The organism is Enterococcus sp. AZ109 (assembly GCF_051714625.1).
In the GTDB taxonomy this organism is placed as follows: Bacteria; Bacillota; Bacilli; order Lactobacillales; family Enterococcaceae; genus Enterococcus_A.
Genome location: NZ_JBIOSF010000001.1, coordinates 2,560,685 through 2,612,923, shown reverse-complemented (window position 1 = coordinate 2,612,923; position 52,239 = coordinate 2,560,685). Strand labels below are relative to the sequence as shown.

Annotated in this window: 79 protein-coding genes, 1 other RNA gene and 2 pseudogenes (2 of these 82 only partly in view); 13 read left to right on the top strand and 69 right to left on the bottom strand. The window is 40.7% G+C overall.

Annotated features, from left to right (window positions below; genetic code table 11):
* The 18 genes and pseudogenes from IGI42_RS12780 to IGI42_RS12695 all read right to left on the bottom strand — a co-directional run.
* Window positions 1–1,026: the beginning of a hypothetical protein gene (locus IGI42_RS12780; protein ID WP_438716255.1), read on the bottom strand. Its footprint begins 3,792 nt before the window's first position; 1,026 of the gene's 4,818 nt are visible here — the first part of the coding sequence; it begins with the start codon at window positions 1,024–1,026; its stop codon lies off the left edge, out of view.
* Between the two features lie 3 nt (window positions 1,027–1,029).
* A complete protein-coding gene (locus IGI42_RS12775) occupies window positions 1,030–1,401 on the bottom strand; it encodes a hypothetical protein (protein ID WP_438716254.1) in 372 nt (123 codons plus the stop codon).
* A 35-nt stretch (window positions 1,402–1,436) separates the two neighbouring features.
* Window positions 1,437–1,808 (bottom strand): DUF6096 family protein, encoded by a 372-nt coding sequence (locus IGI42_RS12770; protein ID WP_438716253.1) that lies wholly within the window; start codon window positions 1,806–1,808, stop codon window positions 1,437–1,439.
* 75 nt (window positions 1,809–1,883) lie between these two features.
* Window positions 1,884–2,339 (bottom strand): phage tail tube protein, encoded by a 456-nt coding sequence (locus tag IGI42_RS12765; protein ID WP_438716252.1) that lies wholly within the window; start codon window positions 2,337–2,339, stop codon window positions 1,884–1,886.
* Window positions 2,340–2,357: 18 nt separating this feature from the next.
* Window positions 2,358–2,726 (bottom strand): hypothetical protein, encoded by a 369-nt coding sequence (locus IGI42_RS12760; protein WP_438716251.1) that lies wholly within the window; start codon window positions 2,724–2,726, stop codon window positions 2,358–2,360.
* The gene (locus IGI42_RS12755) at window positions 2,716–3,261 is read right to left on the bottom strand and encodes an HK97 gp10 family phage protein (protein ID WP_438716250.1); all 546 of its coding nucleotides are present in this window, start codon (window positions 3,259–3,261) and stop codon (window positions 2,716–2,718) included. The genes IGI42_RS12760 and IGI42_RS12755 overlap by 11 nt, the downstream gene beginning before the upstream one ends.
* Before the next feature lie 2 nt (window positions 3,262–3,263).
* Entirely contained in the window at window positions 3,264–3,602 is a 339-nt protein-coding gene (locus tag IGI42_RS12750) for a hypothetical protein (protein ID WP_438716249.1), read from the bottom strand.
* Between the two features lie 15 nt (window positions 3,603–3,617).
* Window positions 3,618–3,839 (bottom strand): hypothetical protein, encoded by a 222-nt coding sequence (locus tag IGI42_RS12745; RefSeq protein WP_438716248.1) that lies wholly within the window; start codon window positions 3,837–3,839, stop codon window positions 3,618–3,620.
* Window positions 3,840–3,851: 12 nt separating this feature from the next.
* Window positions 3,852–4,184: a phage head-tail connector protein gene (locus IGI42_RS12740; protein ID WP_438716247.1), complete on the bottom strand. Its 333-nt coding sequence runs from the start codon at window positions 4,182–4,184 to the stop codon at window positions 3,852–3,854.
* Between the two features lie 10 nt (window positions 4,185–4,194).
* Complete coding sequence (locus IGI42_RS12735; RefSeq protein WP_438716246.1) at window positions 4,195–4,518, bottom strand: hypothetical protein; 324 nt, start codon at window positions 4,516–4,518, stop codon at window positions 4,195–4,197.
* A 16-nt stretch (window positions 4,519–4,534) separates the two neighbouring features.
* A complete protein-coding gene (locus IGI42_RS12730) occupies window positions 4,535–5,620 on the bottom strand; it encodes a major capsid protein (protein ID WP_438716245.1) in 1,086 nt (361 codons plus the stop codon).
* A gap of 12 nt (window positions 5,621–5,632) precedes the next feature.
* A complete protein-coding gene (locus IGI42_RS12725) occupies window positions 5,633–6,034 on the bottom strand; it encodes a hypothetical protein (protein WP_438716244.1) in 402 nt (133 codons plus the stop codon).
* 12 nt (window positions 6,035–6,046) lie between these two features.
* Entirely contained in the window at window positions 6,047–6,712 is a 666-nt protein-coding gene (locus tag IGI42_RS12720) for a DUF4355 domain-containing protein (protein ID WP_438716243.1), read from the bottom strand.
* Between the two features lie 156 nt (window positions 6,713–6,868).
* Window positions 6,869–7,558, bottom strand: coding sequence for a hypothetical protein (locus tag IGI42_RS12715; RefSeq protein WP_438716242.1), 690 nt, complete (start codon window positions 7,556–7,558; stop codon window positions 6,869–6,871).
* 59 nt (window positions 7,559–7,617) lie between these two features.
* Entirely contained in the window at window positions 7,618–7,854 is a 237-nt protein-coding gene (locus IGI42_RS12710; protein ID WP_438716241.1) for a hypothetical protein, read from the bottom strand.
* Entirely contained in the window at window positions 7,841–8,056 is a 216-nt protein-coding gene (locus tag IGI42_RS12705; RefSeq protein ID WP_438716240.1) for a hypothetical protein, read from the bottom strand. The genes IGI42_RS12710 and IGI42_RS12705 overlap by 14 nt, the downstream gene beginning before the upstream one ends.
* 64 nt (window positions 8,057–8,120) lie before the next feature.
* Complete coding sequence (locus IGI42_RS12700) at window positions 8,121–8,372, bottom strand: hypothetical protein (protein ID WP_438716239.1); 252 nt, start codon at window positions 8,370–8,372, stop codon at window positions 8,121–8,123.
* Window positions 8,373–8,838: 466 nt separating this feature from the next.
* Window positions 8,839–10,071: pseudogene (locus IGI42_RS12695) on the bottom strand (minor capsid protein); the annotation flags it as partial.
* A gap of 51 nt (window positions 10,072–10,122) precedes the next feature.
* Here IGI42_RS12695 and IGI42_RS12690 point away from each other — a divergent pair.
* Window positions 10,123–10,770: a hypothetical protein gene (locus tag IGI42_RS12690; RefSeq protein WP_438716238.1), complete on the top strand. Its 648-nt coding sequence runs from the start codon at window positions 10,123–10,125 to the stop codon at window positions 10,768–10,770.
* Here the strand turns inward: IGI42_RS12690 and IGI42_RS12685 are convergent.
* The 11 genes and pseudogenes from IGI42_RS12685 to IGI42_RS12635 all read right to left on the bottom strand — a co-directional run bounded on the left by IGI42_RS12685 (window position 10,676) and on the right by IGI42_RS12635 (window position 19,059).
* Entirely contained in the window at window positions 10,676–11,131 is a 456-nt protein-coding gene (locus IGI42_RS12685; protein ID WP_438716237.1) for a ribosomal-processing cysteine protease Prp, read from the bottom strand. The genes IGI42_RS12690 and IGI42_RS12685 overlap by 95 nt on opposite strands.
* Window positions 11,112–12,539: a phage portal protein gene (locus IGI42_RS12680; protein ID WP_438716236.1), complete on the bottom strand. Its 1,428-nt coding sequence runs from the start codon at window positions 12,537–12,539 to the stop codon at window positions 11,112–11,114. Before IGI42_RS12680 ends, IGI42_RS12685 begins: the two co-directional genes overlap by 20 nt.
* Before the next feature lie 15 nt (window positions 12,540–12,554).
* The gene (locus tag IGI42_RS12675) at window positions 12,555–13,850 is read right to left on the bottom strand and encodes a PBSX family phage terminase large subunit (protein WP_438716235.1); all 1,296 of its coding nucleotides are present in this window, start codon (window positions 13,848–13,850) and stop codon (window positions 12,555–12,557) included.
* A 5-nt stretch (window positions 13,851–13,855) separates the two neighbouring features.
* Window positions 13,856–14,695 carry a phage terminase small subunit gene (gene terS, locus IGI42_RS12670; protein WP_438716234.1) on the bottom strand — a complete coding sequence of 280 codons (840 nt, stop codon included), beginning with the start codon at window positions 14,693–14,695 and terminating at the stop codon, window positions 13,856–13,858.
* 73 nt (window positions 14,696–14,768) lie between these two features.
* A complete protein-coding gene (locus IGI42_RS12665) occupies window positions 14,769–15,206 on the bottom strand; it encodes a hypothetical protein (protein ID WP_438716233.1) in 438 nt (145 codons plus the stop codon).
* 51 nt (window positions 15,207–15,257) lie between these two features.
* Window positions 15,258–15,464: a hypothetical protein gene (locus tag IGI42_RS12660; protein WP_438716232.1), complete on the bottom strand. Its 207-nt coding sequence runs from the start codon at window positions 15,462–15,464 to the stop codon at window positions 15,258–15,260.
* Between the two features lie 136 nt (window positions 15,465–15,600).
* Complete coding sequence (locus tag IGI42_RS12655; RefSeq protein ID WP_438716231.1) at window positions 15,601–16,626, bottom strand: DNA cytosine methyltransferase; 1,026 nt, start codon at window positions 16,624–16,626, stop codon at window positions 15,601–15,603.
* Between the two features lie 127 nt (window positions 16,627–16,753).
* Window positions 16,754–17,153 (bottom strand): annotated as a pseudogene (locus tag IGI42_RS12650) (ParB N-terminal domain-containing protein); the annotation flags it as partial.
* A gap of 108 nt (window positions 17,154–17,261) precedes the next feature.
* Window positions 17,262–17,888, bottom strand: a complete 627-nt coding sequence (locus IGI42_RS12645) for a hypothetical protein (protein WP_438716230.1) — start codon at window positions 17,886–17,888, stop codon at window positions 17,262–17,264.
* Between the two features lie 307 nt (window positions 17,889–18,195).
* Entirely contained in the window at window positions 18,196–18,666 is a 471-nt protein-coding gene (locus tag IGI42_RS12640) for an ArpU family transcriptional regulator (RefSeq protein WP_438716229.1), read from the bottom strand.
* Between the two features lie 156 nt (window positions 18,667–18,822).
* Window positions 18,823–19,059, bottom strand: coding sequence for a hypothetical protein (locus tag IGI42_RS12635; RefSeq protein ID WP_438716228.1), 237 nt, complete (start codon window positions 19,057–19,059; stop codon window positions 18,823–18,825).
* A gap of 50 nt (window positions 19,060–19,109) precedes the next feature.
* Here IGI42_RS12635 and IGI42_RS12630 point away from each other — a divergent pair, with 50 nt between their 5' ends.
* On the top strand, window positions 19,110–19,325 hold the full coding sequence (locus IGI42_RS12630) for a hypothetical protein (RefSeq protein WP_438716227.1): 216 nt from the start codon (window positions 19,110–19,112) through the stop codon (window positions 19,323–19,325).
* 54 nt (window positions 19,326–19,379) lie between these two features.
* On the opposite strand, the gene IGI42_RS12625 is transcribed toward IGI42_RS12630, so the two are convergent.
* From IGI42_RS12625 to IGI42_RS12615, 3 genes are read right to left on the bottom strand one after another with little or no spacing between them, the layout of a single operon-like run.
* Window positions 19,380–19,616 carry a hypothetical protein gene (locus IGI42_RS12625; protein WP_438716226.1) on the bottom strand — a complete coding sequence of 79 codons (237 nt, stop codon included), beginning with the start codon at window positions 19,614–19,616 and terminating at the stop codon, window positions 19,380–19,382.
* A complete protein-coding gene (locus IGI42_RS12620) occupies window positions 19,603–19,740 on the bottom strand; it encodes a hypothetical protein (protein ID WP_438716225.1) in 138 nt (45 codons plus the stop codon). The genes IGI42_RS12625 and IGI42_RS12620 overlap by 14 nt, the downstream gene beginning before the upstream one ends.
* 48 nt (window positions 19,741–19,788) lie before the next feature.
* Window positions 19,789–20,049 (bottom strand): hypothetical protein, encoded by a 261-nt coding sequence (locus IGI42_RS12615; RefSeq protein ID WP_438716224.1) that lies wholly within the window; start codon window positions 20,047–20,049, stop codon window positions 19,789–19,791.
* 73 nt (window positions 20,050–20,122) lie between these two features.
* On the opposite strand from IGI42_RS12615, the gene IGI42_RS12610 reads away from it, so the two are divergent.
* Complete coding sequence (locus IGI42_RS12610; RefSeq protein WP_438716223.1) at window positions 20,123–20,845, top strand: hypothetical protein; 723 nt, start codon at window positions 20,123–20,125, stop codon at window positions 20,843–20,845.
* A 143-nt stretch (window positions 20,846–20,988) separates the two neighbouring features.
* On the opposite strand, the gene IGI42_RS12605 is transcribed toward IGI42_RS12610, so the two are convergent.
* The 15 genes from IGI42_RS12605 to IGI42_RS12535 form a co-directional block, all read right to left on the bottom strand.
* On the bottom strand, window positions 20,989–22,968 hold the full coding sequence (locus IGI42_RS12605) for a DNA cytosine methyltransferase (protein WP_438716222.1): 1,980 nt from the start codon (window positions 22,966–22,968) through the stop codon (window positions 20,989–20,991).
* Between the two features lie 128 nt (window positions 22,969–23,096).
* Window positions 23,097–23,375 carry a hypothetical protein gene (locus IGI42_RS12600; protein WP_438716221.1) on the bottom strand — a complete coding sequence of 93 codons (279 nt, stop codon included), beginning with the start codon at window positions 23,373–23,375 and terminating at the stop codon, window positions 23,097–23,099.
* A 4-nt stretch (window positions 23,376–23,379) separates the two neighbouring features.
* The gene (locus IGI42_RS12595; protein ID WP_438717047.1) at window positions 23,380–24,174 is read right to left on the bottom strand and encodes an MmcB family DNA repair protein; all 795 of its coding nucleotides are present in this window, start codon (window positions 24,172–24,174) and stop codon (window positions 23,380–23,382) included.
* A gap of 21 nt (window positions 24,175–24,195) precedes the next feature.
* Window positions 24,196–24,375 (bottom strand): hypothetical protein, encoded by a 180-nt coding sequence (locus IGI42_RS12590; protein WP_438716220.1) that lies wholly within the window; start codon window positions 24,373–24,375, stop codon window positions 24,196–24,198.
* Complete coding sequence (locus IGI42_RS12585; RefSeq protein WP_438716219.1) at window positions 24,372–25,145, bottom strand: hypothetical protein; 774 nt, start codon at window positions 25,143–25,145, stop codon at window positions 24,372–24,374. The genes IGI42_RS12590 and IGI42_RS12585 overlap by 4 nt, the downstream gene beginning before the upstream one ends.
* A complete protein-coding gene (locus IGI42_RS12580; RefSeq protein ID WP_438716218.1) occupies window positions 25,146–25,430 on the bottom strand; it encodes a DUF3850 domain-containing protein in 285 nt (94 codons plus the stop codon). It abuts the gene before it with no gap.
* Window positions 25,420–25,548, bottom strand: a complete 129-nt coding sequence (locus IGI42_RS12575; protein ID WP_438716217.1) for a hypothetical protein — start codon at window positions 25,546–25,548, stop codon at window positions 25,420–25,422. Before IGI42_RS12575 ends, IGI42_RS12580 begins: the two co-directional genes overlap by 11 nt.
* A 162-nt stretch (window positions 25,549–25,710) precedes the next feature.
* Window positions 25,711–25,833 (bottom strand): hypothetical protein, encoded by a 123-nt coding sequence (locus IGI42_RS12570; RefSeq protein ID WP_438716216.1) that lies wholly within the window; start codon window positions 25,831–25,833, stop codon window positions 25,711–25,713.
* Between the two features lie 9 nt (window positions 25,834–25,842).
* Window positions 25,843–26,316, bottom strand: coding sequence for a DUF1064 domain-containing protein (locus IGI42_RS12565; protein WP_438716215.1), 474 nt, complete (start codon window positions 26,314–26,316; stop codon window positions 25,843–25,845).
* A 4-nt stretch (window positions 26,317–26,320) separates the two neighbouring features.
* Window positions 26,321–26,557, bottom strand: a complete 237-nt coding sequence (locus tag IGI42_RS12560; protein ID WP_438716214.1) for a hypothetical protein — start codon at window positions 26,555–26,557, stop codon at window positions 26,321–26,323.
* Window positions 26,554–27,405, bottom strand: a complete 852-nt coding sequence (locus tag IGI42_RS12555; protein ID WP_438716213.1) for an ATP-binding protein — start codon at window positions 27,403–27,405, stop codon at window positions 26,554–26,556. The genes IGI42_RS12560 and IGI42_RS12555 overlap by 4 nt, the downstream gene beginning before the upstream one ends.
* A gap of 13 nt (window positions 27,406–27,418) precedes the next feature.
* The gene (locus IGI42_RS12550; RefSeq protein WP_438716212.1) at window positions 27,419–28,225 is read right to left on the bottom strand and encodes a hypothetical protein; all 807 of its coding nucleotides are present in this window, start codon (window positions 28,223–28,225) and stop codon (window positions 27,419–27,421) included.
* 7 nt (window positions 28,226–28,232) lie between these two features.
* Complete coding sequence (locus tag IGI42_RS12545) at window positions 28,233–28,724, bottom strand: HNH endonuclease (RefSeq protein ID WP_438716211.1); 492 nt, start codon at window positions 28,722–28,724, stop codon at window positions 28,233–28,235.
* Between the two features lie 11 nt (window positions 28,725–28,735).
* The gene (locus tag IGI42_RS12540; RefSeq protein ID WP_438716210.1) at window positions 28,736–29,464 is read right to left on the bottom strand and encodes an MBL fold metallo-hydrolase; all 729 of its coding nucleotides are present in this window, start codon (window positions 29,462–29,464) and stop codon (window positions 28,736–28,738) included.
* Window positions 29,457–30,323, bottom strand: coding sequence for a recombinase RecT (locus IGI42_RS12535; RefSeq protein WP_438716209.1), 867 nt, complete (start codon window positions 30,321–30,323; stop codon window positions 29,457–29,459). Before IGI42_RS12535 ends, IGI42_RS12540 begins: the two co-directional genes overlap by 8 nt.
* Before the next feature lie 45 nt (window positions 30,324–30,368).
* Between IGI42_RS12535 and IGI42_RS12530 the strand changes: the two genes are divergently transcribed.
* A complete protein-coding gene (locus IGI42_RS12530; protein WP_438716208.1) occupies window positions 30,369–31,178 on the top strand; it encodes a TIGR02391 family protein in 810 nt (269 codons plus the stop codon).
* Between the two features lie 206 nt (window positions 31,179–31,384).
* On the opposite strand, the gene IGI42_RS12525 is transcribed toward IGI42_RS12530, so the two are convergent.
* From IGI42_RS12525 to IGI42_RS12510, 4 genes are all read right to left on the bottom strand, one after another.
* Window positions 31,385–31,582: a hypothetical protein gene (locus IGI42_RS12525; RefSeq protein ID WP_438716207.1), complete on the bottom strand. Its 198-nt coding sequence runs from the start codon at window positions 31,580–31,582 to the stop codon at window positions 31,385–31,387.
* Between the two features lie 305 nt (window positions 31,583–31,887).
* On the bottom strand, window positions 31,888–33,837 hold the full coding sequence (locus IGI42_RS12520) for a hypothetical protein (protein ID WP_438716206.1): 1,950 nt from the start codon (window positions 33,835–33,837) through the stop codon (window positions 31,888–31,890).
* A gap of 75 nt (window positions 33,838–33,912) precedes the next feature.
* Window positions 33,913–34,116, bottom strand: coding sequence for a hypothetical protein (locus IGI42_RS12515; protein ID WP_438716205.1), 204 nt, complete (start codon window positions 34,114–34,116; stop codon window positions 33,913–33,915).
* A 20-nt stretch (window positions 34,117–34,136) separates the two neighbouring features.
* The gene (locus IGI42_RS12510; RefSeq protein ID WP_438716204.1) at window positions 34,137–34,292 is read right to left on the bottom strand and encodes a hypothetical protein; all 156 of its coding nucleotides are present in this window, start codon (window positions 34,290–34,292) and stop codon (window positions 34,137–34,139) included.
* A 207-nt stretch (window positions 34,293–34,499) separates the two neighbouring features.
* On the opposite strand from IGI42_RS12510, the gene IGI42_RS12505 reads away from it, so the two are divergent.
* On the top strand, window positions 34,500–34,739 hold the full coding sequence (locus IGI42_RS12505; RefSeq protein WP_438716203.1) for a hypothetical protein: 240 nt from the start codon (window positions 34,500–34,502) through the stop codon (window positions 34,737–34,739).
* Here IGI42_RS12505 and IGI42_RS12500 read toward each other — a convergent pair.
* The 5 genes from IGI42_RS12500 to IGI42_RS12480 are packed head-to-tail and all read right to left on the bottom strand — an operon-like array spanning window position 34,732 to window position 35,698.
* Window positions 34,732–34,914: a hypothetical protein gene (locus tag IGI42_RS12500; RefSeq protein WP_438716202.1), complete on the bottom strand. Its 183-nt coding sequence runs from the start codon at window positions 34,912–34,914 to the stop codon at window positions 34,732–34,734. The genes IGI42_RS12505 and IGI42_RS12500 overlap by 8 nt on opposite strands.
* Window positions 34,915–34,938: 24 nt before the next feature.
* Window positions 34,939–35,073: a hypothetical protein gene (locus IGI42_RS12495; protein ID WP_438716201.1), complete on the bottom strand. Its 135-nt coding sequence runs from the start codon at window positions 35,071–35,073 to the stop codon at window positions 34,939–34,941.
* Between the two features lie 34 nt (window positions 35,074–35,107).
* On the bottom strand, window positions 35,108–35,233 hold the full coding sequence (locus tag IGI42_RS12490) for a hypothetical protein (protein ID WP_438716200.1): 126 nt from the start codon (window positions 35,231–35,233) through the stop codon (window positions 35,108–35,110).
* Window positions 35,234–35,235: 2 nt separating this feature from the next.
* Complete coding sequence (locus IGI42_RS12485) at window positions 35,236–35,496, bottom strand: hypothetical protein (RefSeq protein ID WP_438716199.1); 261 nt, start codon at window positions 35,494–35,496, stop codon at window positions 35,236–35,238.
* A 10-nt stretch (window positions 35,497–35,506) separates the two neighbouring features.
* Window positions 35,507–35,698, bottom strand: coding sequence for a hypothetical protein (locus IGI42_RS12480; RefSeq protein WP_438716198.1), 192 nt, complete (start codon window positions 35,696–35,698; stop codon window positions 35,507–35,509).
* Window positions 35,699–36,004: 306 nt separating this feature from the next.
* Here IGI42_RS12480 and IGI42_RS12475 point away from each other — a divergent pair, with 306 nt between their 5' ends.
* From IGI42_RS12475 to IGI42_RS12460, 4 genes are all read left to right on the top strand, one after another.
* Window positions 36,005–36,352 (top strand): helix-turn-helix domain-containing protein, encoded by a 348-nt coding sequence (locus tag IGI42_RS12475; RefSeq protein WP_438716197.1) that lies wholly within the window; start codon window positions 36,005–36,007, stop codon window positions 36,350–36,352.
* Between the two features lie 3 nt (window positions 36,353–36,355).
* A complete protein-coding gene (locus tag IGI42_RS12470) occupies window positions 36,356–36,778 on the top strand; it encodes an ImmA/IrrE family metallo-endopeptidase (protein ID WP_438716196.1) in 423 nt (140 codons plus the stop codon).
* A gap of 230 nt (window positions 36,779–37,008) precedes the next feature.
* Window positions 37,009–37,182, top strand: coding sequence for a hypothetical protein (locus IGI42_RS12465; RefSeq protein ID WP_438716195.1), 174 nt, complete (start codon window positions 37,009–37,011; stop codon window positions 37,180–37,182).
* A 16-nt stretch (window positions 37,183–37,198) separates the two neighbouring features.
* Entirely contained in the window at window positions 37,199–38,335 is a 1,137-nt protein-coding gene (locus IGI42_RS12460) for a tyrosine-type recombinase/integrase (protein ID WP_438716194.1), read from the top strand.
* A 64-nt stretch (window positions 38,336–38,399) separates the two neighbouring features.
* On the opposite strand, the gene ffs is transcribed toward IGI42_RS12460, so the two are convergent.
* Window positions 38,400–38,495: signal recognition particle sRNA small type (gene ffs / locus IGI42_RS12455), an RNA gene on the bottom strand.
* A gap of 24 nt (window positions 38,496–38,519) precedes the next feature.
* Window positions 38,520–39,032: a tRNA adenosine(34) deaminase TadA gene (tadA, locus tag IGI42_RS12450; RefSeq protein ID WP_438716193.1), complete on the bottom strand. Its 513-nt coding sequence runs from the start codon at window positions 39,030–39,032 to the stop codon at window positions 38,520–38,522.
* Between the two features lie 130 nt (window positions 39,033–39,162).
* Here tadA and IGI42_RS12445 point away from each other — a divergent pair, with 130 nt between their 5' ends.
* Window positions 39,163–39,549, top strand: a complete 387-nt coding sequence (locus IGI42_RS12445) for a YxeA family protein (RefSeq protein WP_438716192.1) — start codon at window positions 39,163–39,165, stop codon at window positions 39,547–39,549.
* A 131-nt stretch (window positions 39,550–39,680) separates the two neighbouring features.
* On the opposite strand, the gene IGI42_RS12440 is transcribed toward IGI42_RS12445, so the two are convergent.
* Window positions 39,681–40,019 carry a hypothetical protein gene (locus IGI42_RS12440; protein WP_438716191.1) on the bottom strand — a complete coding sequence of 113 codons (339 nt, stop codon included), beginning with the start codon at window positions 40,017–40,019 and terminating at the stop codon, window positions 39,681–39,683.
* Between the two features lie 118 nt (window positions 40,020–40,137).
* On the opposite strand from IGI42_RS12440, the gene IGI42_RS12435 reads away from it, so the two are divergent.
* Window positions 40,138–40,629 carry a GNAT family N-acetyltransferase gene (locus IGI42_RS12435; RefSeq protein ID WP_438716190.1) on the top strand — a complete coding sequence of 164 codons (492 nt, stop codon included), beginning with the start codon at window positions 40,138–40,140 and terminating at the stop codon, window positions 40,627–40,629.
* A gap of 32 nt (window positions 40,630–40,661) precedes the next feature.
* Here the strand turns inward: IGI42_RS12435 and IGI42_RS12430 are convergent, their stop codons facing one another.
* The 6 genes from IGI42_RS12430 to IGI42_RS12405 all read right to left on the bottom strand — a co-directional run bounded on the left by IGI42_RS12430 (window position 40,662) and on the right by IGI42_RS12405 (window position 46,611).
* A complete protein-coding gene (locus IGI42_RS12430) occupies window positions 40,662–41,372 on the bottom strand; it encodes a zinc metallopeptidase (protein WP_438716189.1) in 711 nt (236 codons plus the stop codon).
* Between the two features lie 85 nt (window positions 41,373–41,457).
* A complete protein-coding gene (locus tag IGI42_RS12425) occupies window positions 41,458–41,787 on the bottom strand; it encodes a zinc ribbon domain-containing protein YjdM (protein WP_438716188.1) in 330 nt (109 codons plus the stop codon).
* A 144-nt stretch (window positions 41,788–41,931) separates the two neighbouring features.
* Window positions 41,932–42,879: a DHH family phosphoesterase gene (locus IGI42_RS12420; protein WP_438716187.1), complete on the bottom strand. Its 948-nt coding sequence runs from the start codon at window positions 42,877–42,879 to the stop codon at window positions 41,932–41,934.
* Between the two features lie 13 nt (window positions 42,880–42,892).
* The gene (locus IGI42_RS12415; RefSeq protein ID WP_438716186.1) at window positions 42,893–44,224 is read right to left on the bottom strand and encodes a DRTGG domain-containing protein; all 1,332 of its coding nucleotides are present in this window, start codon (window positions 44,222–44,224) and stop codon (window positions 42,893–42,895) included.
* Window positions 44,225–44,345: 121 nt separating this feature from the next.
* Window positions 44,346–44,816: a YbaK/EbsC family protein gene (locus tag IGI42_RS12410; protein ID WP_438716185.1), complete on the bottom strand. Its 471-nt coding sequence runs from the start codon at window positions 44,814–44,816 to the stop codon at window positions 44,346–44,348.
* 361 nt (window positions 44,817–45,177) lie between these two features.
* Window positions 45,178–46,611, bottom strand: coding sequence for an MFS transporter (locus tag IGI42_RS12405; protein ID WP_438716184.1), 1,434 nt, complete (start codon window positions 46,609–46,611; stop codon window positions 45,178–45,180).
* Window positions 46,612–46,730: 119 nt separating this feature from the next.
* Here IGI42_RS12405 and IGI42_RS12400 point away from each other — a divergent pair, with 119 nt between their 5' ends.
* Window positions 46,731–46,982 carry an AbrB/MazE/SpoVT family DNA-binding domain-containing protein gene (locus IGI42_RS12400; RefSeq protein WP_438716183.1) on the top strand — a complete coding sequence of 84 codons (252 nt, stop codon included), beginning with the start codon at window positions 46,731–46,733 and terminating at the stop codon, window positions 46,980–46,982.
* Window positions 46,957–47,436 carry a hypothetical protein gene (locus IGI42_RS12395; RefSeq protein ID WP_438716182.1) on the top strand — a complete coding sequence of 160 codons (480 nt, stop codon included), beginning with the start codon at window positions 46,957–46,959 and terminating at the stop codon, window positions 47,434–47,436. Before IGI42_RS12400 ends, IGI42_RS12395 begins: the two co-directional genes overlap by 26 nt.
* Here the strand turns inward: IGI42_RS12395 and IGI42_RS12390 are convergent.
* From IGI42_RS12390 to IGI42_RS12375, 4 genes are all read right to left on the bottom strand, one after another.
* Window positions 47,356–49,035, bottom strand: a complete 1,680-nt coding sequence (locus tag IGI42_RS12390) for a ribonuclease J (RefSeq protein ID WP_438716181.1) — start codon at window positions 49,033–49,035, stop codon at window positions 47,356–47,358. The two genes, IGI42_RS12395 and IGI42_RS12390, sit on opposite strands and share 81 nt — an antisense overlap.
* 415 nt (window positions 49,036–49,450) lie before the next feature.
* Window positions 49,451–50,695 carry a hypothetical protein gene (locus tag IGI42_RS12385; protein ID WP_438716180.1) on the bottom strand — a complete coding sequence of 415 codons (1,245 nt, stop codon included), beginning with the start codon at window positions 50,693–50,695 and terminating at the stop codon, window positions 49,451–49,453.
* Window positions 50,696–50,820: 125 nt separating this feature from the next.
* On the bottom strand, window positions 50,821–51,336 hold the full coding sequence (locus IGI42_RS12380) for a helix-turn-helix domain-containing protein (protein WP_438716179.1): 516 nt from the start codon (window positions 51,334–51,336) through the stop codon (window positions 50,821–50,823).
* Window positions 51,337–51,530: 194 nt separating this feature from the next.
* Window positions 51,531–52,239, bottom strand: partial view of a hypothetical protein gene (locus IGI42_RS12375; protein ID WP_438716178.1) — the 3' portion only. 44 nt of this gene lie beyond the right edge of the window; 709 of the gene's 753 nt are visible here — the last part of the coding sequence; its start codon lies beyond the right edge, outside the window; the stop codon is at window positions 51,531–51,533.

Genomic DNA, 52,239 nt, shown 5'->3' with positions numbered 1-52,239 from the left:
AGATTGCCTGCTAAATATAGATCCCATCTTGTTTGAAGAATTCCCAGCACTGCTAAAAGTACCTTTTAGTCTCGATAAAATGCCCTGAGTATTCTTGCTTTGTCCTGCTAGGTTTTTCATGCCATTAGTGGCCATTGCTGATTTAGTAGCTGTTGTTCCGAGTTCAGTATTTAATCCTGACAATGCAACTTTTAAAGCGTCAGACCGATCATCCATTGTCCCGAGTTGCTGCATGAGTTTGTCATTTTCAGCAATGAGCTTCTGCATCTTAGCTTCTATTTTGGCAATTTCACCTGATGTTTTGGTGGAGGACTTAGTATCCTCATATCCTTTTGTCTCCCAACCATTCTTGCCAAAGCTACCTTTTTCAATCTGCTGATTACGCATCTGTTCATTTAAGGACTTCACCTTTGAACGCATTCGTTCTATTTGAGCTTCGTTCTGTTGCATCTGCGTTTCGCCAGTTTTTATTGATTTTGGAATCGCATCATATTCAGATTTCAGTTTCCGCACAATAGCCTGCGCATCACTTTGTGCCCTGTTCATCTGAATTTGCGCATTAGCTATTTTCTCGTCAATCTTACTAACTGCTTTTCCATCACCAGATACAGCAGCTCCGTTACGGTCACCTTGGAGGTTAGCGATTTTCTGTTGAGCGGCTCGAGCCTGTTGCATTTTCAAATTAGCTTTGTCAACTGCCGTTTGAACATCTTGAGATATTTTAACTGTACCTTTCGACACTCCTTTAGCTAAAGAAGCTCCCGTTTTCTTGCCAGAATCTTCAGCAGCCTGTTCCATACGAGAAAGAGTCTTTTCCATAGTAGCCGTCATTTTCTCAACATTCTTATTAAACTTTTCCATGCCTGTGCTGGAGGATAAGTCTTTTTCAATTGAGTCGGTCCCCTTTCCAGTGATCGAAGACAACTTATTCATGGTGTTCTCCATCTTGGAAAGAAACGGAGCCATTTTTTCTTCAATCCGCTCAATGTTGGCATCAAAGATTATTTCAAGAGTTTCTAATTCCATCGACTATCCCCCTTCCTGCTTTCTGGCATTTGTTCTTTTGATTGCTGCGGCAATTTGCATCATGTTTGCTTGCTCACGCATCCATTTACGATCTTCAGCTGAGATTTCTTGTTGCGTCACTTCACTACCGTCAAGTGTTTCATTAGCTTTTGTCTCAGATTCCAACCCGTAAAATTCATCAAGCCCTGGCATTTTCTTAGGATCATTGAAAGAAAAGGCATTGAGTTGGGCTAGTTTATAGTCCATGATTGCTTTCTCTTTCATGTCACGCTCACGGACTTTCTGATTAGCGGTAGCTTGAACAATGATCTCTTCGTAACTAAGTGACCAGTATTTGTCCGCAGGGATACCAGCCTCAACAGCAGGTTGATACATAGCTTCTAATAAATCGGAAAGTGTTGAATAGCTTTCTAAACTAGAGTCTTGTCGTCCGTTGCTTCCTCTGAGGTCAGCTTGGAATCTTCCGTTTCTGTCTTGTCGAAAAAACCTGCTTTTTCCATTAGTTCTTGGATTTTCTCAAACAACTGCATCATAGTGCCGCCACCCTCAACGAATTCATCATAGAACTTCATCATGTCTGCCTGCTTTACATTGGCTGTAGTAGTTGAAGCATGAATGATTGTAAGCATTTCACCCAGTTTAGGGATCTTGAATCCGCCATTAGAGGTCATCATGATTGAGAAAAGAGATTTGTTTAATCGTTTTTCAATTTCAACAGTTGCATTTGCATCCAGTTTTAAAGTAAGTTTCTTGCTACCTAGTTCTAATTCCATTGGTTTCATAATGTTAATTCCTCCTAGTTTTATACATAAAGTGAAAAAGAAGACTAGGTTTCCCTAGCCTTCTTCAATAATCTATTAAACGGTTGGTACAAAGTCTGGACCTTCAGAAACCACGATTGATAAAGTGAAGGCCAAAGCTCCGTTTACTTCTGCCCCGCCCATCTTAACTGTTGGTTTGCCCTTGAAGGTGAACTTCGATCCATCAGGGAAAGCTAGTTCCCAATCAACTGAAGTGTCGTTTGATTGAAGTGTTTCAAGTGCTCCAAATACTGCAGAATCATATAACACACCGAACTCCAGCGTATCAACATCTTGTAAACCAGAAACATACCGCTTCTTGCTGTCAGACAAATCGGTGACTTCGACTTGTTCAGGATCTCCACCGACCTCTGGGGTGCTTTGCAATCCTTTCACGTCTGTGTAAGTAGATCCTCCGCCTGCTTTGTAACCTAGCTTAGTACCTTTTGATAACAATCCACGTTCTCCGGCAAACATCTGTAAATCCATAGAGAATAATTTATTATCCTTCATTTGCTTAATCCCTCATTTCTAATGTGTTACCAGCAACGTCTCGTTATTGACGGTGCCAGTGAATTTTAATTGTATGCGAAAAAGACCAGTGACATTGTTATCACCAGCCTCTTCGTTTTTGAATCCTAATTTTTTCATTCGCTTGATTACCTCTTCTGCTAAATCACCTACAGGATTTCTATTGTCGTACACGTCAATACTGATAATCCATTGAGTGTAGACTTCTTCCATCGACAAATCTTGATTTGTTGCTTTAGATTTAGTCGAGTAAATAGCGCATGGAAACTCTTTCCATTCAGCAGGAATCGTAGAACGTACTTTTTTTAAACCCGATATACCTTTAAGCGTTGCGACGATCTCGGGCTTAATGTTGTACCTAGTTGCCAAGCTCTCTCAGCCCCTTTCGTACATGATCCTGATAAATACTCGGGACATCTTCCAGTACCTCTTTGAGCGAAGGATACAGCCAAGGGCGCGCTGGTTGTCCGCTAGTCATATAGAACTCCTGCTCTTGAATTTTGATCTTTGGAATTCCATAAACAGCATTGAGATCAACTGCCACCTGGTTAACAGGAATAAACCACTTTTCTTGCGAGTAAGTTGGGTACACATCTGGTGGCAAATCCTTTTTAGATGCTTCGCCGACTGGACCTGTACCGAACTCTCTAAAGATTGCATGAGCTTTGTCAGACCAGACACGACCAACAATATTTCCGCTTCCGTCAACAACTACTTCCTGTTTAACAGATCCAGCTAGCTCGCCAGATCCGTGTGTTGTTGATGACTGGATCTTGCTAGCACCTCTAGCAGCTATCTCTTCAACAATGTCGAATGTAGCATCCCAAGTAGCATCAGCCATGATTTTAGACGTAGCTTTGATCTTTCGCTTGAGACTATCCCAACCCTTAATTTCAACTCCCATGGTTATCCCAACCTTTCCAGTGTGACATTAAGGTGTTGGGAAAAGGTTTGGATAGCTACAATTTTGAAGTCAGGTTCGGAGTCTTTATCAGCAAAGACACATACACCATCGCCTTCGTTCTTACCTTCAGCCAGAATGTTGCCTTGATACTTGCAGGCTTTCATGTATGGTAGTCGTTCGCCGTAGATCTCAGCAGCAACTTTCCCGCCAGCTGACTGTACATTCATTTTGAATTGAGTACGAGCTTTTGAGTAAACATGAATAGAATTACCTTCATCGTCTGTTTTGACGATTCGCTTTTTAAGATAACAAGTCCGTAAGTCCTGCTCTCTTAGTCGCATAAAAAAGCCACCTTTCTATTTTTTAGAATCAGCAGCTAATTTGTCTAAAATTTCAGCTTTAGTTTGAATTTTCTCAATACATGCACCACCTGAGTTATTGTCAGCGCTAGTTAGCCTCTTGATGCGTTCGGGTGAAGGCTTCTCCTTTGAATCTTTGTGAGGATACTCCTGTCCTTTTTTGTACACGTGTCCTTCATCCTCGGAATCAGCAAACGTTCGGATTACTTTATAAGCCATTTGATCACTTCCTTATAGTTTCTTTATTTTTGCTACACGGTAACGATTGAGCTTAGTTTGGATCTTCTTAGGAATACCGACCTCAAAAGACTGAGATACGCCGCCCTCAGTCTTAGAAGTCTCCCCTTCGTTTCCTTCGGTATTACGGCGGAAAATGTAGAGGTCCTTAATAGCAGATGACATGTGCCCTATGACAGTCTCCCGATTGCAATAATCAAGAGCATCCATCAAAGCATCTTTAATATCATCAGCCAGAACAGCAAGTTTATCGTCACCGGTAATGGAGAATTTCCTAGCAAGTTCTGACTGCAGGTCCTCCACACATTTCTTATTAGTTTCGTTCATATGATCGCTCCTATTCAGATAGGCCAACCTTTTTCTTCGCTAGTGTCAGTAACTCAGGACGTTTAGCTTTGGGTTCGTATGGGACATTTTCTTTATCTAGAAACAGCTTTAGTTCTTCGACTTTCATCGAATCAACATCAATAACATCCTCAGGTAGTTCATCTTCATCAGCAAGTTCTTCAACTACTTTTTCGATGAAAGCTACTCTGCCGTTTGCTTCAGCATTGACTAGATATTCAGCACGTTCTTGATCGACTGTGTCAGAAAAAGGGTAATCATCATTCTTTTTATAATGATGGCCACCCTCGATAAATTCGGATAATACTTTATACATTCAATTGTCCTCCTGACTACGGTTGTGCTACAGCGTCGAGAATAAACACTTTTTCCATGTTCTCAAAGGTAGGTAGCGACAGCATAGATACTTTCGTTTCGACTGTCACAGGATCTTCTTCCGTCATTGTAGTGATTGCCACACCGGTATCAACGATGGATACATTTGATTTCCCGTTAGTCATTAGGTCAGATTCTTCAGGAGTTGTAGCAAAAGCAGTAGTTCCCAAAGCAGTACCTGGCAACAATGCAAATTTGTCATCAGGAATAAATTTAGTCGCTACGCCAGCTTCATTTTCATAAAGTTTATCGTACAGGACAATATCAATTCCCAACTCATTACGGAAGTATTCAACAACCTTTTGACGACCTAGAATAATATCGCCACCGCCGAAAACAGAGATAGTTTTGTTCAATTTGCGATTGGCCACAATCTTGTTTAAAGTTGCTAGATTAGTAACAGCACGTGTAGGAGTTTCTCCAGTGTCTAATTGAATTTTCTCGATACCTGTTTGAATATCATAAAAAGGATCAGCATTCTCAGCGTCAGACCAAGAAACCTTGGCATTGCCCATGTGATTAGGATTAAACTCGTAATCTAACTCGTATTTTTGACCGTTGCCAGTTAATTCAGCTTTACCAGTCATCAGCAGCTGCATACGAGCTACTTCACGAGTAACAGCGGCGCCGTAAGTAAGATCAGTGATATCATCAAAAATCTTTTTCAAGATAGTATCGATCATCAATTGGTTGCCAGATGCCATAACTAGGTTCAATTGTTGGCGTAAGTTTTCATCAATGTATTTCGACTCTTTGAAGAATCCAAGAGTTGTCAACACTTGATCGAATTCTTTACGACCACGTGGAATTGCTCGTGTGCCGAACGTTGATGGTTTCAACATCTTAGGAGCCCCTGTTTCGCCTTTTAACCATTTAATTTCTGTTCCCAACTGTTTGTCTGCAGGAAATAACTCTTCTCCAAGAAATGGAGGTAGCGTTTGTTGCTTTTCAGTCCAGTAAGCAGCTACTTCTGGCGCTGTTACCATTGTGTAAATAGATTGTTCAGCAAACAACTGTAAATTCATTGGTAATTTCATTTTCATTTGATTATCCTCCTACGCGTTTCGTTTAACGAAAGTGACTTTGCCAGCTAAAGCAGTTTTAGCACCAGACTCTACAGTTAGTGCAGTGTCTAATCGGTTTTCATTGACGAATCCGAAAACCACAACAGTTCCGTTAGCGGGGCCATTAGTTACATCTACCTCATACAGCAATACACCTTGGGTTGATGGGGCATCGCCGGCTGTGTTAGTGACTTTCAATTCAGCCATCTCATCAGCCAAGAAGTTATCACTGCCACCAACTGGTGTACCTGCTGGAATGATCTTCCGTCCGCTCGCATCAGCTACCACGCCGTCTGCTTTGATTTGAGCGCCAAACGCTTGATACAGTGTTGCGTTGGCTAAAATTTGTTTAATGTTCTTTCCTTTGTTCGTTACTGTGCCCATTTTGGCCATAACTAATTCCTCCTAGTTTTTAAAGAATTTACTTTCTTGTTTTTGTTGACCTTGTTTAGCCAAACGCGCACCTAATGAACCTTTTTCAGATGCGCCGCTAGAGCTACCAAACTTAGGTGGCTGAGCAGAACTTGCTAAACGTTCCTTAACACCTTCCTCGACTGCTGCTCGGAAAGCTTTCTCAATGCTGTCAATTGATTTCATGCATGCATCAGCATCAGTAAGAACAACCGCATCGATCAGTTCTTTAGGAAGACTACGCTCCGTCAACTCTTCAAAAGCTTCAAGTCGAAGTTCACGTCGGGTGATATCCGCTAAGCGTTCAGCCTCAGCCTCTTGCTTTTTCTTCTCTTCTAGCTGTGCTTTTTCTTCAGCTGACATTTGAGCCATGCGAGCCGCTTCACTTTTAGCAGCTTCAAGTGCTTCTTGTTGCTCTGCTTTCCACTTAGCTTGGGTGGTTTCCAAGGATTTGGCTAAACGTTTATCGACAAATGAATCAAGTTCCGACTGGTTTGCGAAAGAAATTGGCTCTGTGCCTGCTCCAGCTGGCGGCGTTCCACCAGATCCGCCGGCACCGCCTTGTTCTCCTGATCCGCCTTCGCCACCTCCTTCAGCAAACATTTGCAGATTAAGGTCTAGTAATTTCTGTTCACATTTTTTTGCGATAAATTCTTTCATAGATTGATTTCTCCTTTTCCCATGCACGTTTAAAATTTGGCATAACAAAAAGCACCCCATCCACGCTTTCGCCCAGACACGATGCTTGCTAATTTGCTATTCAGTTTTAAACCCACATACGATTTGTGCTCACTTAATTTATAGAGCCCAAAGTAGCTAATGGGCTTTTCTTTGAAATTCTTTATTCAACTCTTGAACAAAACTGATTTTGTCGATCAGCACCGCGGTTGCAATATCATTTACGGATTCATATTTTATCTCGTCGACTTTTGTTAATTCTTTATCTTCTTGAAAGTCGCCCATTTGTGAGAAAAGAGAGTGCGCATGTTCCTTTAACTCCAAAAACATGGTATGAACTTTAGTATTTAAGTAATAGGTGTTAAAAAATGTGAATAACTCATCTATCACTTTATACAGTCTGATATAACTTTGATGGCTATATAATTCAAGATAATCGCCTCTTTTTCCCTTTTCTTCATAGAATAAAATTAGTGATCGCAATACCACTAGATCACTATATATTGTTTCAAAACTCGCGATAGCTACTTCAAAATCTTCTATTCTTTTCTTCTGATAATAAAACTTATTTTGAATACTTATGTTTTTATCGAAATATTTTTCCAATTGCTCAATAAATTTTTTATCATCGGCTACCTTGTATTCAGCTAGTAATTCAGCATTCTTTTTGTCAACATGCTTGTTTATCAAAAGCGTTGTTATAACCGCTAAAAGTGCAGTGGCAAAAGTAGATATAATTGTAATGATCAAGTCTTCAGTGAAACTTCCAGTATGAATTATTTGGATTGGTGGAAAGTTTTGATTGGTTAAAGTTGGTAGTTGGTTCATTTTTATCACTCCTTTTTATTAGAATATTACCAAAAAGGAGTGACAGTAGCTAATTAATTTTAAGACTGTTTAGTTCCTTCAACCCCACGTGCCTCACGATCAGCAGTACGCTTATCCTGCCACATGATAGCCTCATCAAGCTTTGTTAAAGTGATGGAATTTTCCCGACATGGGAACTCAGCATTCAATGCTGCTAATCGATCACGGCAGACCTTCAGGACATCTACGATCTGAACACCATTTAATCCTGCTTCTTTCACTGGACCTACTTGCCACTTGATATCAATGTTTTCCATTCTTTTTTCCTCTTTTCATATTATTCTTAAACGCTGGGCCCTCGACAGCAACCGTGATGGTCACTTTATCGTTAAACTTATCGGGGACCTTGATTTCTTTCAGCGCCTGAATGATTGCTTGTTCTGTAGTAGCTGCTGTAACGAAAGTAAAATCGCGCCACTTTCCCCACACATGCTTCATTGTCACCTTGAATACATACATACCTCCACCTCGTTTTTGAGCATAAAAAATAGCACCCGATCACTATTCAATGATTGGATGCTATTTATTGAGCTTGATAAAATGTCATTTTGACTTCTGGGAAAATTTCAACAAATGACTTCCCGTCAAAAACGGGTAATCTAAGTATTTCTTCTCTGTCTTCAGAGCGAGTTTCAGCTATCTTTTTCTCAGGAGACTCTATAATGAAACAGCCTGGACCTTCATTGTAACCCAAGTAGTAATGCTTGTTCTTGTAGATGAACTCCATTTCATAGTTAATCTCAAGACTAAAAAGGATATCATTCATCGTAGCCATTCTTCTCACTCCATTCTTTTACGATCTTCTCAGCTGTTGTCAGTTCCCGCCAACCTTTTTCACGTTTCGCTGCAAGTTCGCCTTTTTTCTTTTCATAAGGCGTCCAATTATGCGCATGGGGAACAACAGGGTGAGTAATTGGATTGCCGTGAGCTGTATAATCCAAATCCAAACGTGGTTTCCCCGTTTTTCCATAAAAACGACGCTGGAAATGTTCAGAACCGTCAAAGGCATCTACCACTGAATTAGGCCTATGGTTAAATGGGATATTTCTGCCCGGAACCCTTGAATAGTCATCGAAAGCTTTTTTCATTCCTTTGACATCACGGTAAAGACTCTTTAACTCCGTCCACCCCTCACCATCATTATACTTGGTTTCTTGGTATTCTTCCAATGTTTCTGGACTATATTCAGCTCCAAGAACATCCTTAAGCCTTTTGTAATCAGCAGCGTCTTTCTTACGATTAACAATCTTTTGCTGCTGGACTTCGATCTCTTTATCGGAGTATTTCTCTTTAAGCTTGTTCATCCAATCGTTATAAGTATCCTGCTGTTGAATAGTCATTGTCTTTCCACTAATCGGATCGTTTGCGGTACGTTTCCCACGCAGTGAGCGCCTTCCCAGATAAGCGACGGCAACAGTTCGGCACCATGGGTGAAACGGCGGATACGTGCCCTCAGCACCATTTACAACAGCATCAGCAACTAAGAAAATCCTGCCGTCTTTCTTGCGGCATATTTTGGAGGTTCGCAAATCCAAGACAGCAACGAGAATATACTGTTCTACGCCCCTGTCACGCCATGCCTTGAGTTTTGCCTGATTAGCCATGTAATTGGCCTCAGTCCTTATTAAACGCTGTGCAACGCCGATAGAACGGTCAAACTCCGCAGCAATTGTTTTAGCCATTTCGAACTCGGACATGCCGGTCATGGATTCAACGGTGAACAACTCTTCAAGCCGTTTGGCCAGCGCTTCGGTGTCCTTCCAGATCCGCTTAGAGTAGTTGGACTCATGCCAGTGACTGTCCAAAATATTTTTGGTGTACCTGGTCGACAACTCTTTGAATTCATAATCTGTTTTGCGGTAATCTTTGTTGTTCCAGACCTCAATCGGAACGCCGCGTTCTTTCGCCTGCTTGAAGTTCTCAATTTTCGAGTCATACTTCTGACCATCCCAGACATTGATAATTGCATCAGATTTGGCTTGTTCGATCTGCTGGACAACAGCTTCGGCAGTCGCTTCACGGTATGAGTCATGAATCACATCGATGTAAAACTCAGTTGATTTATCCAGCTGCACGTCGGCAATTTGCTTAGAAAATAAAAAAGACTTGGCTTTCAAGTCTTCGGCGCGGGTTATTCGATCTTTAAATGCTAAAGCGGTGAGCCGCTTCTTTGCCGACTCTTGCAGATCAGGATCTGTAACATCTGCTGCCAACTTCCGTAATTCGACTAATTCATCAACGTGGACAAATTCATTAAGGACGCGTTCAACTTCTTCGGCATCCATCCCTGTGCGCTGTTTAGTCCTTTCGAATAGTTTCCGTGCTTTCCTTGTCAGATAAGTTTGAGCTTGGCGATAGGCGCGGATAACGACTTGCTCGACTTGCTGGGCGACATCGTTTACCTTCTTTTCTTGCTTAATGCCGCGGTTGATCCAGTAGGAGTTTTCTTCTTGCTTCTTTTTCTTCGAAGCCATGCTAAACCTCCCTCCACTTTGGTATAATTCATATGAAATGGAGATGATTGAATGGAATTATTAAATACTTTGCTAAGCCTCATTAATACTGCTTTTTCATATGTTATTGATAATTGGATCGCTATCGCAGCACTTGCAGCTTCTTTTATTGCTATTAAACAAGAATCAATAACATTAGACTTTGATCCAGAAGGAAGAAGCCGGTGGGTCAAAGCTATTATTCTTGATGATGGGCAATCCATAGTAAATGATTACGGTATTGTTCACACAAACATTCGCATAATTAACCGATCGAACTATGATATTTCTTACTTCGATTTGAAAGTATCCGATGGGACAAACCCATGCCAATTGCAGTACTACCATACAAAAAGTTTTAATGTGATCACTGGGCTCAAAGACCGCCACGCTATTTCCTTTTTCGATTCTAATGATGCAAATCAAGGAATTGACTTGCCTGATGGTGATTTTGGAATCCTGAAAGCTCATTCTGTAACATCTATAGATATTATGGTGTCACCAGAAGAAGGTACTGAAAGTCTCTTTATCATGCTTAAGGTTGCAAAGAAAAGAAGCCTACTCAGAAAGCCAAAGCAAGGATACATTAATTCACCTTATCAAAGCTACTCTGCGCTAGTCCCGGTGGATAAATCGTTAAAACCTGATTATCAGGAACTGACACGGATTCTGCAAAACTAACTGCTTCTTCTTCAGAACCGAATACTTTTGAATATCCATGGACAGCATATCTTACTTTTGCTGTCTTTTTTTCTTCAATGTCTACTGAAACATTATCGGGATAATGCATCTGAATATCTGAAAGTGCTGTATATAGCGTATCAACCAAAGTATCGCAGACCTCGTTCTCCACATTGATCAAGACTTCATTATCGTTAATTGTTACAGCAGAACAACAAATCAGTTTGTTGGTGATCGCCGTGTACAAAGCGGAGACAGCAGCGCACACGATATCCTTTCCGAGATCGGCATAATTAGCATGGCCAGTTATTTGATAACGAGTGTACCGATCGTTTTCTTTATTAAATGTTGCTTTGATCATCGTCATCCTCCTCTGGCGGTTCATCCAAGTCGCTGTGGCTGTCATCTGATTGGATGCCTAGCGCCTTAGCCTGCATGGTTAGATTCTTTTCTTTTTGTTCCTCAAGCATTTCAAGCACACTTTTCGGATCATCAATATCATCCAACCAACCAAGGCTGATCAGCAGCGGAATAAACTCCTGTGAGTCTCTGATTTGCTGAATGATGTTAGAACGGTCGATCGGTAGATTAGGTTTAAACTTAATCGTTGTCCCCTCAACATCGATGTTATGACCTTTCACAGTCAAGATATTTTGTAGTAACCGCAGTCGTTCAATGATGCCATCTTCCAGATAACCAATCTTGATGGAGAGAATCAGCAACAATCCAAATAGCTTATACTTCATCGCTTCACCAGATATGTTTCCGGCAAATTGTTCATCGTTCAGGTTAGGAACATAGGTTGTCTTGTGAAAGTCACCCAGCAAAGAGTCAGCCAAGGTCTGAACTTCAGACTCCTGAAAAGTATTTGTTACATACTCAGCATTAGCCCCTAAATCTTTAGATGGTGCTTCAAGTACGACATTGCCATCAACAGATTTATCAGCTTCATCAGGCAACGTGAACCCATAAAGGATCATAATAGCTTTGATGAAATTCTCTTTATCCTTAATGCGGTCCGTCTGCAGTAAATTATATTTATCTATCTGCGACAGTTGCTGTTCATAATCACCTTGCTTTTCCTCGTTATTTCGGAACTCTGTCACCGGAACATCTTGATAGAAGTGTTCACGTACTTTCGGTTCCTTGAGCATCGTTGATTTATCCAACTTCTTATTTTTTGAAAAGTAGGTGATCTGCCACTTGCTGGTAAAAATTGTCACTTCCCAGAATTTAGTACGCTTCAGGTCTTCCTTCTCTAACGGACGAATAGCAAACAGCTTATTCTTCTCAACAGTGTCATCAACAACAAGAATCATTCCTCTAGGATCAATCCAGGCAATCTTTGGAATAGTTTCATTCGTTGTACCAGGTTTGATCGCTAAGTAGTGAAGCTCATAGCCGACTCCCATTGCGGAGAGGCCTTTCTCCAGCTCTTTATCATGCTTCTTAATACGCATAGTATCCAGAGCTTCCAACACCGGACTAATATCTTTATCATTAGCTGCTGTGTAAGAAATAGGTGCACCAACAGTAAAACCTACCATCATGTCCGTTACGTACTTAGCGTTATTTACAAACACTTCGTCACGATCATGTGGTAGGTCTTTTGGTTCTTCATTAATTTTATGCGGGTTGCCTTCATAATAGTCAAACAGCATCTGAAGTCGCGGAATCTCTTTTTCATGCTCCTCAATACAGTAGTTGATGACATCAAACGATGGATTGTTGATATCTCCGGCTAGTTCCCGGTCAATTGCAATAGCCACTTTCTCACCTCAGTCCTATCTTCTTAAATATTTTGGTTTCTTCTTAATTTTCGCAACTCTATTGGTGAACACGTCTTCTAATGAATAGCGTGATGCATCAATTGAGTGATTGTTGTGATCAGGGTATTCACCTTTAAGGTTGCCGTTCTTATCACGTTCTAGTTCATAAGTAGTAAACTCACGCTTAGTATTCGGGCAGCGGTATGGATCGATAATGATTTCCTCCAAATCCTGCAGGAACTTCATACCGTGATCAATACTGCCAGGGCCTTTCTTGGCTCCAACAATTTTAAGTCCTAATTGCTTCAGTTCGTTATTAGTTCTTGGCTCTGCACTATCAGCAGTGATGATGCCATTCTCTGGATCAACCTTTTTAATCTCTTCGACAATACGCAGATTAGACAAAGCTGTCTTATGCACTTCTGCGAAGATGTAGAGCTTCCTTCTTGTAGAATCGAAGTAATTTTTTGTGAAGTGCATTGGATCGCCAGCGTAACCATGGTCCATCCCTCGGTGAATCTTGTCGAAGGTGGCAATCTCCTCATCGGTAATGACACGGACAGTAACATTCTTGAAGACCTCTGCGCCGGTACCAGTGATGAGCCCCATATACTCGTGATCGTATTTGTCCCTGTTAACCTTTTTAAGGTGTTCTGCTTCCTGGATGAATAATTCCCCTAGCCACTCTGCAGGAACCGTTAGGTAATCACTGTGGTGGACGAAAACCTCATCTCGGAGCTTTTGTTGCTCAACTTCAATATTCACCCAGTTAGTATTTGACTCAGGCGGGTTATATGAATAGAACAACGTGATCCCAGAACCACCACGACCAAGTGACTGCGTGATTGTTCGCAACTCGGCCATACTGTTGAATTCATCGACTTCTTCATACCAGATAAACTTTGCGTAACCTCGGCGGAATTTGCTGGCTTTAACCTTCTTGGGTTTCTCAGCACCCTTGAAGACTATTCGCTGGCCAGTTTTGATCTTAGTGATCCGCAGCGGCTTGATTGATGCATGATATTCATCGGTAAGCCCGAGGATATCAATAGCCCAAAGCATCTGTTCATAAACCGACTCTCGCAGTGTCTCAGCGACTTTCCGGAGAACTACTGCATTAGCATTCGGATCTTTCTCCATACCCAGTATTATTTCAACTGAGATTGCTGAAGACTTGGTGGAACCCCGTCCGCCTTTTAACCAGTAAGAAGAATTCAAGCCTTCCTTAACAGCTATATGGAATGGGTAGAATGATGGAGCCAGCACATCAGTGAGCTGAACATTCTTTTGAGTGATCATTTTAGCAGCCATAGAAATCACCTAATATCGTCGATGATATTAATGACTGTGCCGCCATCACTTTCATCGCTATCTTTATTGATAAGTGCCCGAGTGGTCTGAGCTTTCGTGTAATCCGTCTGAGCTTCATTCCTGGTGATCTGCCGATCCATTAAGGCCATACGCTTCTCAGTTAAATTGAGGTCATTCAGCTGCTTAACAGCACGAGTGAGCTGGGCGCTGATCCTGGTTAGTGCTTCCTCGATTGCTAGGATGTCCTCGATCTTGCGAAATATTTTCTCTCGCTTCTCAGTGATGACCATCGCAGGAACCTCGATCGAAACCTTCTTTCCGCCCTTCTCCGAATCAATAAACTGCTTGCGGCCGCGGAGCTCATGAAGTTGTTCGACTTCTTTTTGATCAAGTCCATTCTCGGCTGCCTTGATACGGTTCATCATCCTGTGCTGCCGAATTTTTAATAATCTGATCTCTTCAGACAAAACAAAGAGAGGGTCATCACTCAATCCTGAGTAGATTTCCCTCTCTTCTTTGGTTAACGTATCGGCGAATATGGTTTCGTACTCGCCAGTTTTTACTGCGTTCTTATTGCCAGGCGGTGGTGAAGCTCGGCTGTTACCGCGGTTACCTTTAGCATTTTGATTGCCGATCGGCGCACCTTTTTGTTTAGTAACGTTACCTTTGCTATTGGTAGCATTACCATTTAACTCGCCGTCCCATTTATCTAACGATTTCCATTTTCTTATCTGAGAATCTGAAACGCCAAATTCTTTTGCAATATCCTTCAAAAGCTTTTTGCCGTTGGACTCCAGAAACATTTGCTTCGCCTGTTCTCTTCTAGGGTCTCTTTTTCTAGCCATCCATTCACCACCACCTCGCTATCGTTGTTGTTTGAGTTTTGTTTTACTGAGAGCTATCCTTAGTGATTGATACTCACTCTTTGGTGTCTTTCTTACTAATGAAGTTCAAAAGAAGAAACAAAATAAGAATTCCACCAACAAAGGCGGCGATTGAAACCATTAGTGTAAAAAAAACCTCATACGCTTGATAAGTAGATAACAATCCGGTAAATTTTGCGCTTTGAGTAGTACTCCAATCAATAATCAGCTCTCTCAAAGAAGAAGTGAATTTAGCTGAAGCATAAATAATTACCCAGAAAAATTTATAAAAAGATAGTTTCGCATCAAGTCGATCAGATATTTTTTTGCTTAATAATATCTCATAAGTTTTTTTATCTAGGGCCAATACTAATATTGTTACCAATTCTACAGCAGGTTTCACTCTTGTTAAATTAACTAAAAAGTACATAATCACGTAAAAAAACAATCCCAATATTGCTCTCGAAAAATATTCCTTTATTTTTTCGAACATTTTAATCACCTCAGACTAAAAGCTAGCATACATTTTCAGAAATGTATATGATCACTTTTCAATATCCTTCAACATCAAATCTGCTTCAATTAACGTCTTGAGGTCGCTGACCGAATTAAGCTTTATTTCCCCAGCTTGCAGGTTAGCAAGCCATTTACCTAAAGCTACTCGGATAATCTTTTTGTATTCTTCAATCGATTCTGCTCTTTCCAAAGCCTTTTCGATTTCATACTCTAAGTCAAAGTTTTCATTTTCCATTTGTTTGCACGCTCCGCATCTGCTAAAATGCTAAAAGATACAGAGGGTGTCGAAAATCCACGCGTGGGAATTCTCTGTATCTTCGGAGCTTAGTGCTCTGTAAGAAGGGTCGGTGTTAGCGCACCGGCCTCTTTTTTTAATCCAACCATTGTATATAAATTTGTTCAGCTATCTTTTTCATCATGATAGGTGGAACGCTCATCCCACATACGTACTGGACATTCTTGTCCAAAAAATTATAATCTTGAGGAAAAGTTTGGATTCGAATAAAGTCTTCTCTTGAAATAAATTCAGGGACATCATCTCTAAGATACATTGAAGAAGACGTTATTGTATTTGGAACTAACTGGTCCTTAAAGATGATGGTACTGAAATTACTATCTCTTCCAAATTCTCTCTTCATGACATCCCCTAAACTACGATCATTTGGTCTCCTTTTCTCCCAACGTTTGTAAGTCTCGGATTCAGTAGGGATCTTTCTTCCACGTCCACTTCTTACATCTCCATACGTGATAGGTGTACAAGAAAATTCCAAATTAAGCTTAGGAAATTTTAAATCCTTACGATGACAGATAAAAAAGACTCTTTCTCGCTTTTGCGGTACACCCATCGTTGCAGCGTTGAGTCTGAAAAGTTGCGTTACATATCCTGCTCTATCCAAAGACTCAATGATTTTTGAAACATAGCCTCGTGCGTTTCCCAAAATCAATCCGACGACGTTCTCAGCAACAATTACCTTTGGCTGTAGAATTTCTGCTGTACGGATAAAGTCAAAGAAAAGATCGTCTAGCCTCTGTTTAGTTTGACCTTCTCGGAACTTAAATTCTCCACCCCACTTTTCTTCTCTTTTCCCAGAAACTGAAAATGTAGAGCATGGTGGGGATCCGTCTAGTACATCTAAATCAAATAACTCACTAGGAAGCTCTTCAATCGGGAGTTGATTAAACTCTTGAATAGGCATTTGAAACGGAAATTTGGGATGATGATTTTCTATGTAGAGTTTCATCATGGCTGAATCAATTTCAACATTCCCAATTACATCAAAGCCAGCTAACTTATAGCCCATAGAAGAGCCACCACCGCAGCTGAAACAAGAGAATACTTTCAGTCTATTTTTTTGAACCTTTTCAATATCTTTGATACTCCAATTCCAATCGCTCATCTGCTTCTCTCCTGTGAAAATCTAAAACCACATTTTGGACATTCACAGTCAAACTTGTCCTCCGAAAAATCAGAGATATCAATCTCGCTGTTTGAAAAATCATCACTTAAGTCTTGAGGAACAACCGAGAAAGACTTTAATAAATCCTCGACTTCGTTATCACTAAAGCCAGTTAGAACTATTTGTTCTTTAGATAATTCTTCTAAAAGCGTAGCAAGTTTTTCATCATCCCACCTACCCGAAATCTTGTTAAGAGCCGCATTAAGAGCTTTTTCTTTGTCGATAGGTAAATCGACCACTGATACTTCTATCTCTTCCCATAGACCTAAATATTCAGCTACGGCAACACGCTGGTGACCACCGACTAAGTTGCCTGTCTGAATATTGAATATTGGAGGATCAACAAAGCCAAATTCTTCAATTGACCTTTTTAAAACTTCAAATTCCTCCATTCCAGGCACTAATTCGATTCTCGGATTATACGGCGCTGGTTTTAAATCAGAAATTCGCATCTTCTTAATGTTCATCAGTATTTTCCTCCAAAATAAAAAGACCGCCGAAGCGATCTTAATTCCTATATGTAGCAGCAACCTACACGAAAAGCTCTTATTGCCAGCGGTAAAAGATAAATTACCTCATGAGGGCTCCCGCAAGCTATCCATAATCTCCATTAGGGTTTCACCCAGTTTGCCATTCAACTTTTTTGTAATTCTATGAAAATCCATTATACTCGAATAGGACTCAGTTCTTTCAGAACCTACTTTTGCCGTATTAGTTATCATTTCCATACTATACGACTTAGCATCATCCCATACCGATTTTAAATCTGGAAAGTAATTGACAAGAACATCGACATTTTCTGTCAATTCAATTCTTTTTTTCCGATTCTCTTCTATGATTCTTCCGAGTTCTATTTCTTTATCGAACTCACATTTGTATGATTGAGTCAGTTCCAAATGTATCTCCGCATCTTTTTTACTTACTTGTATCCATTTATTATATTCATGTTGCAACTCCGTCATTTTTTCAAGTAATAACCTGTTGATAAAATTGTGATTATCAAGCGATTTTTGCATTTCATATTGCAGCTCAATCTTTTTTATCTCGCTTTCCAACTGTGCCTTTAAGTTCCTCTCTGTACTTTTAGATTGAACTTTAGCAACGATATATGAAACAACAGCAGATATAATTATCCCGAATAATCCTATCATTGCGGCTATAATAACGTCTGATTTGGTAATTTGATTAACAATGTCTGTCATACTGGTTCCTCCGGTATATTAGTTCGATACAATTATTATACCAGAGAAAATAGGCGGCACTTGTTGAAATTAAAAGGAAGGAGTGTTCATCTCCTTAAGTTTATTTATGCCGCCATCTTTATCGCCTTGCAAACGATTATAAAGAATTGAGAGATAGGAACTGTTCCCCCCCTTCAAATTTTAATAGATTTTTGTGAGTGTCTATTAGAATCGATCTAGGGCTCATCTCCTAATCTTTCAACACTATCATAATACTTTAGAATATCAGCATAGTATCAGCACTATCTGCGTACATAATCCCGATGTTTCACCTAAATTTTAATAACTCTAGCGCTGAAGCAAACTGAATTATTGCTTTCGTTGCTTCTTGTGATACTAAGTCTTCACTAATATGATTTCGTTCGGCAGTCACATATACCGAATAGCCTAAAATGTATCGATCGTAAAATATTCGCTTTCTCCTTGTTGTGATATCCGGCTTAAATGGATGCTGAATTACAGAAAATCCTTTTATAAACAGATCGTGCAAATACTCGAATTCTTCCAGAGCCTCCTCATTCTGGATTAGTATTTGTTCAGCTTCTCCCTGATTCTCATTTACTGTACTGGGAGGAATTAGGGAAAAGCTGCTTGTGACTTTTGGTTCACGTGGTTGTCCTACGCGAGTTCTCGCTGGCAGATAAGCTGACAGAAACACTCCAACATTATATTTTGTTTTATCAATGTCCACGCTTTTGGGATCGGGAACTTCGTATTTGCTAACATCAAAAAGTACCATGACCTAAATTCCTCCTGTGGTATAATAGTTTTGCTGAAAAATTATACTTGCCGGAGGAATCCGGCTTTTTTTATTTTTTCTTTGAAGTGCCATTTTCTTTAGCTTTCTGTTTCAACCGGCGTTTTTTCTTTTTAATCTTTGATTTTGTTTTCCCCACTATTGCATTCCTCCTGGTTTCATTTTGAACATAGTTTCCATCCACTGTGCTGTTAGGTATAATGCTTCAAAGTTTGAGAAACCGTTATAAATCAGAGACTCCTTAAAAACTGCTAAATTTCGCGACAATTCTTTAAGAGCTGCGTCTGATTCTTGCTTTGCGTTAATCGCTTCTAAAATATCATGCAAGTCTTGATTGTTAATCGCTGCTTGTCGTTCATTAGACGAGCGATCCATGGAAATCACTCCTTTCTGATGATATACTTTATAAAAAAGGTGGGCTTACAATGACTGTTACTATCAACTTAGAAGATTTGATGAAAAATGTATCTAACTCAACTATAGATTCTATGACTATCCCTTTGACGGAATTTGAAACCCCTACGCAGGCTGCTAAGTACTATCATGAGCATTTAGATTCAATACTTGCGGAGTACGAAGAATGTTTTAAAACAGATTTACAAGCCTATATTGCTAAGCAGATTGCTGAATCATCTGGCTGACATTAGCGGACTATGCTTCAGTACAACTCGTGGTTAGTGGCTTGGTTAATGTGGTTAAGCTTTATTTTCACCTTCGACACCGCGTGCTTCACGGTCAGCCGTCCGCTTATCCTGCCACATGATAGCTTCATCAAGCTTTGTTAAGGTGATGGAGTTTTCCCGGCAAGGAAATTCAGCATTCAATGCTGCTAAACGATCACGGCAGGCCTTCAGAACATCCACGATCTGAACACCATTTACACCTGCTTCTTTTACTGGTCCTTGTTGCCATTTAATATTAATTTTCTCCATTTTCTTTTCCTTCTTTCTTTTCTATTCTATCTTTGGTTAATTGACTTCTAATTTTTTTAACTGCTCTTCCCAATAAGCTATCTTTTTTAGAAGGATGACTGACAACTATTACAAACCCACTCAAATGATCATCCCTTTCCGTCACCAAATAAATTGAAAATATCTTGCTGATTCATTTTGATTCCTCCCTCGACAAGGTTAGTATTTGCTTGCGTTCGACAGTTTCTTTATTTTTTAGATCATATCGACGTTTTATCTCATCAAAATGAAGGTTGATAATCGGTTGATGGTGGTCATATATCGTTAATTCTTTTCCAGCAAACATTGTGGGATTTCTCAAAATAAAACGATACAGCTTAGTGATCCAGTTATAGTGACGCACGACTTCCGGCGCTTCATTAACTCGACTGACATGCCAGCGATATTTTCCCATTATGTCACTCCATCCTTTCCGTCGTTAGTTTAGTTTCCAGTCTGATATAATAAATATTAAAGGAGTGTTTTTTATGATTATTGAATCAAGTTTTTTCAAAACTCTTGAAGCTTTGTTGGCAAATGCTGATGGTGAGAATTTACGTGAAAGATCATTTGTTAACATTTTTAGTAACTGTATTCTTCAAGAATTGAATTCAAAGAATGTTGATAATCCCCTTCATCTGATCCAATTAGAGAAACCTTTCGATCATTACGCATCAACTGCGACTCATCGCAAAAGATGTGATTTGTATGTTGATTTCGAAGAATTCATTTTAAAAGACGAATTGAAACCTTATAAAATCTATAGTAAAAATTGGTTAGAGTTCAAGTATTTCGGAAACGCTGAGAGAGTTACTGGAAACCCCACGACTGTTAAAAATGTTGGTAAAATAATTAATGATCTCATTCGATTGGGATGGAATCAGTACAAATCAGCAGACAAAGACCAAGGCTATTATTTTTCTGTGGGTTTTAGACACGAAAAATTTGCTTACCTTGCACGAACATCTACAAGAAAAAATAATGATAGGCAATGGCTCTCTACTATCTTCCTTCCAGGAATTCATGATATTACTATTAATTTACAAAATGAAACAAAGGAGGCAAAAAAAGCCGTCGAATTTGATAATATTTCAACTTTTAACTTAAGAGTAAAGACAACTAATTATGAGCCAATTGATAGTGTTAGCAATGATAATCTTTTCTCAGCTTATCTAATTCAAATATTAAATTTTGACCCTACTCTTGTTTGATAGGGTCTCTTGAGCACGCGATTTCTTAAAAGATACAAGTGCACTGTAATTTATTTTAGTAGATTAAATGCCCTATTCGCCACTTACTACTGAGATACTAAATCTTTTCTTGGTCACCACCCTCCATTCCATACTATCTTCCTTTAAGCTTCCCAACCAAAGTCGGCATTCAAAAGTTCTCCTTGCTCCACAAAAGGATGCTCGCTGCACAGTTCTGGTAGGTTTGCTCTAACAAGTACCTCAGCGCAATTTGGTACAACCATGTTTCCGATTCTTGCAGTTTGCTTAGCTTTGCTGATCTTTTTACCATCCTTATCTTTATCAAGTACGTAATTATCAGGAACCCCTTGCGCTCGTGCGAGTTCATGCGGCTGCAGCATCCTCAATGTAATATCCGTGATCCGATAGTCTTCACCCTGAATAGTAACTAATCCGAAGCGATCTTTTGTTGGAATGGTATGAAGAGGTTCGTCAACCTTTTGTCCTTCTCCCTGCCCATAATATTTAGTTATGAATACAGAATCCTTGGCTCTATCGCCAAAAACTGGTTTGTCATAATATTCTTCGAAGAAAAGCTGCACTTCAAGATTGCGTTGCGCATCTTGTTCCATTTCAACTTCAACTAACGAGTGAGTGCTTCTCATTGGAATTGTGTGTAACGGATCGTTCAAATTGCTTGCTACCGATCTTGACTGTCCGGCATACGACTTTGCGATAAACGCAGACACCACTGAGTGATGATCAACTTGAGTAATGGTATCGGGCGGATCTCGCAAATCAATTCCTTCCCCTTGATAGTTGCCACCGTAATACTTGCTAATAAAAGAAGATATCAACATCTGATTTCCGCCAGTGGTGATCGTAGACATCGGGTCTAAAATGTGGCTACCAGGATGTCCAGTATTATTAACTGCTAGATGTGCTGTCATTAATGAATGGTGATTGCTTTGACTCGTTATTGTGGATAAAGGATCTGATAAGTTATCTCCAGTAGAGTTGTTGTAATCTTTTTTTACCCAAGCTGCTGCTAAGCCGAATTTATTGCCGCCAGCTGTGATAGTTCCCAACGGCTTATCTAGATCAAGAACTCTCTTGCCTTCTGGATCGCCATATCCCATTTGAATAAGCGTTGGAGAAATTAGGCAATGCTCCGCTTTAGTGGTTATGGTCGTCAACGGATCTGTCAATGAATAGGAAAGCCTGTCACCACCAAAGCCTGTTTGTCCAATTCTAGAAATATACGGCGAAACCACACCATATCCATTCTTTGCGGTTACAGTATTCAAAGGCTCATGAATACTTTGCCCTCGGAATTGTTCCCCGCTGTGGTTAACAGTTACAATAAAAGGTTCGGGGTTGTCGATGACAAACTTTTTCAATCCTCTAGCTATTCGCTTCATCGTGTTGGGACTCAAAGGTTTTTTACGTCCAAAAATTGAATTACCAGGCACTTCCCAATCTATGCACTCTGCAGCTGCTCGATAAGGTAACTTTTCGCCACGCTGTACCTCTTCACTATCCCGCGGGGCATGTGTTGGTTCTGGCCAAACAATCGGCTGCCCATCACAGCGTGCAATCATAAAAAGCCGTTTTCTAGTGGTTGGTGCTCCATAATCACATGCACGCAATTCTTTAAATTCAACTTCGTAACCCTGCCTCTCTATTGCTCTGACAAAAGATTGAAATGTCTGCCCCTTTTTCTTTGGATCAGGGACGGCACCTTTTTCAGTTATAATCAGCGGTCCCCAGGTTTTAAATTCCTCTACATTCTCCAAGATAATTACTCTTGGCTTAACAGTTGCTGCCCATCTCACTGCAACCCATGCCAAACCTCTGATTTTCTTATTGACCGGTGTGCCGCCTTTAGCCTTTGAAAAATGTTTACAGTCGGGTGATAGCCAACATAGTGCTACCGGCTGGCCATTTGCTACCTCTCTCGGATGGACATCCCAGACACTTTCACAATAATGTTTAGTGTTCGGATGGTTGCTTTCATGCATAGCGATTGCGTCTGGATCATGGTTGATTGCCACGTCCACAGAACGTCCAATTGCCATTTCAATTCCAGTACTGGCGCCTCCGCCGCCAGCGAAATTATCAACTACTATTTCTCTGATTTGCATCTGACATCCTTTCTATGAATCCTTAACAGTTGGAGAAATATTTTCTATAATCACATCTCCGTTCTTGAGACTTGTTGACGTTTTTTTATGAAAAAGGCAAGAGGTTAACATACTATGGTGTTGGTTCCTCAAAACACAATTGACTTAACTTTTTTAAACGGTCTAGTTTGGAACGTGATTACCTTGAAAGGAATCTCGATCCATTCCGTTGTCCTGTACCTGAAAATTTCATTATCAGGCTGATAGTCAGTTGCCCACGAATCAGCAACCGCCAAAATGACAGGGCCCATTGTTTTGAAAACTTCCGGATCAGCGGTCAACGGTGGCCGTGGATTCTTAATTGAGTGGAAAAACCATACTTTACCCTCTGAGTCACGTATTCGCCCATCGCCTAGATGCTCGTGCATTTAACTAATCCCCCGCTTCTGACTTGACTTGTGGTTTAATCTCGTTGAGAGCGGACGTCAACTCTTCGTTCGCTCTCTCAAGCTTTCTCAGCGTTTGCCGAGATATTCCGCTACCTGTCATAGACTCAAGTTCTCTCTCCAATCCCCACAAGCTCATTGAGAGACCGAACTTACCAAGAATCTTTGCAGTCTCATGGTAGCTTTCCTCATATTCAGACAAGCTTTTTACTCTTCGCTGAAGGGATTCTACCTCATCGTTCAGAGATTGGATTTCTTTAGCCATCTTTGATTTCACGTTATAACCGAGTTCTTTTTTACTTTTTTTGTTATTAACATAATCTCGGAGAAATGCTTCACAGTCCGAATACACGGGAACCCGTTCGCTATCAATTCGATTCATAATAATGTATAGCAATAGCCCAGCGTGGAGATCGATTGTTCTATATTTCGCTTTCCGTTTTGTGTAAAGCGTCCCCTTATCAGGATTGAACCAGATTAGACCGACGTCCCCCGGCAGCTCCTCTGGCTGAATCAAACCTCGCGGACAAACAAAGGAGAAGGTGTGGCACTGCTCGTAATATTTAGGCCACTTGTGATCCTGTTCAAAATCAGCCCGGGATACTTTGATTTCATAGCCGATAATATTTGGTTGGGACCAAGATTTCTTGATCGCCACCGCATCCATTCGGACATTGGAGCCTGCCCAGCCAGTAGGTCCGTTCTTAACCTCTGTCATAAAGAAGTCGTTGGAGTGTTTATCTCGCAGGGCTTCAACTAATTGCCATGAAGTAACATACATCTTCAGCAACACCTATCCTCTCTAATCAAACTTGATTTTCTTCTTATCCAGCAAGTGCAAATAAAGAATCCCGATATCGATCACTTTCTGATTCATGATCTCAGCTACCTGTGACGGCTTGAGACCCAAGGAAAAGAGCGATGTAGCCTGCTCTATCTCCTTTTCGGTCCAATCAAATTTTTTGTCCATCAATACAATCAATAGGGATCAACTTCTCCGTCATCTGCTTCACCATCTTCATCATCGGTGCTGGCATCCGAATCGGCATTTTCTTCATCATTTTGTTCAGAATCGACCGCTTTTGTGTCAGAATCGGCAGAATCCGTTACCGAATCTGTATTTTCCGTTTCTTCGACATCAGAATCGGCTTCTTTTCCGTCAGAATCTGATTCTTCACGCTCATCTTCTACTGGTTCCGCAAACACTACCTTGTCACGAACTTTGTCCCATGAGTCAGCATAAGGCGCAAAATGCTTGCGGGCTTTTTCTACCTCGTCTAATAAACTGGTGTCCGACATATCATAGGTGGCAGCAATCTCGCCAATATCTTCTCCGTCTTCCATGCGGGAAATCACGTCGCGAGGATTAATATTCCCAGGAAACTCCAAAGTGGTGGCTTTCATAATAAATTCATCAATTAATTCACGATCCACTTTCTTCTCAATTTCCCGAATGTCTGAGTTCGGTTCTCCGTCAATCTCCAATTGAGTCTGCTCAGTAACTTTAAACTCGACCGTCCCGTCATTGTTTACAATCCATTCTTGGACCGGCTTCTTAGTGCTGTTATCGATTTGCTGCTTGTACGAATAACTTTCAGGAAGGATGGTCACGATCACTTTCTTACCGGACAATTTTCTCAAATCCTCGTATTGACCATCTAGAGAATCGTCCTTCACCTCAAGTGTGATTTTTGTAAGATCCTCTTTTGCGATATTAATTGCTTTGATAAACGGGCTAAATTGTAATGACATTTATATTTCCTCCTTGAATGGTAGTTTGCCGTAGCTATAGCATTGTAGCTGGAAAGAAAATACGACATAGTCTTCTTTCTGCATAAAATCAGTAATATATGTGATGGTTCCTAATACATATTTACCGGTATACCCCTGTTCTTTGGTGAACTCACGCAAGACAAAGTCATCACCTTCACTAAAGTTGCGATCGTTTTTTCTTATTTCAAATTTCTTTTTGCCGTCAACAATTGCTTGGTAATATTCCGGAGCGATTTTGAGACGGTGAACAGACTTACTCTTCATCAGAATTTCCCTCGCAATCTGCACATGTTCTTGGATAGCCTGATTCCTCTCCATCAATAAAACTTCCGCACACCTCGCACAGCAGACCTCCTAGAATCATTTCTACTGCTTCTCCCACAGTCATCCCTCCACTTCTTTTCAAACGCAGCAAGTAAAGCTCGAGCTTGCTGCTCCGTTCCTACCGTGTTCGACTGATACTTTACATTGTTCGATTCATCTAAGACTTGGACGTCCCAGTTTTTAATCTCACTATCCATTAACAGAACTCCTCGTATTTGAATTAAAAGATTGCTTTCCCGATGATAAATAGCAGCTTGATCAACGCCATTAAGATCGTGCCGACCACTGCCAGATAAGCAGCTGCTACTAAACATCCTCCAGCTATGCCGAATAAATCTTTCATCGTATCCTCCTAGTAATTAGTCGCATCCCGCCAGTGGTAGTCAAAGTTATCGGTGATGAATGGTTTCTTTTCGTTAAGCTGCTTGGTTACACCTTGCGTAATAACTTTAAAATCTTGTTTCCGGATAACGACAGCCTCCACTGGATGACCATATTGCATTGCGAAAAGTCTAAAACGCAACTTGTTCGCTTGATCAATACCATAAATTCCAAAACTGTTTTTTACATCGATTACATGCAGCCATTCGCCGCTATGATCAGATATGATGAAATCTGGAGAAAAGGAAATTGCTGATATTTTCCCTCTTCCGCACGGCAGTTCTGTTAGCTCAGCGAGTTTAAAGCGTGGATGAACCTTGAAAGGCAGACCACAATTTTTTACAAACCGCTGGTAAAATAAAGCTTCTTTTTCTGAGTCGAAGGTGTAGCCATCAACGATAACTTTGTTCCCTCTTTTGTTTAGTGCTGTTGGGCTATTTCCCATAGATTTATCCTTTCTGCCGCATCCAAGCTTGATTCGCTTTAGGCTGTGCCGGCTTGGGCTGCATTTTTGTTCGAATTTTCTTTGTATCTTCTTGGCTGATCACTTCAACGACCCGGCCGCCGCAGGTTGCAGCTACGAGCTCGGCCATTACTTGATCATCGTATTTTTTTGCGTGTTTCAAAGACGGGCGCCCATTGCCGCTGTCGTCTAGATAGCACATCACCTTTACTGCGTAACTCAAAGTGGATGCCTCCTTTTGTCTTTGGTTTCTTTAAAATTCATCACGTACTCATTACCGGCATTGTTCATCATCCGAGAAAAGACACGCTCGCCGTAAGCGTTAATTAGCTGCTTAGAAGTTAAGTTGGTGGTGAATATAGTTGCCTTGTCCAAACGAGCCTCTGCAAGCGAAGTGATAACGTCAACATCATATGGAGTTGCCTTCTGATTGTCCTCAAGACGACCAAGTTCCGCCCCAACATCATCAATCAACACAAGATCGGTTTTCTTGATCTCCGTCATTAATGCCCCTTGAATTTGCTTCCTAGCTTCAGAATCATTCATAGCGAACTTAAGTTGTTCCAGCAGCTCACGATAACTGACAACTGAACAACTGACCACATAGCCAGATTTTTTCATTGCAAAGTCTAGGACGCTCATACCGAGGTGAGTTTTCCCGACACCTGGCGAACCAGTAAGAATTGCGTGAACTTTTTTACCTTCTAAAATATCAGCTGCCCACTCTAACGCTTTTTTCTTCGCAAGTTTTGTTTCCGAATCAGGCGTTCGGTAATCTTCAAAGCGGTTAGAAAATATACTTTTATCTGTGACAATTGAAGTGTTCATCAGTCGAGAAAGTGCATCTTTCATCTTTGCTTCATCGAACATTGCACGTTCCTTCGTTTGGTGAAGCTTTGTCATTACACGATAGCCACAATCAACTGCGGTGCAGACGGGGGCGCATCGTTCCGATCCATCTTTATTAGTGTTCTTCCATTTCCGCATTGGTCCGCCACACTTAGGACATTCGCCAGTAACGATCAGAACTTTATCCATAATTCTTTCTAGTGCTGTCGCTATTGATTCCATTTATCTATCTCCGTCACCAGTCAAGACCTGTGTCCGGCAATTCTGAATCCGGAACCGACTTGCTAGATTTTTTATTTTTTTGAACGAGCATTTTGTCGAAGTGTTTCCTCAAACTTACAGGTGATTGAATGACCCCGCTCCAAAATTCATGCTGTGTTGCCCAAATGATCATATCTTGTACATCTTTTCCCGAACGTTTGTCCGCTTCGATAGTCAACCGAATAACATTAGCCCAAGAATTAAAGTCCGGCTCTTTGATATTTATGTTTTCTAGGATTTTTTGATAAAGAATTTTCGCCAGCTTTTTATTTGGATCATCATCGGAGTAAACCCGTTTTTTGGGTTTCTTCGACGTATTATTATTATTCTTATCATTCTTATCATTCTTATCATTCTTATTATTGTTCTCTTGTCGTTCACTTTGCGTTCTCTTGTCGTTCTTTTGGCGTTCACTTATCGGATTTTCGTAGCGCCCAAACCCTTGATACTCCTCGTAATTCACTACAGTAAACAGTGTTCCGTAATCAGTGACTTCAATTTCTATTCGCCCTTCCTTTACAAGTTGATCAATCTTCTTTTTTATAGTGTTGAGCGAGTATTGCTTGTACCCTCTTTTTTCCTTGTACGCCAAGTCATTTTGTAAGTTCCTGTATGATCTTAAGAACTGACCTCGTTTTAAATGAACATCCGCAACGGTGGTGCCATCATTGGCGAAGACGGCATTTCCGTAGATATAGAAAAAGATTCGAAATTTAACTACATCTGTCCAAATCGGATTTTCAAAAATTTCTCTGCTTGTCTGGAAAGCTCCTTTCGCCATTGATTACTCACCTTCTCCTGTGAATATTCTTGTGGCAAGTTTCGCAGAGGGTTTGGCCATTTGAGATATCGAATCGAAGATCTGGGAATTTTGCAAAAGGTTTAACGTGATGCGCATTCAAATCCCCACCGACTTGCCCGCATTTTTGACAAACGAAATTGTCACGTTCATAAACAGCGGTTCGCCATCGTGCATATTCGCCCGAACTGCGAATATCTTTTGAGGTCTTTTCCCATGGTGGTTTACCGATGCAGATAATTATCTCTCCATCTCGAAGAAATACATCTGCACTTTTTGTATCAATTCCACAGAAGTCTAAATATTTCTTTTTCGATATATTCCCTGCCAGATAAGAACAATCCAAACAAAGGTCATTTTCTTCTAGCTCTGAGTGTGGTTCGCAATCCAAAAATCTCTTTCTGCACATGTCACATTCGTACTCTCTTATGAAATCTGTAAAAGTCCCGTTTTCCACTGGAATCGAATCAATAAAACTCATGTTTTCACCACCTAAGCTATATAAACAGGAACTCCGGTTAAGCGCTGAGTGTCCTCTTTAAATTGTTTTTCGATACTGTTCGAGTCTGACAGATGTAGCAGCCAAACTTCCTGCAGGCGGTCAGACTTATTTGCTTTAATAAAAGCCGTGGTCTGTTCAAAATCGAAGTGGCTTTCCAGCAAGCGAGTTTTCCGCTTCAAGTCAAATCCTTCCACCATTTTCTCGTCGATCACGTCTCTGGAATAATTCGCCTCGATCATTAAATGAGTGATGTTAGGAAATTTATACTTCACGTAATACGAGTCAGTGATAAACACAAGCCGGTCGCCAGCTGTATTGTCGATCAAGAAACCGCAAGGCTCCTCGGCATCGTGTTCCGTCTTAAATGGCGTCACGTACCAGCTGCCGATCTTAGTAGTCTCCTTGTACTTCAAAAAGTTGAATCGGTAGCGATCGCTAGCTTCTAAATGAAGCACTGGATCTTCCGACATACCTTTAAAAGTTCCTAAGGTTGAAAAAATATCAATCGCAGTCATATCAATCAGCTGCGGTACATACTTGCAGTGATCCCGATGTTCATGGCTGATTACACATCCAACAACATTCGAGAAGTCAAACTGCATTGATTGCTGGACCTTCTTAAACTGAATGCCAGCTTCAATCATTAGTTGGGAATGGCCATCGTCGATTAAATAGCCATTCCCACTGCTGCCGGAACCAAACGAACGAATTTTAAGCATAAGGATCGTCTTCCTTCGGATCATCAGGGATCAGTGTCGGTTGTTCAGGTGCTAGATCATTCGGAAGTTCCTCTGGTATTTCTGCAGGTTTCGGATCAAACACTTCACTGTTGGCGTTTTGGTCGATCTCCTCGATGATCTCAGCCTCTTTACGTTCGTCATCGTCCTGGTACTCGTTGGCTGTAGTGTTGTTGATTGCTTCAATCAGCAAGTCGCTATCGTCGCTGGTATTGACGAATGCTTTTGCAGCTCGATTGATCACGGTACGTTTGGCCATCTCCTGAGGAAACTTATTTTGAACATTTTTTGTTTTAGCTTGGCTCCAAGCGGCATCAATTTCTTTTTTTGTCATCGTAGTCAAAATTTGCTTGCCATCCGCTTTTTCGATGATGCAATAAGCGCCGATTATTTCATTATCACGATTAGCAAACGCCGTCTCATGACCGACTAATACCTCACGGCCTTCTTGAATCGCTATTTTGAAGTCATCGCCTTTATAGATGACATTGGCCCAAACATCATTAACTTCTGACAGCCGTTTCAAAACAGCTTGCGTTCCAAAGTAGGAGCGAGTCATTTTTAATTGGCTGCCATAAGGAACGAAGTAGCATTGAGTCTTGGCAGGCGACAAGCCTTGGACAACCATATCGAGCAACGAGTTAGCAATTGATTCTTTAGTACATTTTTCCAGCAAGTTTCCCCCTGCAGCGTTCGTCATTGCGAAAAAGGCAGACTTCAAAGCGTTAGCGGGGCTGTATGCTGGTGGCAATGCTAAGCCATCACTTTGCATTGCGGCTACTTTCTGATTTACTTGATCTGTGATATCTTTCTGTAAAAGAGCTGGCGTTTTATTTGTCATTATTTTGTTTCCTTTCTTTGGTATAATTATTTTTGAGGTGAAAATATGAGTAAACCAATAGATAACAGAATTATCGAACATGTCGCTAAAATTCTTGGAGAAGAGTTAACTGGGTCAAAAATTGATGATATGTTTGATCAATTAGGCCTTATTAATCTGGACAAGATAGAACGAGGGTACACATCGACCAAATGGCGGCGAATCCATGAATCTGTACTAGTAAAATGCAAAGAGAATAATAGTGCATTACCATTTTTTTTAGTTATCCAATATGTTTTAACCCCATCATCATATATAGATAAACCTGACTACTGGAAAAAAATTCTCAGAGGAATAAATAGCCAGTTGATGTTCTATGGATTTGAAGTTAATGACGCAGGAAGAGTCATTGAAACAGAAGTCGTTGAATCTTTTGGAGACGGTCAAAGACGTCTGCAATCATTTACTGAAAGACTGTCCGCTTACGAGATTCATCCTGAAATCTTAAAATACTGTACCGATGAACTATTCTCAGAAAACTATTTCCATGCAATTCTCGAAGCGAGTAAAGGATTACTCCATCGACTCCGTGAAATGTCAGGACTAGATCTCGATGGATCAACTCTCGTTAACGAAGCTTTTATCATCAGAAAACCAGTTATAGTGATTAATGGAAATAAAATGGAGTCGTTAACGGAAAAGAGCGAATATAATGGGCTTAAAAGTTTACTAAACACCATAGTTTATTTGTATAGAAACCCCAAAGCTCATGAACCAAAACTATATAATCCATCTTCTGAAAGCGATGCAGTAACTGCCTTTACACTCATGTCAATGGCTCACTCTATTTTGGATAACTGTATCCGCGTCAGGTAAACTTGTTAATGCTAGTTGTGACAATATTGCTGTCGCACTAGCCAAATCAATAACCTTGGAAGTTATCCTTGAAACCTTGCATTCTTGCAACCCAGATAATTCTCTTGCAAGATGCTCATTTAAGAGGATTGCATTATTAAGTAGATCCTTCGAAAAATAAGTTGATGGTTCTATCTTTTCTAATTGAATTTCTAGCTTATTCTCCATTAGTTATCATCCTTCCAAAGTAATCTGTAGGGTTCTTTCTGTGCGCCGACCATATAAACTGGATACTTATCTACCCAAGTTGGGCTACCTAGCTCAGTAAGTCTTGCTTCAACGTCTTCATAAATTGTTTCTAAAGACTCAAAAAGACCAATGAAAACTTTCTCGTGGTTGACTACAATGTAAACAAATGCTTTCATTTCCTATACCTCTACTTTCGTCCCACAGATCGGGCAGAATTTGTAATCTAATTCAAGTTTTTCATACTCACATCGTGTACAATTTTTAGAGTCAGTTTGGAACAGCTCCTCGACTGTTGAATTGCCTATTTCAGCAAATTGTCGTAGCCTTTCCCTGTTGGGGTGGCAACGTCCTTTTTCCCAGTTGCAGATAACACCTTTACTTGCAGGAGGGTTAAATATTTCTCCGAATTCCTCCATGGTAAGACCTTTCTCCATCCGTATTGATCGGATTCTTCGACCAATAATTTGGTTTGTCATCACCTTCACACCTCGACTTTCAGACTTTCGTCATCAGTCACCTGTAGCTCGATCATCTGGCTATCAATAGGAATCAATGTGTTAACCGATTCGGCGTTGTCCACGAAAATTGGCATCGTGATACCGAGTTCTCTCGACAAAGTGTTGACGATATCCAGATCACAGTTGATCCGAGCGCCGTTGTTCAAGCCGCTGCTGTACTCAATCCCAACATAAGTGGCTTCGCACATTTCTTTGATACCCTCGTTTTTTTGGATGTCGAATAATTTCCACTTAACAATCTCAAACTTGGCATTGATGGATTCCTCGATACGTTCAACTTTTTTGCGTGTGAATTCCTCGATCAGCCATAAATCTTTTTCAATTTGCTGATTCTGCTCTTTTAGCGATTTGTCTTGAGCTTTTAACTCTGAAAGACGTTGATTATAAGAGTCAGCAATCTCGAATTTCTGAAGCTCTTGTTGTAGTTTTGCCAAGTTTACTTTGTCCGCTTCGATATCTTCTTCAAGCTTTTTGACTTCTGAGTTGACATCTTTTTGTTTAGCCTTCTCCATTTCAACTTCTAGCTGAGAGTTCTGAGCAGTAATGTCTCGGTAAATCTGACTTTCTTCAAAGGTGCCAACTTTCTTCTTTTCAAATATCAGTTCATTATTAATTTCGTCCAAACGAGCTTCGGCTGCAGCAAACTGAGTTTTAGATTTACTTAAGTTACTTTTAGTAGTCTTAAGTTCAGCCTGTAATTTTTCAAGATCTTGCTTTGTTGCTTTGCCAACCTCGATATTTTTTTCGATGTCTTTCGATCGTTGCTGATTAAACTTACCTTTTATCTTTGAAATTTCTGATTCTGGAAGCACTTGGCTGCAAGTTGGACAAACAGTTTGATGCTCATCAAAGGACGTTTCCTTAAGCAACCGATATTTTTCACGGTGTTTGTTAAGAAACTCTGTTTTCTCGTCAATAGCTGCTTGTGTTCGGTATTCTTCACTCTCTAGGTCTTTCACTGTAGATCTGAGTGTGCTGACTAGCATATGTTGCTTATTGAAATCTTCTTGTAGCGTTGATGTTGCGGCATTAGCATCAGTCAGAAACTTTGTTTTTTTATCGATAAGCTTTGATCTAAGCTCATCTTGTTTCACTTTAAGATCGTTTAGCTCCTTGTTGATATTGCCGGACTTAGCATCAATCAACCAACCTTCTTTCTCGTGAACAAAAGCGGTAACTTCATCGATGTTTTTCTCAAGTTCAACTTTGTTTTCAGCTAGACTGAGCTGCGATTTCATATCAGTGACTTCTTGAATCCGTGCTGGCATACCCTCTATACTTTTTTTAACTTCTTTTTTCTGGTCAGAAAGTATTTTCTTCATTTCATCAATGGTGTGATCCTTCAGAACAAGTTGTAATTCTTTGAGGGTTTCTTCACTCTTGATGATTTCTTCATCAGTCAAACCAGTCATGCCAATTAAAACTTCGCGACGTTTTGTCCAGTTAAGAGACATGAAGAAAGAAGAATTTGAGAGCATCTGAAGATTAGTTTCGCCACCCAAGTCTTCGATATATTCTTTCCAGTTTTTCTCTTTAGTTGGAACCTCATCAATAAAGTATTTGGTAGTATCGCTGGCGCGCTTCTTTTCCAATTCACCCTTCTTGGTGGTCCATTTTTCCTGCTGAACACGTCTAATGACAGTTGCCTTACCGTCGATCAGCAGTTCCGCCTCAACGGTTGGCTCCAGGCCAAGTAGTTCTTGATTGTTACCATCAAGCGACTTAGGGTTAATCTTTGCCCCCAGTGAGTCTTTGCCGAACAACAGCCATTGCAAGCCGTCAGCAAGCGTAGTTTTTCCAGCGCCGTTTTGTCCGCAGACAACAGCATCAGAACCGTTAAGAATCAGCTCGAAGTTTTCAATGCCTTTGAAATGCTTGTAGGTGACTTTGTTTATTGATATTTTTTTACTCATGTTCTATACTCCTTTTAGACAAATCATTTTTTTAGTTCCTATCTCGGTTGCACCCGAGGTGGGATTTTTTTGTTTTCATTTGACAATCCTCCCGATTGTTTTTTGAACAATATTCGTGACTGTCAGAAGTCCGAATAACACTAAGCCGGGTTGCCAAGCTCCTAAAACTAAAGTGGCCGCCATTGCACCAGTTAGACCAACTTTCTTTGCTCTACGCCTTGCTGCTCTCTTTGATAAATCCACACTTATGTTTTTCACAAATACAAAGTCTTCACGCATTCAATCACTCCTTTCATTTTTCAAAGAATAAAAAGAATTCCTGCTGTAATTACTAGTCCCAAGAAGAAAGCAATCATAGCTAGTATTCTTCCAAACTGATCCTTGCACGCCACGTTGATACCAATCCCTACTAAGACGACAATCCATAGAACAAAAGCGAAAACCATTTCAGGCATCAGGTTTTCACCATGATTTTTGCTGGGCACTGCTCCAATTCTCTAATTAATGTTGCAGCATGGACTTTCTTATCGCTTGACTCGTGAATGATGAAGCCACTTGTTTTTAACTTAACTATTATTTTCATTCTGACTTTCCTTTCTTTGCTATAATTCACTTATCAGTGATGATTACGCTGAAATAACTGGTAAGGAGGTTAAAGTCTGATGACTGAAATCTACGCTAATCTAATTGGCACGTGGTGTTGTCTAAATGAAGATGAGAATTGTTACATCGGCGAACACAAAGTATCCCCAAGTCAATGGTGGGAAGAATCTGCTGCAATCTACAGTCCCAAAACAAGATCTGAATACGATTCTTTTTATCAACTGGATTATGTACACATCCATTACAAATCCGTTGACTACAGGATAAATCCCATCTTTATTCAAGTAGTTACTAAGTAAAGTCCTGAAGGCAACTATCTTCTATTTTCTTTATGTCATTCTCTGTAAGTTGCACCTTATGCTGATGATCCGAATAGAAGATATTTGCTTTTTGAACTAACAAACTAAACTGCATACTAGTCAGACCTTCGATCAACTCAGTGAATTGAGTTATCTTTTTCTCTGGTATCTTCATTGTTGTTCCTCCTAAAATTCGTATTTAACGTGATAGTTCGTTCCGTTTAATGAAAGATTCGAACAGTTCAATGTTTAACAATGCCACAGCACCAGTCGGATTTCGGTAGCCATGATTTGTAATCAAGTTAAGGATTGTTACTTTATTGACTGGTAACATCTTACCTGTCCTCCTATTCCGTTCTATTTAGATGCTAAAGCTTAACTCTTACCCACGTACTTTGGTTTGTATAATTCAAGACGACTGCAGCGAGAATATAGGGTTCATCAGTTTTAAATACGATCACGCCACCGCTCAAAGTCTTTACTTTAACTTCCATTTCTACGCTCCTTTGTTTCTTTTAAACTTGTTCTTATGTTTCCATTCTAAAAACTTATCGAACAAATCAATTCTAATGATTGGAACCTTGTACGTCGGTAAACGGTACCCTTCACAATAATCAGGATGCTCCTTGAATTCTGCTAAAAGTTTTTGAAAGGTAGGTTCATGTTCTTTATACCCAAAATACTGTTTGGCTTCTTCTTTGGACATCCACATCTGTGGTATTTCTACCGTAGCGGCAATAACAATCTTGTCAGTCATAATCCCCCTCCTAACTGATCCCGTATGCTTTCAGCAATTTTGTAAGAAGCAAATTAGATTTTTTTGTAGTTCTCTTTCCAGTGACCGCATAATATACTTCTTGTTTATTCGAACCAATAACCAACGCCATAGTCCTATAAGATAAATCATTCTCCTCCTTATACTCCAAAATCTTTTCTCTAAGGATCGCTGTTTCTGGCATTTTCTACCCTCCTCTATACTTAATTATCGAGCGTAACCATTTCCGTTACCTATTTTTATAAAAATCTATTGACTTTTTTTACCCGTATGGATAAAATAGGGGCATAGGAAATAACCCTGGCACCTTTCAAAATCAATGAAAATCGTTTGCAGACGGGTTTTCGATTTTAATCAAGGGCACCAGTATGTCTTTTTTGTTGGTAACGGATTAGGTTACGAGTTAATGATAATACGTTTGGGTAATTTGGTCAAGCATTTTTCCCTACTTTTATTATTTTTCTCTGCCATTTAAAGGAGGATTGTTGAATTGGTAGTGTTTGAGAGGATAAAATTACTATCCCAAAAAAGAGATTTAACCTTACAACAGGTAGCGGAAGAGTTAGGTTTCAGCAAGAATATTTTTTATAAGTGGAAAACAAGCGAACCAAAAGGAGCAGATTTGCAAAAAGTTGCAGATTTTTTTAATGTTTCGGTTGACTATCTACTGGGCAGAACAGATAACCCAACTGGTAGTCTTGATGGGATAAAAAAAGATTTAACTGTTGAGGAGGCTTTAGATTCAGTAATGAGTTATGATGGAGAACCGCTAACTGATAACGACAAAGAAATTTTAAAGGCAATTATCGAAGCCTATCTTGAAAAAAAGAAAGGCTAGTAGGTGAGTTTGTTGGATAGACGCATAAGAAAAATTGTTGATACTTTAAAGGTTACGATACTATACCGCGCAGGTATGGATAAACCAGGACATTATATAGCAGCTACTAATACAATTGTTTTAAAAGAAGGTATGTCAGAAATGGAGGAAATGCGTGTTCTGTTGCACGAATTAGGACACGCATGCAAACACCATAATAATTACCACCTGTATAACTTAACATTTACACTTCGATCAAAGATGGAAGCTGAAGCAGAACAATACATGATAAAGAAGTTGTTAGATAAGTACATGGCGGCTTCTGACATCGATCTTCGGCACGTAAACTATATGAAATTTATTGAGTCTAATGATCTTAATCCAAAATATGAGCATGCAGTAAAAGAACTTTTAAATGATCTAGCTACAAACCAGGGATCATTGTAACTATTTTTTTACCCAACAAAAGAACATACGTTCCTGTAAGCAGTTCCATTTATTCAAAATATATAATTAAATTAGAAAAAGGAGAGTATTTTTATGAACTATTTGGAATTCAAAGAGTTTTTAGAGAGCACTAATGCTTATGAAATCTATATGCAGAAAGCATTAGTATTACAACATGATCGTAATAGTAGGAGGAGTGAGAAAAAAGGAAAAAATGGAATGACGCACGTATGGAAAGAGCTGCAGATGAAATGTGGGATAAAGTCGCGGCTGCAGCTTATGAACAGATCAAGAGTGCTAGGATAGCAATGAAGGCTGGTGCAAAAACTTGGATTGATTTCATGAATGAAAACGATTTTCTCGAATCTTTTAGTGATGGTGTATCTGAAATGGAATTTGATTAAGGAGTTGAACATTAATATGTGGGTAGAAGAATTAAAAAATGGAAGCTACAAGTACTCTGAGAGGTACAAAGATCCGTACACAGAAAAAGTCAGAAAAGTATCAGTGACTTTGACAAGTAAATCCAATCAAGCGAGAAAGCAAGCAAATATGGAGCTACAAGAAAAAATAAAGTTGAAGTTAGAACAGAAGGAGCAGACAAATGTGACACTAGGCCAACTGCTCGATTCCTGGTGGTCGTATCATGAGAAGACCATACGAAATTCTTCAAAAGTAAATTACTTGAAGATATTAAGATACATCAGAGGAAACCTCAATACTGATGCTTTGGTCAGAAATACTGATGCCAAATTTTATCAGGACTTTTTTGACCAACTTACTCAAGCATATAGTTATAAAAAGAAATTCCGGGGTGTCTTAAAGATGGCGTTAGATTACGCTGTCGATATGGAAATGATTAGTAGCAATCCTGTAGATCGAGCAAAAATACCTAAGCCTGCGCTAACTAAAGAAATATATGAGAAAGTGGAAGAAAAGTATTTAGAAGAAAATGAGATGAATAAGCTATTGAAGGTATACTGTGACACCTTTCAGAGCGTGCATCACGGTAGACTCGCTGAGTTTATGTATTTGACCGGGTTACGCGCTGGAGAAACTATCAGCCTGACGTTAGAGGACTATGATGCTGATACTAAATCTATTAAAGTGACGGGTACATTAGATTACTCTAACGGATATAAAAATGCGACAAAGGAGTTACCAAAAACGGCTGCATCTTATAGAGAAGTTGATCTTTCGAACCGAGCGGTTGAAATCATTGAAGAATTAATTTTAGAGAATAAGTTGAAATTCGGAAAAAAGACTTGTTATCTATTCCTTAGCAAAACCGGCAAGCCTATACAAATCAATTCATTCAATAATTCTCTCAAGACTATGAACGACAAACTTGGTGACAAAAAAATAAACAAGAAGATGTCTAGTCATATTTTTCGGCATTCTCACATATCGCTTTTAGCTGAGCTTAACATTCCTATCAAAGCGATCATGGAAAGGGTTGGTCACACCGATATGGACACGACAATGAAGATTTACACCCATGTCACTAAGAAAGCGAAGGCAAGTATAGTTGAAAAACTCAACAAACACGGAAAATGAGATTGCCCCTTTACTGCCCCTTTTAGGTTTTAGGCAAATAAAAAACAGGCTCGAAAGCCTGCTGATAAGCGATTTAATTCAGACACATGCCGGATCCTGCTTAGTGCTGCTTCCTTCCAGATCTGACACAATTCACAAGCCCGACATTGTCCTAGCCTTTCGGCAAAAATTAGTATAACAAATTCTAGTCAGCTTGGCTAGTCTTTTTCATTTGTTTTTTCTTTTCCCGTAGTTGACGGAAGAAATTGGTTAGTAATTGGCCGCAGGTTTCTTCTAAGATTCCACCTTCTACATAAGCCCGGTGGTTAAATCGCTCATCGGTTAATAGATTCATCAAAGTTCCTGCGGTTCCTCCTTTGGGATCATAGGCGCCGAAATAAACTTCTTCGATTCGTGACAAAATCATGGCGCCGCTGCACATAGGACAGGGCTCTAACGTAACAAACAGCTGGCATTCTTCTAAGCGCCAGCTTTCTAAATCTTTGCAGGCTTCTCGAATAGCAAACATTTCAGCATGACTGGTGGCATCTTGACTATGCTCTCGCAGGTTATGCCCGCGGCCGATAATTTCTTTTTGATAGACGATAATTGCGCCAATAGGTACTTCTGCCACAGCTTCTGCTTTTTGTGCTTCAAGGATCGCTTCTTGCATATAGTACGCTTTTTCTTCTTCTGTAAATGAACTGATTCGTTCCACGCTTTTCACCTCGTTTCTTACTTTAGCATATTTTATGTACATGTCAGCAGGAATTTGAAGAATTTCATACTTATGACTGATTCAAACGGGTAACAAGACTTGTATGATAGATAAATAAGGAGGGATCACGTTGAAAAGAATCAAGCGAATCATTGTCGCAATCCTCCTATTGCTAGCTGTTTTTTTAGTCATAGCACCGAACCTAACAAAAAATCAAACCAGTGAATGGGCGGCGATCGCTGATTCCGTGAATCCCTTGATTAGAGAAGAGAAAATTTACGTAAAAACCGCAGAAATAAATCCGGTCATTCAGTTAGCCACCAACACGTCCTCAACTGCTTACATTGCGACTAGTTATAATGACCGCGGTCAAGCCAGAAAGATCTGTTATCAACCTGAGTATATGCCTACTGCTGGACGCTATTTGGAGCTAGTGGCTAAAGGGCAAAGTATCCGCAGCTGGAAAGAAGTATTGCCTGCTCATGTACCAGCTGAAGCAAGAAAACGACTCCGATGAATAGCAGAGCATCCTAAGAAGGACTTTGCAGGTTCGCTCAGCGTTAAAAAAGCTTGGTTAAAAAGCGAAGCCCCGTTAAAATTGCAGCTAAAAACGCCCATCAACTAGGCTTGGTTGATGGGCGTTCGTTTTTAATCGATTACATTGTCGACCATGTTCATGATCTTATCTTTTAAATCATCAGTAGTTTCTTTAATAGAATCTCCGTAGACTGATACACGTTTTTTTCCGTCCTTGATTTTTCCAAGGATGTTCATCAGGTTATCTAAATCTTCATCCGACAATTTATCCACGATAGACATGATTTTGTCGCTACCGTCGAACTTGTCATTCACAAATTTTTTCACTTTGTGACGATTCGACGCATGACGTGCTTTCTCTAAAATTTTACCCGAAGCAATCACTGCTGTGGCAACGCCAGCTACCGCAATGACACTTACACCGATCTTGATTTTCGTTGTTCTTTTCATGGGTATCAGCTCCTTTATTTGCTAATTTAATCATACCATACTCTAAGGGCGAACAATAATAAGAACTCTCTTTTTACTTGATTGTTTGGTATACTGGAACAAAAAAAAGGAGGTTCTCATGCAGATTCAACGGTACCCGAATACTCATCCAACCTATCAACAAGCTAAAAAATATGGGTTGCAGCAGCTTTCGACTGTCGATGGTGAAGGCATCATTGATTGCGAAGCTTTTGAGCTTTCTAAAGAGGTCTATCTGGCAGTTGATGAAAAGAAGCAAATCGCCGGTTTTTTACTGATTGCCCAAGATGGCTTACTGGAAAAATTAGCCAAGGATAATTTATTTGAACCCCAACCATTAGAGGGATTATTGATTCAGCAGTTGTTTGTTGATCCAGCTTTTCGGCAGAAAGGAATTGCCAGTCAGTTGTTAGAAGCAGCCCAACAGCAGCAAAAAGATCTCTACCTTTATGTCAGTGACAAAAACCAGCCTGCTAAGAAATTTTATGCTAAGAAAGGCTTTCATGTAATTGGTGTCTATGAAACACCTAAACATCATACGTTTACCAATTTTAAAGCGTATTTACTAAAGAAAAAGATAAAAAAGCGGTAAACCTCCGAAAATTGGGAGATTTACCGCTTTTTTTAGTTTCGATTGCGATTGCCGCCGAATATCATGATCAAACGTAACAGCTGTAAGAAAGTCGCTAACGCAGCTGCCACATAAGTTAAAGCCGCTGCTGTTAGTACTTTGCGAGCTGCTTGCAATTCATCTGTTTCCAGCATATTGCCGTCCCTTAGAATCGCTAACGCCCGACGAGACGCATCAAATTCTACTGGCAAAGTCACCAATTGGAAAACCAATGCCAAAGAAAACGCAGCGATACCGATGTTGATTAAGGTGGTATTCCAGCTCATAAACACACCGATTAAAATCAACGGAAAGGCAATCGTTGAACCAAAATTAGCAACTGGGACAATCGCGTGTCGGATTCTTAATGGGAGATACCCCTTCGCATCCTGAACCGCATGTCCGACTTCATGGGCAGCGACACCGATTGCCGCAACCGAAGTGGACTGTGCCGTTGCTTCTGATAAGCTAAGCATTTTATTGCCGCTATTGTAATTATCAGTTAAATTCCCAGCAATTTGCTGAACCCCAACATCATTGATTCCTTGACTTTGTAAAATGTATTGAGCAGCCCGTGTTCCGGTTAAGCCGTTGCGGCTACGCATTTCGTCATATTTGCGAAAGGTGGAGTTAACATAAGCTGATGCAGCTCCACTGATCACTAATCCAAGGATAACCAAAAGAAATGTTGGATCAAAAAAATTATAGTATCCAAGGCCATACATAAACATTTCCCCTATCTTAAACTATCTTACTATTAGTGTAACAGAAAGCGATGAAAAAAGTATGAAGACCGCACTAAGATTCTTTCTAGAGCTTTTTAACGAATTCTGATTTCAGCTTCATGGGACCAAAGCCATCTACTTTACAGTCGATATTGTGGTCGCCTTCGACTAAACGGATATTTTTCACTTTGGTTCCTTGTTTGATTGGATTTGAAGCCCCTTTGACTTTTAAGTCTTTGATCACGGTTACGCTGTCGCCTTCTTCAAGCAAGTTGCCGTTACTATCTTTTACAACTAATCCTTCTTCAGCGGCTGCCTCTTCGTTCCATTCATGGCCGCACTCTGGACAAATAAACATTCCGCGATCCTCGTAGGTATATTCTGATTGACACATTGGGCAATTTGGTAATGACATGGTTGGTCTCCTTTTTTGTTTGATGCCTTATTTTAGCGAAAAAATAACCCTTTGAAAAGGGCATTCCTTCTTATTTCGCAAGTTTTCTCTGCAAAAACGAACTAGCCTTGCATGATTGCTAGCAAGACTAGTTCCAAATTCCTACTATTTTTGATGGTACTGGGCACACATTGCTTGTAGTTCACGGTAGATTTCTTCCCGTTCGCTATCGTCACGGGCATTGGCGCCGCTGGCTAGCGGGTGACCGCCGCCGTGGTGACGTTTGGCTAATTCGTTAATGACTGGTCCTTTTGAACGCAGGCGGACACGATAATAGCCTTCAGGTTGTTCCACAAAAAGTCCCCAAGCCAGCACATTGTCGATGACTCCTGGTAGAGGTACCAAAGAAGACGTTTCAGAATCTACAATATCATATTTTTTCATGACTTCTTGGGTCAAGATGACTTGGGCAGCCCCGTTTTCATCGACTTCTAGGTGCTGGTACAAATACCCAGACATCTGAGCGACCTTCAAGGAAATTTGTTCGATTTCCCGATTCAGCTTCGTGGCATCGAAGTGGTGATCGACTAATTTGGCTGCAACGCGCAACGTATGAGAAGTGGTTGCTGGATACAAGAAGCGTCCTGTATCCCCCACGATTCCGCCGTACAATAAGCGGGCTGCGTTGGGTGTTAATGCCAAGTCGTATTCAAAAGCGAAGTCGGCAATCATTTCACTACAACTGCTGGCTTTTGTATTTACCCACACAATATCACCATATGGGTCGTCGTTGGGATGGTGATCGATTTTGATCAATTTATCCCCTAATGAAAACCGATCGCCACTGATTCGGGGAGAATTCGCCGTGTCGGTAACAATCACTAAGGCACCTTGGTACAACGCATCTTCGATTGTTTCCATGCTGGCTAGAAATTCTAACCCTTCGACTGATCCGCCGACTTGGTAAATTTCTTTGTCAGGAAAATTGTGGCGCAACACCTCTGCCAACCCGACTTGTGACCCAATCGCATCTGGATCAGGTCGTTGGTGGCGGTGAATAATGATGCGGTCATATTCTTTGATTGCTGCGATAATTTTTTCGGTTGTTGTCATGTTTTGCCTCTTTCTATGAACGCTCCATCACCTGGCAAACAACGAGCGCTTTTGCCACGATGACATTGTCAATGTATACTTCTAAATCTAATTTGGCAGAACGCCGGCCAAATTCTAGGATTTTCGTATGAATTTCAATTTCACTTTCTAATTGGATCAGGCGCAGGTAGTGTAGATTCATCTGTTCAATTATGGTATTGCGGCGTTGGTCGATCATCAAACTGCGTTGAGCAACGTTGGCCAACAGCTCACTTAACACACCAAATGAAATTGTCCCCACACTATTGACCATTTGCGGACTTACTTCAAATTTGAAGTAAGGATGTTCTAACGGATTGCCTTCACGATCCGCATCCACCATCACAATCTCACCCACAATTTGATCAGAAATAGTATTGGACATTTGCGGTTGACGCTGCACAAGCTGCATGGCTTTCATCACATCTTGTCGGCTGACCATTCCAAGTAACGTTAGATCATCTTCTACCACCGGCATCATTTCCAGACCATCCCAAATCATTCGATGGCTGACAGAAGCAACGCTCATATTGGTTTTCACGACAATCGGCTCGCGTGTCATTACTCGATCCAACAATTGATTGTCGGCTTTGCCTAAAATATCTTTAGCTGTTACAATGCCCATCACTCGCATGTTTTTGTTTACGACTGGGAAGCGGGAATGTCCAGTTTTTTCAGATAAGGTTTGATAGCTGGAAATTGGCTCCCCTGCTTGTAAGTATTGGGTCTTCTCCAAGGGCATATAGATGTCACTGACTTGCATGATGTCTTTTTTGATCAACTGGTCGCTTAACGCCCGGTTGATCATGGTCGCAACTGTGAAGGAATCGTAAGTAGTTCGCAGAACGGGCAATTCTAATTCGTCGGCTAACTCTGCTATTTCCGGATCAGTATCAAAGCCCCCAGTAATTAAAACAGCCGCTCCGTCTTTCAACGCTAGCCTTTGTGCGCCCGTCCGATTTCCGACGATCAATAAAGAACCCGGTGTAATGTAGCGCTGCATTGCCTCTTCTGTCATCGCACCAATGACAAATCTATTTAAATCCTTGTCTAAACCTGCTGTACCGCCGAGAACGTCGCCTTCAATGATCCTAACAACCTCACCGAACGTTAAGCGCTCAATATTTTTCTTTAATTTACGCTCGATCCGAATCGTGCCCACTCGCTGAATGGTCGAAACCAGCCCGATATTTTCAGCATCCTTAATCGCTCGATACGCAGTTCCCTCACTGACACTTAAGTTTTTTGCAATGCTTCGAACCGAAATACGTTCACCAACCGGCAAACTTTCAATATGTTCCAAAATTAAATCATGTTTAGTTGCCACAACTAACCCTCCTGTTTCACCTTTTTCATTGGTACAGTTTTATCTTTTATAGTATAACAGAAGGTCAAATAAAAAAGAAGTCAACTGCTAGTTTTTCAACGAATCAGCTAACTTCTCTCATTTATTTCAATAAACTTTCAATCTGCGGGTGTAACAGTTCGATTAAATCGCTGGACGCTAGTTCCACTGCTCGACCGATTTCGCCACTAGAAATAATGACTTGTTCGTAATTATGAATGCTTTCATCGAATACAATTAAGTAATCAGGATGGTTTAAACGAATACCAATCGGCGTGTTCGCACCATGCTCATAACCGGTATGCTCCAAGACAAAATCCATTGGCGGCAAACCAATCTTACGGTTTCCTGTAGCTTTTGCCGCTTTTTTATAATCCAAGCGGGCATCTAGAGGCACCACTGCGATAACCACGCCTGTTTTGTTGCCTTTCATCACTAAGGTTTTAAAGATTTTATCATGATCGACCGGTTCCTCGGTTAATACGGCGGTCCCATCTTCTCTTTCTACTGGCAATTCATGCGCAGTAAAAGAAATTCCTTGTTTGGTTAAATAGTCTTCTACCTGATTAGCCAATGTTATTCCCCCTGTTTTTTCATAGTAAGTCAGTCATTTTATCTAAAATAAGAGGCTGATTCTTTGTAAGCATAACACAAGTCTTGCAAGTACGGTCCTTGCGGTGCTTGGCAGAAAAACAATCGAACTTGGTTCAATCAAAGAAGTATTTGGGTCAAATTGATCGAAGTTTCCAGCTAAAAACTGGGAAACAGAGTGTCCAAAATTAGGAAGTTAGCAACCTAAGTGGAACTGGCAAGCTAGTTTGCGAAGCCGGAGCATAGCAACCTTGTTGTTATAATCTTTTCAATTGTGGAAAAATTATACTTTCTTTACTATTGAAAAAAACAGCACTCTGAATAGAGTGCTGAAGAAATAGTCGTTACTTCTGAGTGTTGCGCATCCTCCGAAAGCGAACCGCAGAAAGGATCAGCGCCACAAAACACAAGGCAAAGGATGCGATAAACGTGATCCGCATACCAAAGACAAATACATCTGGTCGATTAGTAATATAGGTAGTTACCCGCTCGCCGTAGGCTGCACTCATGCCGCTGTATAGGATCGTGGTCGCCAACGCAATTCCAATGACCATCCCCAAATTACGAGCAAATGAGTTCAAGCTGCCGGCAACGCCAAGATTTTCTTTGGTGACGCTACTCATTACCATGGTATTGTTTGGCGACTGGAACAGCGCATTCCCAAAGCCCATAATGGCGGTAGCCACAACATAATACCAAATCGGGGTCGTCTCATTCATGAAAATGTACATGATCTGAGTGATTGAAAGCATCACTAAGCCAGTAACCACTAATATTGGTGAACCAACTTTATCGGTTAAATACCCGCTGATGGGTGATCCGATAACCATCAAAAAAGGAAACACCATCATTAACAAACCAGAATAACTAGCCGAAAGCCCGCGGGCACTTTGTAAATAAAAGGGGATCACCACGTTCACGAAAAAGTTGGAAGAAAAAATCAACACTGCTGTGATTAGACTCATGGTGAACATTTTATTTTTGAAAATGCTGAAGACAATCAACGGATCGGTTTTCCGTTTTTCCACATAGATGAAAAAGAGAAAAGCGATCAGTGCTAGTCCTAGTAAGCCTACCGGCAGGAGATTTCCATAGCCCATTTCCTGTCCGATAAAGATACTGCCAAAGAAACTCATGATCGTTACCGCAAAAGCGCCGAAGCCGACAAAGTCAATCTTGCGTCGAGACATCGTGATATCCTTCGGTAGGAATTTTTCGCCGATTAAAATCGTGGCAATTCCAACTGGTACGTTGATCCAGAAAATATAAGACCAAGAAAATTGTGATAAAATCAGACCGCCAATACCCGGTCCTGCGATTGATCCCAGAGATACGAATGCGCCAATTGAACCTAATGCACGGCCACGTTCCTTCATAGGAAAGACTTCTGTCGCTATTCCTGAATTAGTTGCCATCGTCATACTGGCACCAATGCCTTGAATCACCCGACCAAACAGTAAAAATTCCAGCGAATGATTAAAGCCGCACAATAAAGAACCTACAGTGAAAATAATCGTCCCAATCCGATAGACCTTAATCTTGCCAAAGCTGTCGCCAATCTTCCCGAATAAAAGTAAACAGGCACAAACAACTATCAAATAGATGGACACAACCCATTCTGCTTCGTTCATTGGGACGTTTAAATCTTTAGAAATCGTTGGTAATGCAATGTTTACAATACTGGAATCCAAGGTGGACATAAAGGCAAACAAAGCCACCGATACCAGAATCCACCAGCGATTCTTTTGGACTAATGGATCGTCTTGATAAGTCGCCATAAAAAACTTCCTTTCTAATCAGTGTGATTATAACAAGTTTTGCAAAAAAAGGAGCAGTAATATGCCACCCTGTGTTATAACGTGTTATAACCGATGAAAAAGAGTAGGAGTTGAATTTTATGGGTGAGCTTAAAATCCGAAAAATCGGCAATTCAGTTGGGGCCATTTTTCCTAAAGAATGGGGATTAGAAGCTGGAGATGTAGTAGAGTACACAAAAGATGGCGACAATTACGTCCTAAATACACAGGACATTGCTAAAGAACACGATCGACAACTGATTGAAGAAAGCTTTGCTGAGTTTGAAGCTGGTAAGACCTTAACGGAAGAACAAATGAAGAAAGCGTTTGGGAAATATGGCTGGGGAGATTAACGAGCAGTGTACTATTGAATACGCCGAAAGCTTTAAGAAAAGTCTTCGAGACATCATTGCTGAGTGGGAGTCAGACTTGCTGCTTCCAGAAGACACCATTAAAAAATATGTGTACACCATCTACACTTCGATTCAGCTTCTGCGATTTTTCCCAGAGTTGCACGAAGATGTCGCTCACATCTATCGATTGAATGAACCTACTTATCGTATTTTGATTGGGAAGAGTTTTGCTATATTCTATCGTTTAGACCAGAAACTTAAAATTGTCCAAATCGGTCATTTATTAAGCAAAAACAGATGGAAGTACCTTTTTGACACAGAAAAACAACCAAACGTCTGCTTCAACGTTTGGCTGTCTCTAAGTTTAAAAAGTTTATTTCCGACGTCCTCTTCGTTGGCTGGCTTCCATAATGACTGGAAGGATCACCGGACGACGCTTGGTTTGTTCGAATAAGTAGCGGCTTAGCTTGTCGCGAATGTCTTGTTTTAATTTACTCCACTCAAAATCATCGGAATGCAGGTGTTTCACCACGATTTCTTCGGTGATGTCGCTGCTTTCTTTCATTAAATCCCGGCTAGCTTTCACATAGACAAAGCCGCGAGAAGTGATTTGTGGGGCTGATACGATCTTTTTGCCTTTGCGATCAATCGTTACCACAATGACAAAGATCCCATCTTCTGACAAGACTTTACGGTCACGTAAGACAATGTTGCCGATGTCGCCTACACCGATACCATCGATCATAACGTTTTCTGCTGGTACACTGCCTGATGAACTTAAATGCTTGTTTTTGTACTCAAGCACATCACCACGACCAGTGATAAAGATATTCTTATAAGCAATACCTAGCTCATGGGCTAAATCAGCATGGGCTGCTAGCTGACGGTATTCCCCTTGAACCGGGATGAAATAAGTGGGTTCCATAAAGTTCAGCATCATTTGTAAATCACGAGGATTGGCATGACCTGAAACTCGTAAATTCTCAGAAATATTCTTCACGGTACCGCCTGCCCGATAGACCATGTCTTCGGTTTTGGCAACAGTGGTTTCCATTGCAGTAGTCGGTGTCGTAGTAATATAAACCAAATCGCCTTCTTCAATTCGCAGGTTGCGGTGAGAACCGTTGGCCATTTTTTGCAAGGACTTAATGGGTTCGCCCATCCGACCCGTTTCTAAAATGATCAATTCTTCTGGTTTGTATTTCTTCATTTCCTTCAAAGTGACAAACAAATCTTCTGGTACTTCCAGTTTGCCTAAACGCATCGCTGTTCGAATGATTCGTTCAAAGTCTTGTCCGGTCAAAACGACTTTGCGTTGGGCTTTTTTGGCAGCATTCAAAATTTGTTGTACCCGTTGCAGGTTGCTGGCAACACAGGCAACAATGATTCTACCTTCCCAGTATTTGATGGTGTCGTATACTTCTGCCGCAATGTCCCGCTCTGAAGCAACTTGGATCGCATTTTCAGCGTTCGATGAAGAACTGAACAATGCCAAGACGCCTTCTGAACCAATTTCTGCTAAACGGCGATAATCCGTTGCATACATAGGAATTGCCGTTGGATCAAATTTGAAATCACCCGTGTAAACCACGTTGCCTTCATCGGTTTTCAAGCTGATCCCGACTGAATCAGGAATTGTATGGGTTGTCCGGAAGAAGCTGACGCTTGCAGTGCCAAAGTCAATCTCCGTATGCTCATCAATCACATGAAAGTCGTTGAACTTCTTGCTGTCGTCGTTGTCTTTGACGTTCAATTTTGCCAATTCGATCGTCAGTTCCGTTCCAAAAACTGGAACATTCATCTGCGACACTAAATAAGGCAACGCCCCGATGGCATCTGCGTGTCCGTGGGTCAAGAAGACACCTGCCACGCGATCTGCGTTTTCGATTAGATAGGTAAAGTCAGGAATCACAATATCAATTCCTAGTAATTCGTTTTCGGGATACTTTAGTCCGCAATCTAGGACAAAAATATCGTTATCCACTTCAACCACGTACATGTTTTTACCATTTTCACGTACACCGCTGAAGGGGATCATTTTGATTGTACTCAAAAATAGCCACCTCTTATATTTTTTTATCTATTAGTTTTACGCTTACTCAGACCCCGTAACAGTTCGGTCTGTGCATATACACTCATTAGCTATTATACATGATTTTTACTGAAAAACCATGTATGGCACCACAAAGGCTTCTCAAACTCGTTCAGCTTTGACGTAATAAGTCTAAAATAGGGATAAATTGCTCCTCAAGTTTCTCCCTATTTTTGCTTATTACCGACAAAGTTAGTTTGGGAAGCCGGACGGCGTTCATTCAACAAACCTACCACTCACGAAAATTAAATTTTTCCTTACCATACCACAAAGGCTTCGCAAACTCGACCAAATCGGAAACCCTCCCTGAAAATTTACGCTCCATACCGGTATCTTCACTTATCCACACGAAAAAAGAAGGCACATAGCCTTCTTTTTATATTCCTCTTGCTTCTTCATCTAGTACATCGGCTGTGTCCATAAATGGTGCTAAATAAGCACTTCCAGCTGCCAAGTCTGCACCGGTTACCATGATTCGAGCATTTCGGTAGTAGGCTGGAGTAAATTCACCCCAAGACTCCTGCGTAGCATCTTGTTGACTAAAGATCGAAAAGCCTTCATCCTTCAAATAAACATAAGATGGATTGCATTCATTGTAAGGCTGCCAAGTACCGATATCGGACCCTTCAGGAAACATTAACAGCGGCGTTTCACCAATGATCGGTTCAACATCAGCTTTAAATTGCACCGTATCTTGTTGAACGATCGCCAAGGTAGAATAGTTAAAATTAATCGGTGCCCACGAATAAGAAGCCAAGGTCCACCCCGTCTCCTTCAAGCGATCGGCAACAGCGGTCGCTCGTTCGATGTCCTTTGCAGTTCCCGTCTCAGAAACATCATAGCCAAAAACACCATCGGCTCCGGTAACTGCCAAGGTTCCTTTTGAGCCACGGTAAGAAAATTCCGGATGCTGCCAGATAAATTGATCCACTAAGGGTACCATATCGTAGTTGCCGGCTAATTCATTGTCACCGTCCCGATAACAGCTTTTCACGCGATTGTCCCGATCAACTACTAGCTTGCTGGAAAGCCCCGCTTCTGCGGTCTCTTCATTATAAGAAACATTTTCTTGAGACAATAGCAACGGTTTTTTTCCGTCAGGTAAAGACACCCCCACAAATTCCCATTCGCCATTGTCTTGCTTTTTAACCATATCGGACAGACGAACCAAAACAAAATCACGTTCATACAATTCATTTAATAGCTGTTTAAATTCATCAATCGTCAAATTGTTCCTTTGATAATTCTTTGTTGCGCTAAATGCCTTCTCTGGTGAAATTACCAGCGGCTGTACCGACAAATGAGGAAATAGTGTCGGATCAGACCACGTTATCAAGTCCTTTTTTTGCAGTTCATAATCTAAAACCTGCGCTTGCGTCTCTTTACTCTCTGAATCTTGCAGCAGCTTTATTGCTTCATCATAGTCGTATTGCTTAGCTTCTGTGTCTGCTTGTTTTAGCAGTTCGGCTTCATTCTCCGAAGCTGCATTTGTTGATGGTAAGCGCGTCGCCTGATCCTGTGCTGCGCTGCGCTGATCTAAACCCAATTTCACCGTAATCCCTGTTGCTAAAAGAATCGCTACAACCAACCCATAAACGATCATTTTTTGCCCTTTTTTCATCAATAATCCCCCAGTAAGAAACATTTCATTAATAATTTTAATGGAAAGTACTCGAAAAATATAGAGGAAATGGTAAAAAAAAGTGGATGAACTAGTTTTTCGACCTTTTGTCCCTGTTTTTTGAATTATAGGGTATATAAATAAGCGATAAAAATTAACGTCAGGACGACAAATACCAAAGAAGCGATTCGGCTGTGCCGCATTTCTTTCTCCCAATCATACGGATGTCCCTTTAGATTACGAATCTTGACTTGAAAATAAACCATGGGGATCAAATTAGTTGCGAAGGCCCCCATAATCGTGAATTGCAGCCACTTTGCAGTTTTCTCAGGCATCAGATAGATAATAGCTAACAGCAAAATACCTGTCAGCATAGTTCCTAAAAATAGAATTTGCGTGAACCTTAGTGCCTGTTCTTGCTTTTTCATTTCTTCTACCATATCTGATCCCTCCAAGAGTAATTCATCCAACGATAATTGATAAAACTTCGCAAGCCGAATTACGCTTTCAATATCCGGCATATTTCGCCCATTCTCCCAGTTAGAAATCGACCGCACCGATACAAAAATTTTCTCGGCTACCTCGGCTTGTGTCAGTTCGGATTTAGTTCGATGTTCTTTTAGTTGTTCGCCAATTTTCATTAGTTGCTCCTTCTTGTTTTATTGTTCTTATCGTAGAAGACTAGAAGCTATTTGTCCATTATAACTGGATGGAAAGGTCTTTCCGGTGTTGGTTTGACAAGGTTTTAAGAAAGATTGCGTGAACACGTAAGTTTTAAAAGATGGATCTGCTCCAAAAAAAAGAACCAAAAAGTACGAATACTTTTTGATTCTTTCTAATGGGTTTGATTCAATGTTTCCATCTGTGCTGCTTCAGAAATCGGTCCTAAATAGGTCACGAGCATTTTACCTGTGGTGCGCTCCTCTTTTGGACTGAGCTGCTCGTGAAGCTGAGAGTCTGCGGCAATAGCGGTTAAAATCGTTTCATCCATTAACGCATCTGTTGGACCCACCTGCATAATTGGTTCATCGCTGTCAGCTACGAACAGTTGCGAAATTTTTGGTAAATCTAGTTCTTTTCCACTTTGGTCTGCTGGTTCTTCCAGCAGGTCCTCACTCACTGCACCTAGCTGGTAAGTCAGCACTTGGTCTGTTGTATAGGTCAAGTAACCTACTAGATAGCCTGCAGCCGCTTCATCCGCAGCCTCACCGTAGAGCTGAATTGCGTAGATCCCCTCATCCGGTAGGAACAATTCTTGCGGCTCGTTAACTGGTGATTCCGCCTCGAATACAACTTGTGGTGTTAGTGGGACCGTTGCGCCAACTGCCAAGTCATCGGTAATTTCTTCACTAGGCGCTCCAACAATTTCTTCAACAGCTGTTTCCTGTTGAACTTCCGGCTCTTCTTCAATCAGTGCCTCTTCACCGGATGGTTGGCTAGGCTTCTCTGGAGGTTCCATCTTATCATATTTCGCATCATTCACACTGATCACGTAAGTTTGCTGCTCCGTAATTTTCGCCAATGTATAGCTAGACGCTGTGATT

What these genes read in the sequence shown, in the direction of transcription:
- IGI42_RS12490 (WP_438716200.1), bottom strand. Translation starts at nt 35,233, where the DNA reads ATGGAAGTTAAAGTAAAGACTTTGAGCGGTGGCGTGATCGTATTTAAA.
- terS (WP_438716234.1), bottom strand. Translation starts at nt 14,695, where the DNA reads ATGGCTAGAAAAAGAGACCCTAGAAGAGAACAGGCGAAGCAAATGTTT.
- IGI42_RS12725 (WP_438716244.1), bottom strand. Translation starts at nt 6,034, where the DNA reads ATGGCCAAAATGGGCACAGTAACGAACAAAGGAAAGAACATTAAACAA.
- IGI42_RS12520 (WP_438716206.1), bottom strand. Translation starts at nt 33,837, where the DNA reads ATGAGTAAAAAAATATCAATAAACAAAGTCACCTACAAGCATTTCAAA.
- IGI42_RS12660 (WP_438716232.1), bottom strand. Translation starts at nt 15,464, where the DNA reads ATGGAAAATGAAAACTTTGACTTAGAGTATGAAATCGAAAAGGCTTTG.
- IGI42_RS12625 (WP_438716226.1), bottom strand. Translation starts at nt 19,616, where the DNA reads ATGGAGAAAATTAATATTAAATGGCAACAAGGACCAGTAAAAGAAGCA.
- IGI42_RS12420 (WP_438716187.1), bottom strand. Translation starts at nt 42,879, where the DNA reads ATGACAACAACCGAAAAAATTATCGCAGCAATCAAAGAATATGACCGC.
- IGI42_RS12565 (WP_438716215.1), bottom strand. Translation starts at nt 26,316, where the DNA reads ATGGGAAATAGCCCAACAGCACTAAACAAAAGAGGGAACAAAGTTATC.
- IGI42_RS12495 (WP_438716201.1), bottom strand. Translation starts at nt 35,073, where the DNA reads ATGTTACCAGTCAATAAAGTAACAATCCTTAACTTGATTACAAATCAT.
- IGI42_RS12740 (WP_438716247.1), bottom strand. Translation starts at nt 4,184, where the DNA reads ATGAACGAAACTAATAAGAAATGTGTGGAGGACCTGCAGTCAGAACTT.
- IGI42_RS12460 (WP_438716194.1), top strand. Translation starts at nt 37,199, where the DNA reads ATGTGGGTAGAAGAATTAAAAAATGGAAGCTACAAGTACTCTGAGAGG.
- IGI42_RS12730 (WP_438716245.1), bottom strand. Translation starts at nt 5,620, where the DNA reads ATGAAAATGAAATTACCAATGAATTTACAGTTGTTTGCTGAACAATCT.
- IGI42_RS12435 (WP_438716190.1), top strand. Translation starts at nt 40,138, where the DNA reads ATGCAGATTCAACGGTACCCGAATACTCATCCAACCTATCAACAAGCT.
- IGI42_RS12690 (WP_438716238.1), top strand. Translation starts at nt 10,123, where the DNA reads ATGGAATTATTAAATACTTTGCTAAGCCTCATTAATACTGCTTTTTCA.
- IGI42_RS12765 (WP_438716252.1), bottom strand. Translation starts at nt 2,339, where the DNA reads ATGAAGGATAATAAATTATTCTCTATGGATTTACAGATGTTTGCCGGA.
- IGI42_RS12605 (WP_438716222.1), bottom strand. Translation starts at nt 22,968, where the DNA reads ATGCAAATCAGAGAAATAGTAGTTGATAATTTCGCTGGCGGCGGAGGC.
- IGI42_RS12685 (WP_438716237.1), bottom strand. Translation starts at nt 11,131, where the DNA reads ATGATCAAAGCAACATTTAATAAAGAAAACGATCGGTACACTCGTTAT.
- IGI42_RS12540 (WP_438716210.1), bottom strand. Translation starts at nt 29,464, where the DNA reads ATGCTTAAAATTCGTTCGTTTGGTTCCGGCAGCAGTGGGAATGGCTAT.
- IGI42_RS12645 (WP_438716230.1), bottom strand. Translation starts at nt 17,888, where the DNA reads ATGACAGACATTGTTAATCAAATTACCAAATCAGACGTTATTATAGCC.
- IGI42_RS12675 (WP_438716235.1), bottom strand. Translation starts at nt 13,850, where the DNA reads ATGGCTGCTAAAATGATCACTCAAAAGAATGTTCAGCTCACTGATGTG.
- IGI42_RS12440 (WP_438716191.1), bottom strand. Translation starts at nt 40,019, where the DNA reads ATGAAAAGAACAACGAAAATCAAGATCGGTGTAAGTGTCATTGCGGTA.
- IGI42_RS12550 (WP_438716212.1), bottom strand. Translation starts at nt 28,225, where the DNA reads ATGGCGAAAGGAGCTTTCCAGACAAGCAGAGAAATTTTTGAAAATCCG.
- IGI42_RS12700 (WP_438716239.1), bottom strand. Translation starts at nt 8,372, where the DNA reads ATGGCTACGATGAATGATATCCTTTTTAGTCTTGAGATTAACTATGAA.
- IGI42_RS12585 (WP_438716219.1), bottom strand. Translation starts at nt 25,145, where the DNA reads ATGTCATTACAATTTAGCCCGTTTATCAAAGCAATTAATATCGCAAAA.
- IGI42_RS12505 (WP_438716203.1), top strand. Translation starts at nt 34,500, where the DNA reads ATGACTGAAATCTACGCTAATCTAATTGGCACGTGGTGTTGTCTAAAT.
- IGI42_RS12735 (WP_438716246.1), bottom strand. Translation starts at nt 4,518, where the DNA reads ATGTATAAAGTATTATCCGAATTTATCGAGGGTGGCCATCATTATAAA.
- IGI42_RS12630 (WP_438716227.1), top strand. Translation starts at nt 19,110, where the DNA reads ATGACTGTTACTATCAACTTAGAAGATTTGATGAAAAATGTATCTAAC.
- IGI42_RS12600 (WP_438716221.1), bottom strand. Translation starts at nt 23,375, where the DNA reads ATGCACGAGCATCTAGGCGATGGGCGAATACGTGACTCAGAGGGTAAA.
- IGI42_RS12430 (WP_438716189.1), bottom strand. Translation starts at nt 41,372, where the DNA reads ATGTATGGCCTTGGATACTATAATTTTTTTGATCCAACATTTCTTTTG.
- IGI42_RS12770 (WP_438716253.1), bottom strand. Translation starts at nt 1,808, where the DNA reads ATGAAACCAATGGAATTAGAACTAGGTAGCAAGAAACTTACTTTAAAA.
- IGI42_RS12570 (WP_438716216.1), bottom strand. Translation starts at nt 25,833, where the DNA reads ATGAAAGATTTATTCGGCATAGCTGGAGGATGTTTAGTAGCAGCTGCT.
- IGI42_RS12380 (WP_438716179.1), bottom strand. Translation starts at nt 51,336, where the DNA reads ATGAAAATTGGCGAACAACTAAAAGAACATCGAACTAAATCCGAACTG.
- IGI42_RS12465 (WP_438716195.1), top strand. Translation starts at nt 37,009, where the DNA reads ATGGAAAGAGCTGCAGATGAAATGTGGGATAAAGTCGCGGCTGCAGCT.
- IGI42_RS12595 (WP_438717047.1), bottom strand. Translation starts at nt 24,174, where the DNA reads ATGTATGTTACTTCATGGCAATTAGTTGAAGCCCTGCGAGATAAACAC.
- IGI42_RS12610 (WP_438716223.1), top strand. Translation starts at nt 20,123, where the DNA reads ATGATTATTGAATCAAGTTTTTTCAAAACTCTTGAAGCTTTGTTGGCA.
- IGI42_RS12425 (WP_438716188.1), bottom strand. Translation starts at nt 41,787, where the DNA reads ATGTCATTACCAAATTGCCCAATGTGTCAATCAGAATATACCTACGAG.
- IGI42_RS12655 (WP_438716231.1), bottom strand. Translation starts at nt 16,626, where the DNA reads ATGAGCGATTGGAATTGGAGTATCAAAGATATTGAAAAGGTTCAAAAA.
- IGI42_RS12480 (WP_438716198.1), bottom strand. Translation starts at nt 35,698, where the DNA reads ATGCCAGAAACAGCGATCCTTAGAGAAAAGATTTTGGAGTATAAGGAG.
- IGI42_RS12705 (WP_438716240.1), bottom strand. Translation starts at nt 8,056, where the DNA reads ATGTATGTATTCAAGGTGACAATGAAGCATGTGTGGGGAAAGTGGCGC.
- IGI42_RS12750 (WP_438716249.1), bottom strand. Translation starts at nt 3,602, where the DNA reads ATGCGACTAAGAGAGCAGGACTTACGGACTTGTTATCTTAAAAAGCGA.
- IGI42_RS12485 (WP_438716199.1), bottom strand. Translation starts at nt 35,496, where the DNA reads ATGACTGACAAGATTGTTATTGCCGCTACGGTAGAAATACCACAGATG.
- IGI42_RS12510 (WP_438716204.1), bottom strand. Translation starts at nt 34,292, where the DNA reads ATGCCTGAAATGGTTTTCGCTTTTGTTCTATGGATTGTCGTCTTAGTA.
- IGI42_RS12710 (WP_438716241.1), bottom strand. Translation starts at nt 7,854, where the DNA reads ATGGAAAACATTGATATCAAGTGGCAAGTAGGTCCAGTGAAAGAAGCA.
- IGI42_RS12400 (WP_438716183.1), top strand. Translation starts at nt 46,731, where the DNA reads ATGGGTGAGCTTAAAATCCGAAAAATCGGCAATTCAGTTGGGGCCATT.
- IGI42_RS12580 (WP_438716218.1), bottom strand. Translation starts at nt 25,430, where the DNA reads ATGAAGAGTAAGTCTGTTCACCGTCTCAAAATCGCTCCGGAATATTAC.
- IGI42_RS12665 (WP_438716233.1), bottom strand. Translation starts at nt 15,206, where the DNA reads ATGTTCGAAAAAATAAAGGAATATTTTTCGAGAGCAATATTGGGATTG.
- IGI42_RS12535 (WP_438716209.1), bottom strand. Translation starts at nt 30,323, where the DNA reads ATGACAAATAAAACGCCAGCTCTTTTACAGAAAGATATCACAGATCAA.
- IGI42_RS12385 (WP_438716180.1), bottom strand. Translation starts at nt 50,695, where the DNA reads ATGAAAAAAGGGCAAAAAATGATCGTTTATGGGTTGGTTGTAGCGATT.
- IGI42_RS12500 (WP_438716202.1), bottom strand. Translation starts at nt 34,914, where the DNA reads ATGAAGATACCAGAGAAAAAGATAACTCAATTCACTGAGTTGATCGAA.
- IGI42_RS12720 (WP_438716243.1), bottom strand. Translation starts at nt 6,712, where the DNA reads ATGAAAGAATTTATCGCAAAAAAATGTGAACAGAAATTACTAGACCTT.
- IGI42_RS12775 (WP_438716254.1), bottom strand. Translation starts at nt 1,401, where the DNA reads ATGTATCAACCTGCTGTTGAGGCTGGTATCCCTGCGGACAAATACTGG.
- IGI42_RS12745 (WP_438716248.1), bottom strand. Translation starts at nt 3,839, where the DNA reads ATGGCTTATAAAGTAATCCGAACGTTTGCTGATTCCGAGGATGAAGGA.
- IGI42_RS12635 (WP_438716228.1), bottom strand. Translation starts at nt 19,059, where the DNA reads ATGGATCGCTCGTCTAATGAACGACAAGCAGCGATTAACAATCAAGAC.
- IGI42_RS12515 (WP_438716205.1), bottom strand. Translation starts at nt 34,116, where the DNA reads ATGCGTGAAGACTTTGTATTTGTGAAAAACATAAGTGTGGATTTATCA.
- IGI42_RS12640 (WP_438716229.1), bottom strand. Translation starts at nt 18,666, where the DNA reads ATGGTACTTTTTGATGTTAGCAAATACGAAGTTCCCGATCCCAAAAGC.
- IGI42_RS12715 (WP_438716242.1), bottom strand. Translation starts at nt 7,558, where the DNA reads ATGAACCAACTACCAACTTTAACCAATCAAAACTTTCCACCAATCCAA.
- IGI42_RS12545 (WP_438716211.1), bottom strand. Translation starts at nt 28,724, where the DNA reads ATGAGTTTTATTGATTCGATTCCAGTGGAAAACGGGACTTTTACAGAT.
- IGI42_RS12755 (WP_438716250.1), bottom strand. Translation starts at nt 3,261, where the DNA reads ATGGGAGTTGAAATTAAGGGTTGGGATAGTCTCAAGCGAAAGATCAAA.
- IGI42_RS12615 (WP_438716224.1), bottom strand. Translation starts at nt 20,049, where the DNA reads ATGGGAAAATATCGCTGGCATGTCAGTCGAGTTAATGAAGCGCCGGAA.
- IGI42_RS12405 (WP_438716184.1), bottom strand. Translation starts at nt 46,611, where the DNA reads ATGGCGACTTATCAAGACGATCCATTAGTCCAAAAGAATCGCTGGTGG.
- IGI42_RS12555 (WP_438716213.1), bottom strand. Translation starts at nt 27,405, where the DNA reads ATGGAATCAATAGCGACAGCACTAGAAAGAATTATGGATAAAGTTCTG.
- IGI42_RS12530 (WP_438716208.1), top strand. Translation starts at nt 30,369, where the DNA reads ATGAGTAAACCAATAGATAACAGAATTATCGAACATGTCGCTAAAATT.
- IGI42_RS12525 (WP_438716207.1), bottom strand. Translation starts at nt 31,582, where the DNA reads ATGAAAGCATTTGTTTACATTGTAGTCAACCACGAGAAAGTTTTCATT.